Genomic DNA, 57,671 nt, shown 5'->3' with positions numbered 1-57,671 from the left:
GCATCTTCATCTTGATCAAAAGCAAATAACTTCCCATCAGGCCCAAGTCTTCTTAATATTTCGGCCGAATGTCCTCCACCTCCAAAAGTAACGTCTACATACACCCCATCAGGCTTGATATTCAAACCATCTACTGTTTCTTTTAGCAATACAGGATTATGATATTCCATTGTCATTATTATTTAGGTTACCCATTACTTCTTCTGCTAAATCAGCAAAATCAAGATCCTCTCCACTAATTGATTTTTCATATAAATCCTTATCCCAAATCTCTACAATTGTAACTGCTGATGAAAAAACCACATCTTTAGCTATACTTGCAAAACCAACCAAGTCTTTCGGAATCAACATTCTGCCCAAAGCATCAATTTCTACCACTTTTACACCAGCGGTAAATCGACGAATAAAATCATTGTTTTTTTTAACAAACCGATTCAATCCATTTACTTTTTGCATCATGACATTCCATTCCGCCATTGGATACAATTCTAAACAAGGTTGGAACACGGAGCGCTTCAAAACGAAACCGTCTTGAAGTGAAGAAGCCAATTGCTTTTTTAAAGGTGAAGGCAACATTACCCGACCTTTAGCATCGACTTTACACTCATATGTACCAATAATTGCATCCACTTATTTTGCATTAGATTGTATAAAGCAAAAATATATAAAATTTTACCACAATTTACCACTTTATACCACTTTGTTGATAAGTTTAGCCACTTCTAACCCAAAAGCCTTAATTTATGCACTATCAATACATTAGCATTGAATATTTTTTTTGTAAGAAAGTTAATAGCTATAAATATTTATCAAAAACTTCTTTCAAAAATCAGACAAACTACAACAGACAAATTCCAAATATTCACACCTTAAAACCTCTAGTCTTAAGTTCAATAAATAAGTAAAAAAGAATAATATCGGTAAAAAGCAACCTTAACAATTTATTTTAATTTAATAAATCCTATATTTGTCGAAATTGAAATTGAGTCACATATTACATGGAAAAATACTATAAAAAAGAAGGCAAGTATAGCTATTATGAAGCCGGAGAAGGCACTCCAATCGTAATCCTTCACGGGCTTATGGGAGGATTAAGTAACTTTGATGCTGTGGCAAGTTATTTTTCTGAAAGAGGATATAAAATTATTATTCCCGATTTACCCATATATACCCAAAATATTTTAAAGACTAACGTTAAAAGCTTTGCGATTTACGTGAAAAATTTTATTACCTATAAAGGCCTAGAACGTGTTATTCTTTTAGGTAATTCCTTGGGAGGTCATATCGCTTTATACCACACCAAAATGTATCCCGAAAAAGTGGCCGGTCTAGTAATCACAGGGAGTTCAGGTCTTTATGAAAGCGCTATGGGCGACAGCTATCCCAAAAGAGGAGACTATGAATACATCAAAAAGAAAGCAGAAGATGTCTTTTACGATCCAAAAATTGCTACTCCAGAATTAATAGATGAGGTTTTTGCTACAGTAAATGACCGAATCAAATTAATCAAAACCTTGACCATTGCCAAAAGCGCCATCCGTCATAATATGGCCAAAGATTTGCCAAAAATGCATGTTCAAACCTGTATTATTTGGGGCAAAAACGACAAAGTAACACCTCCTGAAGTCGCTGAAGAATTCCACAAACTCATGCCAAACTCGAGCCTATATTGGATTGACAAATGTGGTCATGCCGCTATGATGGAGCATCCAGAAGAATTCAATAGAGTTTTAGAAGATTGGTTAAGCCATACGCAGTTATCGACACATTAATCAAAACGATTAGAAAACAAAAAAATGAAAATCAATACCGCTGAGTTTGTCATAAGTAATTCTGATGTAAGCAAATGTCCTAAAGATTTCTTACCAGAATATGCTTTTATTGGACGATCTAACGTAGGTAAATCCTCGTTGATCAACATGCTAACTAATCACAAAAAATTAGCCAAAACTTCGGCAAGACCCGGAAAAACACAGCTTATCAATCATTTTTTAATCAATAATAATTGGTTCTTGGTTGATTTACCTGGTTATGGCTATGCCAAAGTTTCCAAGAAGACAAAATCCATATTTCAAGAATTTATCACTGATTATTTTGAATCAAGAGAGCAGTTAGTTTGCGCTTTTGTTTTGATAGACATTCGTCATGAAGCACAAACTATAGATATTGAGTTCATGTCGTATATGGGAGAAAGTGAAATTCCTTTTTGTATCATTTTCACAAAAGCAGACAAAATAAGTCGAGTGAAAATTGATTCTCACATTGCTGCCTATAAGAAAAAAATGTTGGCAAACAATTGGTCCGAAATGCCTCATTACTTTGTAACTTCCTCTACTGAATCAACAGGAAAAGAAGAACTATTGCATTACATTGATGAGGTAAATCAAGAAGTTTTCAAAAACAACAATACGTTTTAAACGACAAAATATAAATCCCAAATCATATAATTTCAAATTAAGATTTGGGATTTTATCATTTTAGAAGTTTACTTTTTCAATTCTAATTTTTCGGCGAAATAATCGCAAAAATCCATCATGGTATCTGCCATTTTTTCGTCATTGGTAGCTCTCTTGAATGTTTCTGACATTGCTACTAAAGTTTGGTGAAAGAAAATCTTCATTTCGTCCACTGGCATATCTTTCGTCCACAAATCTATTCGCATACTTTCTTTATGATTGCTATCCCAAATAGAAAGCATAATTGCTTTTGCCTCCTCCGCATTTACGCCTCCATCTTCAGCAGACCAAAGCAGTTTTTCGGGTACTCGATTTTCATCTAATTCTACTTGAAACTTAATTTCTGAGGTATGTGTATTTGACATTATTTCTTGGGTTTATATTTGGATTGTTCAAAAATTTCTTTGGCCTTCTTGGTCAACAATTCGTTAATCGAAATGTCATTATTTTTCATATAAGAACGTACAATTTGCCATCCAATCCAAGCACCCACTTGGCCTGGTGACTCATTATCTATTTCTAAATAAAATTTTGAAAAAGGTGCCGGGCTCAAAAAACGAGGCACTAATTTAGCATCTACACTATACAACATCTCTTTATCTATAAAATAACGCCAAATGTATCCCTCATTTTCAGAACACCAAGCCATTTGTTCTGGAGTATACCCCATTCTGACAGCATCTGTATATTCTGGAAGCAATAGTTCTTTTATATACAACTCTTTACCCAAATAAATCATTTGAGATATAAAGGTTTTGTCGGCATCTGGAACCATTTTAGTTTGAATAAAACTAGAGGCAATATCCGGAACGATTTGTGAGGATTCAAAATTTTGCTTAATATATTCAGGAAACTGATAAAACTTATGATCTTTACCCAAATACAATTCCAAAGAAACGATAACCAAACTATCCGCATAAATGGATTTCGTATTATAATCCATTTCTGAAATCAAGGTAACCACTTTGGGCGTCTTTGTTTTCGGGAAGTAAAACTTTATATGCTTAAATAAGGTCTCTATTTCTTGATTTACGGACTCAAAATCACCATATTTTTTTTGAACTTCAGCATACAATTCCCTCCATTGCGGGTGTTGCATTTTTTCAATCCAAACAGCATCATCTGTTCCTGCGGGGAAAAAATAAGGGTATTTTTTCTTTAATTGATTCAAATCTTCAGGTTTTGTCTCAAAAAATGCTTTGTCAAATCGATCTACTTTAATTTCAACTGGAATTTCTTCTACAGCTTTTTCTACTTTATTTTTTTTATCACATGAGAGCAAAAAGAAACAAATAATTAGTGGGGCTAGATAGATTTTCATGTATATAAAATTAATTCGTGCTTATTTTAAATAAACTTAAGTCATCCAGTTTATGAACTGGAATCATGGCGCTTTCATATTTATTATATAATTTAGCTTCAAAATGTCTTATGAAAAATCCTTTTGAAAACATTTTGCAAATATACATCCCTGCTTTTTAAAACGTAAACTATTATGATTAAAAAAACGCTATTATCTCCAGAAAAAATAAACACTCAAATAGTAAAATGGCTAACTGATTATGCCATTAATGCCAAGTCGAAAGGATTCGTAATTGGTATTTCTGGAGGCGTTGACTCCGCGGTAACTTCTACATTATGTGCACAAACGGGAATGGAAGTACTTTGTGTAGAAATGCCCATCCACCAAGCGCCTTCTCACGTTAGTCGCGCTCAGGAGCACATCAAACAATTAAAAGATCGTTTTCCTAATGTAAAAAGTGCCGCTTCAGATTTAACCCCTGTTTTTGAAGCATTCAAAAAAGTAGTCCCCGAGCACGAAGATACTGCTAAAATGAACTTGTCATTAGCCAACACAAGAGCTCGTTTGCGAATGAGCACCTTATATTACTATGCTGGAATTCATGGATTACTAGTGGCAGGAACTGGAAATAAAGTTGAAGATTTTGGTGTTGGTTTTTATACTAAATATGGAGATGGTGGAGTAGATTTAAGCCCAATAGCCGATTTACTCAAATCAGATGTGTATGCATTAGGTGAATTTCTCAAAATTCCAAATTCTATTTTAGTTGCAGCTCCGACAGATGGCTTATTTGGAGATGATCGATCAGACGAAGATCAACTAGGTGCGAGCTATGACGAACTCGAATGGGCTATGCTTCAAGACGAATTAGGAAAAACTACTTCGGAATTTCAAGGTAGAGAAAAAGAAGTTTTCGCAACTTACAAACGTCTAAATACCGCTAATCAACACAAAATGAACCCAATACCTGTATGCGTTTTAGATAAAAAATAAAAAAAATTAACATTTTTAAACTTTATTGTATTTTTTTTACTACATTTATGCTATCATTTTGATAGACAACTCTTAAAAAATAAATACCATGATTAAAGTTTGTTTAGCAGATAACTATCCTGTAACGCATTTCGGAGTAAAATCGTACTTTAAAGATCACGATGAAATCTCTATTGTAGCCAATGTCGGTAATTTTTCGATGGTCCGAGACATCCTTCAAAACAAGGAAATCGATGTCTTGGTAATCGACTTAGAACTAGAAGGATTGGCGAGTATTTTTGAAATCAAGGCGATGTTGAAAAACTACCCTAAAACGAAGATTATTATTTTTAGTAGTCTTTCGGAACAAATTTATGCTCCAAATGCAATTAAAGCAGGAGTTTCTGGCTATGTTCACAAATCCGAGAAACTTGAAACTTTAGGTCAATCGATTGTAAAAGTACACCAAGGAAAAATTATTGTGAACGAAAATGTTCGTAAAAACATGGCTTTGATAGCCAAACAAAGTAAAAGCGAACGTTTGTATCGTAAATTATCTAACCGAGAAATTGAAGTATTGCGCTATTTAAGCGATGGTAAGAAAAACCATGAAATAGCTGAAATTCTTTCTCTAAACGAAAAAACAATTAGTACTTACAAATTGCGTTTATTGACCAAATTAAATGTAACCAACTTGGTTGATTTAGTCAATAAAGCCAAAACATTAGAAATTGTATAATTTCTAAATCTCTAAACAGAGATTTTATTGTAGAAGAGGAAGCTATTGCTTCCTCTTTTTTATATATAGGTAGAACGAATTCTACCAATAGCTCCTGTCAAATTAACCTTGAGCTTATTATAATCATTAATCATTACCTTCAATTCTTCTATATCCGCTTCGGGATTAGATGAGAATTCATTCATCAAATCCATAATTAATTTATTGATTAGATATTCGCGAATAGAAATAATAGTTTCCGAAGTGTGCTGACTTACAGTTTCTGTTTTTTGTTTCACAAAAATATTTTGCCCTTCCCAATTATGAAGCACAATTTGTTCTTCTTCCATCAAAACATCGGTAACTTCTTGGGCAAATTCAGGCTTTAAACTCTTTAAATAATTTTCAATCCCATCAGTTTCGTTCTGCAAATAGTAATTGATTAAATCATTAAAAATAGCTCTAAACAATGGATTGGCTAATTCTACCTCATCTTCTTGTAAACTCAAATAGATTCTCTGAAAAACTTTGTACTCCTTTTTTTCAACCACGTGTACAATCTCGCCATCGGTATTTGCTTTTAAAAGTACATCTTCAAAAACTTCATTTTTATTTCCGTAGAGCAATAAAATCTCGATTATTTTTCTTTCCAAACGGTATAAAACATCGATTTTCTCTGTCTGAACAGGGTTTTCGTTCTTAACAATTTCAAATGCTTTTTGCTCTTGCTTTTGTTTTTTCCCTACTTCCGCAACATCTTTTTGCACTAATTGCGCTAGGGTACTCACCAAAACTTGCTCAGAAATATCCATAATTCTAGAACATTCTTGCAAATAAATTTCTCGTTGAATACGGTCTGGAATCTTAGAAATACTCGTCACCATATCCCGAATCAAATCGGCTTTTTTGATGGGATCATTCTTAGCTTCGTTCATTAAAAGCGAGGCTTTGAACTGAATAAAATCCTTTGCGTTATGCTCTAAGTAAGCTACTAAATCATCATAAGATGTCTTTTTAGCAAAACTATCTGGGTCGTCGCCATCAGGAAAAGTACACACTTTTACATTCATCCCTTCCTCCAAAATCAAATCGATTCCTCGAATGGAAGCACGAAGACCCGCAGCATCACCATCAAAAAGTACGGTAATATTTTTGGTCAATCTATTGATTAATCGGATTTGGTCGGGTGTTAAAGCCGTACCTGAAGAGGCCACCACATTTTCGATTCCTGCTTGATGAAATTGAATTACATCGGTATATCCTTCAACTAGATAACAATTATTTTGTTTAGCAATGGCTTGTTTGGCTTGGAAAATTCCGTACAAGACTTTGCTCTTATGATAAATTTCGCTCTCGGGAGAGTTTAAATATTTGGCTGCTTTTTTATCATTGGTTAAGATTCGCCCACCAAAACCCAAGGTTCTACCCGACATGCTTTGGATAGGAAACATAACCCTGCCTTTGAATCGATCAAACGGTCTGTCGTCTCTTGGAATGGTCAAGCCGGTACTTTCTAAATACTGCAATTGGTAACCTTTTCCAAGTGCTTCTTTAGTCAGCGCGTCCCAAGTTTCTGGGGAATAGCCTAACCCGAATTTTTTTATAGTTTCGTTGGTGAAACCTCTTTCTTTGAAATACGAATAGCCAATCGCCTTCCCTTCTTCTGTATTTAATAGTGTGGAATGAAAATAATTTTTCGCAAATTCAGACACCAAAAACATACTTTCTCGAACATCAGTATTGGCTTTTTCAGCATCGGTTTGTTCTGTTTCTTCGATTTCGATATTGTATTTTTTGGCCAAATATCGAATGGCTTCGGGATAGGTAAAATGTTCGTGCTCCATTAAAAAAGCTACTGCATTTCCTCCTTTTCCAGAACTAAAATCTTTCCAAATTTGTTTTACTGGCGACACCATAAAAGAAGGTGAACGCTCGTCTGAGAAAGGACTCAAGCCCTTGAAATTGCTCCCAGCGCGTTTTAATTGTACAAAGTCGCCAATAACCTCCTCTACACGAGCAGTTTCGAAAACGGTATCTATGGTTGCTTTTGAAATCAATTTATAAGGGAATAAAGTTGGAAAAGTCCAAAGATACAAAGTTAATTTTGGATTATTAAACTTAGTATTATTACACCATAATTCGTCTATAAAGGTTTTGGCTATGAATGCACTGATTTAAGACAAATTAGCGTGTAATTTTAACCGCAAGGTTCGCAAAGGAAAAATCGCAAGGTTCGCAAAGTTTTGGCTTTGTGGTTCAATTGAAAAAAGTCTTAGTGATCTACTAAATCAGTGTCCGAATTATGGCACGCAGATCTCGCGGATTTAACTTGATAGGTGGTGTGGGTGGCTTCAAAAAATATAGTAGCTATTCAGCTTGTAAAGGTTTTAGCCACGAATTCACAGATTCAACACAAATTAGTGTGAATTTTTAACCGCAAGGTTCACAAAGGAAAAATCGCAAGGTCCGCAAAGTTTTGGCTTTGTGGTTCAATTGAAAAAAGTCTTAGTGAATCTACTAAATCAGTGCACGCATTATGGCACGCAGATCTCGCGGATTCAAATAGACAAGTGGTGCGGGTGGGTTCAAAAAAATATAGTAACTATTCAGCTAGTCTTGCTTTGAATTGGCTCCAGCTTTAGCTGGAGTTATGGGAATTGATTTCATTGGCTTTAGCCAAATAAAAGCAGCTAATTTTGGCTAAAGCCTTTAAAACTTTCAAATTTCATCCCTCCAACTAAAGTTGGAGGCAATTAATGTCCAAAAAAAACTTAATAGCAACAAAATGTAATTTATAATTCACCTGATACTATTAAATTTCTTCCAAGGAAAAAACCTTGCTAATCGTATAGCCCCGACAGAAGGGAAAAACCTCGTGAGCTGGGGTTCAGCTCACGAGGTTTAGGAATGATGGCGGGAACGATGTGGCCTGAAAAAGCCCGATGATTCGCTCCTAGTTTTAATTAAAATCGAAACGGATTCCCATAGAAATATTGTTTTGGTCTACTGCATTGCTTGTAAAAAGTGGATTCAAATCGTATTTCACATACAAACTCGTTTCTTTGTACCCGATGTAGGAACTCAAACCATAAATGAAGTTACTGGTGTTGAAATCTGCTTTGTTTTTGGCGTAAATTTTATCACCATTTTCACGATATTCTATCTTTTGTTTGGATTTTAAATTGATTCCTGCGTAACCTCCTAACCCAAAACGAAAGGATTTGTGGGTTCTGAATTGACGCTTGTCGTCGTTCATTGTACTGCCAGAAAAATCGAATTCTAAATGCATAGGAACCACTAAATAGACGTTTCTGAAACGGGATTCTTTCAAGTCTTTGGAATACACTTCTAGGTTAGTCTGGTCTCCATTTACCACAAAAGTGCGGTTATTGGTTGGACGCAAATTATTATACATTACGGACATACCGTATTTGAAATGCAATAAATTATTGTCTTTCAAAATTCTAGTATTGTAGGTAGTTCCCCACTCATAAAAATGAGAACCCATAAATTTGAAATCTTTGTCTTGTAATTTGCCGTCAACCATAAGGTTGTTCAAACCGGCAGCAAAAACAAATTGGCTAGTGGTTCTTTTTTCTCCAAATTTTATTTCTTTCTTTTTATTTCTGAAGTCGAAATCGTCGTCCCAGTGAATTACTAAAGTTCTAGAAGAATCGCTTTCTTTGATTTTTCCGTCCACTTTTAGCTGTACCAATTCGTTCAATTGTTCTTGTTCTTTGGCTACTCGGGCTTCGATATTGATGGCTCTGGCTTCGGCGAGGACTTTCTTTTTCTCGTCGGCTTTTTCTTTGGTGATTGTACCTGCTTGTAACTGAAGATTTACGGCTTCGATTTCTTCTTTTAGTGCTGCTTTTTCTTCTTTGGTGATTTTTTCAATGCGTGTTGCAATTTCCTTAGCTCTTTTTTCGAAGGATTCTTGCCCTATCATTTTGCTGGCTAAAAGACAGAATAAGGCGGCTAGATAAATGGTAAAATTTCTCATGATTACTAGTTTTTAAAAATTTGATTGATGATTGATTGTTTTTATTCTTGATTGTTTCTGTTGGCCAAAGCCACTTTTACGGTTTGATAATTTTTATTCACTTTGGCGATTACTTTTTCTCTAAAAGAGAGTTCCAATTCTCCATCAACTTGCGATAATAAAGTAGAAGGATTGACTTGAATTTTTTGTTTTTTTTGGATTAGTGTGGGTGCTACTTGAACATTTTCATCTATCGCGGCAATAGCTTGATGTTCTGTGCTTTTTTCGATAGTAGTACTAATTTGATTGTTGGTGGTTGTGATTTGATTGTTGATTGAAAGCTCCTGATGCGTATTTTTTGTGATTGTAATTTGGTTATTGGTAACCTTAGAGACATTCGTTGCCACAACGGATTTAGGCTGAATACTTACTTCGTTTTTTGGTTGAATAGAAGACTGTGTTGTAACCGAATCTTTAACTACAGCAGAAGTCACCACAATTTCTTGAGATGGTGTTATAACATTACTTTCTTTTGATGTGCTAAAAAAGAGTGTTCCTACCAATAATAGTCCCGTAACACTTGCTGCCACATACCACCAAGTCATTTTTTTCTTTGGCTTTTCTTGGACAGACAACATGGCGTCTAGTCGGTCCCAAGCTTGAGCTGAGGGAGCAATTTCTCGATTGGAAAGCTTCTCTTTGGCTTGTTGTTCAAAATTATTTCGTTCCATTTTGCTTATTTTTTAAGCAGTTGATCTGCTGTTGTAACATTTTTCTAGCGTGCGATAATTGTGATTTTGAAGTGCCTTCAGAAATACCAAGCAATTGAGCAATTTCCTGATGTTTGTATCCTTCTATCGCATATAAATTAAACACCATTTTATAGCCTTCTGGAAGTGTATCAATTAAGGTTTGAATTTCTTCTACAGAGAATTGATGTCCTATAGCATCAAAACTTTCTTCTACAAAAAACTCGTCTTCGGTGTATTTCATTTTTTTATTAACTCTCAAAAAAGAAATACATTCATTGACCATAATTCTGCGGATCCAACCTTCGAAACTTCCTTTGTGTTCAAAATTTCTTAGATTCACAAAAACCTTCATAAATGCGGTAATCATTACATCTTCTGCTTGATGAATATCTTTGATATACTGCCTGCAAACCCCTAACATTTTTGAAGAAAACTTGGAATACAACTGTTGTTGCGCCTGCCTATTGTTTTTAATGGCAAGTTGAATCAATTTTTGTTCTTCATGATGTAATGGAATTACTTTCATATAATAAAACGTGTTGGTCAGCAGTTGTTGTTTTTGTAAAACCGACTTCTATTAGCATAGACGAGGCAAGCAACAAAAAGGTTGCATGCAGTTGTTTTATTTTTGATAAAAAAATAGAAATACCAATAATTACGGTACTTTACAGACGAAAAAAAAATTATTTTTTTCTTTCGATTACATAATTGACCATTAAGGTCAAGGCCGATTTATAATCTGAAGTGGGGGAATTTTCAAGAATGGCTAATGCTTCTTGTTGAAAGTCAATCATTTTTTGTTCGGCATAAGAAAGTCCACCATTGTTAACTACAAAAGCAATAACTTCTTTTACTCGCTTTTTGTCTTTGTTATGGTTTTTGATGGAATTAATTAACCAACTTTTTTCTTTTGAAGTACAGGTATTGAGTACATGAATTAAAGGCAAAGTCATTTTTTGCTCTTTGATATCAATTCCTGTAGGTTTTCCGATGGCATCTTCGGTATAATCGAACAAATCATCTTTAATTTGAAAAGCCATACCTATAAGCTCTCCAAACTTGCGCATTTGTTCAACAACGACTTCATTATCGCTTACCGATCTAGCGCCCAAAGCACAGCACGCTGCAATTAGTGTAGCTGTTTTTTTTCGGATAATTTCGTAATATACTTCTTCTGTAATATCGAGTCTTCTGGCTTTTTCTATTTGCAATAATTCTCCTTCGCTCATTTCGCGAACGGCTACCGAAATAATTCGTAACAAATCAAAATCGCCGTGGTCAATGGATAACAACAAACCTTTGGACAACAAATAATCACCAACTAAAACTGCAATTTTATTTTTCCATAAAGCGTTGATGGAGAAAAAACCTCTTCGACGATTGCTATCATCTACTACATCATCGTGTACTAATGTAGCGGTATGAATCAGCTCAATAACACAAGCACCTCGATAAGTACGCTCTTCTACTGTTCCTCCAGAAATCATCTTTGCAGTAAGAAAAACAAACATTGGACGCATTTGTTTCCCTTTTCTATTTACTATATAATAAGTAATTCGATTAAGTAAGGCTACTTTTGAAGACATTGATTCATAGAACTTTTTCTCGAAAAGTTCCATTTCATCAAAGATGGGCTGCTTTATTTGTGAGGTGATGTTCATTGAGGGTTCAAATATAGCACATTATATAAAAAAAGACACAAAATAGTACTAGATTAAATTAATGAGGAATCTTTTTTGGAGTTATGCATCTTTATTGGCCAATTGTCCACAAGCAGCATCGATATCTTTACCTCTACTTCGTCTCACTTTCACCACAACTCCAATAGCTTGTAACGCTATAATATATGCAGCTATTGCTTCCTCCGAAGCTTGTTGAAACTCACCATCATCAATAGGATTATATTCTATAAGATTCACTTTACAAGGCACATATTTACAAAATTTCACCAAGGCATCAATTGAGGCTTTATCATCGTTAATTCCTTTCCAAACTACATATTCATAGGAAATCTTGCTTTTGGTTTTTCGGTACCAATATTCTAAAGCTTCTCTCAATTCTTTTAGTGGAAAATTGGCACTAAAAGGCATGATTTTGGCACGAACCGAATCAATAGCAGAGTGGAGCGAAACCGCTAATTTGAATTTCACCTCATCATCGGCTAATTTTTTGATCATTTTAGGAATTCCCGAAGTAGACACCATAATCCTCTTGGGAGACATGCCTAATCCTTCCGGAGAAGTAATCATTTCTATAGCTTTCAAGACATTGTTATAGTTCATCAAAGGCTCACCCATACCCATAAAAACAATATTAGACAAAGGATGATTATAGTAAAGTCTACTCTCCTTATCTATAGCAATTACTTGGTCGTAAATTTCGGCTGGTTCTAAATTTCGCATTCTTTTTAATCGTGCTGTTGCGCAAAAATTACAATCCAAACTACAGCCAACTTGACTCGAAACACAGGCGGTAGTTCTTGTTTCGGTAGGAATTAAAACCGATTCGACCACTAATCCATCATGCAAACGAACAGCATTTTTTACCGTACCATCTTCACTGCGTTGCATGGTATCGACTTTGATATGATTAATTACAAAATTCGTTTCTAAAACCATTCTTGTCGCTTTAGACAAATTGGTCATATCCTCAAAACTATGAGCTCCTTTAGTCCATAACCATTCATATACTTGATTGCCACGAAAAGCTTTGTCGCCATTGCTTACAAAAAAGGCTCTCAATTCATCTTTAGACAATGCTCTAATATCTTTTTTCTCAATTTCCATGTTGCAAATTTATTCAATTTTTAATGTTTTGAATTCATTTTCTATTAATAATAACATTCTTGCTAACCACTTCAACTAGAGGTATACGATTGTTAAGCCCGAAAGGAGATCAAATAGAATTTCCTTTTTTTAATGCCATTGAATCCTATTGAAATTAAATGGATTGTATGCTTTCTGAAAACAATAAAATATAAACTATATCTGACTAATTTTTAAAAGACACCCACGTTTAACTAAACCATTTTTGAAAAAAAATCAACGAAATCGATATAAAAATGTTAAAATAAACTTAAAAAAAATAAGGCTGACTTTTATCATATTTCACTAGATAGTTTGTAGCGAAATTTGCTATATAAATAATAGTAAAGACGAATAACTATAAAATATAATACAAACTCAACATAATAATAAGAATTTCATAATAACAAACAAAAGCACCACCATGAAACCAACTAAAAATCATTTCGTTTTTTTAACATTAACTTTAGTATTGATTAACCTCACTGCATTTGCTCAGAAAAACTATGTTTTAGATACTAAAACCAATTTTTCAGTACTAGGAACTTCTACATTACATGACTGGGAAATGACTTCTTCCTCCAAAACTGGGAGCGCCATTCTTACTATCACAGACTCAAAAGTAGTTGACATCAATGCCATTAACATTGACTTAGCTGTCGAAACCATTAAAAGTGGAAAAAGCAGCATGGATAAAATAGCTTATGAAACGCTAAATATTACGAAAGTTAAAAACATAAAATATGTGTTAAAAGATGCAACAAAAGTTAATGAAACTACTTGGAACTTAACTGGAACCTATAGCATTGCAGGAGTTAGCAAAGACTTAAGAACACAAATAAAAGTAACTGTTCTAAATGGAATCGTAAACATTCAAGGTTCGAACAAAATCACTTTTGATGAATTTGGCATGAAACCTCCAACTGCCTTATTGGGTACTATCAAAACAGGAAAAGAGCTTACCATAAAATTCAATCTTAATTACAAATAAAAACTAACAAAAATGAGAGTAATTTATTTTTTAGCAGCCGCTTTATTAAGCCTAACTGCTGCGCAAGCGCAAGACCGATTTGGTCAAATACAAAACTTAATCCCAAGAGACAAAACAGGTATCAATCAATTTGATGTAAAAAAAGACTCTGTTGCATTCAAAGGTTTAAGCATAGATATTGGAGCTGCTTTTGCTTTACAATTTCAAGCAATTAATTCCTTCAACGGTCACCAAGGAACCTCATTTACCAGTCCATCTGGAGCTGCAATCACTGATTACAGACTAAACAATTTGGGGAATAACTTGAACCTTCCAACAGCAAACATGACTATTGGTGCACAATTGTATGATGGTGTTCGTGTTAACTTAGATTTGTATTTAGCAGCAAGACACCACAACGAAACATGGGTAAAAGGAGGCTATTTGCAAATTGATAAATTAGATTTTATTCAAAAAGACTTCTTGAAAGACTTCATGAAATATGCTACAATCAAAATTGGACAAATGGAGAACAACTATGGTGATGCCCACTTTAGAAGATCTGATAATGGTAATGCAATGATGAATCCATTTATAGAAAGTAATATCATGGATTCCTTTACCACAGAGCCTGGAATAGAAGTGTACTATAACAGAAATGGTTTAGTAAGTATGATTGGAGTGACTAATTCTAAATTGAATCAGAACGTATCAGAATTTGTTCCAGGAACAACAACAACAGCTTTACCAGACCAAAACACCACAATTAGCCCAACAATTTTAGCTAAACTAGGATATGACAAACAATTAAGCGACGATCTTAGAGTGCGTTTAACAGGATCCCTATATCACTGTGCAAACACCAGCGGAAACTTATATTCTTCTGAGAGAGCAGGTAGCCGCTACTATGGTGTGATGACTCATGCAGCCTACAAAAACGGAACAACAAATGTTACCAATAATCAAACTGCCGACCTTCAAGCCAATCACACTACTGGTCGTTTTAACCCAAATTTTGGAAATTGGTTAACTGCAGTAATGTTCAATCCTTTTATCAAATACCAAGGATTAGAATTTTTTGGAACCATTGAAATAGCTTCTGGTGGGAACAAAAAAGGAATGGATGAAACCCGCACTGTGAATCAATTTGCCGGAGATGTTGTATATCGTTTTGGCAAAACAGAACAATTCTATCTTGGCGGAAGATACAATACTGTTTCTGGTAAATTAGACAATGCGAACACAGATAAAATCACTATCAACCGTTTTGAAGCTTCTGCTGGTTGGTTTATGACTAAAAACATTTTATCAAAATTGGCCTATGTAAACCAAAACTATAAAGGGTTTAGCCAATTTGAAGCCAATGGAAATCCAAATGATTTATACCAAGGTAAATTCAAAGGATTACTATTTGAAGCCGTTATTACTTTCTAATACAACATGAATAACAAATTAATAATAGGATTTTTGGGTATTGCACTTCTCTATATATTGGGAAGTGCTTCACCCAATTGTCATTCCTCTGAATCCAACCTTATCATCAACAAAATCGAGATCAATATTACTGGTTTATCTACAGTAGGTAAATACAAATGCAGTACGACTTTTATAAAAAAAGACACAATCGTTCTCAATGTTGATAATAAGAATTGCATTAAAGCAGAAATTCCGATGGTCAAATTTGACTGTGGCAACAGAATCATGACTAAAGATTTACAAGCTACAGTAAAAACTACTGAATTCCCTTCAAGCTTTGTCAATATCTCTGACATCAAAGCTTATGGCAACCATTACAAATGCAATCTCAACTTTTTGATTACCAATAAAACTTTGAGATACAAAGATTTTATTTTAACCAAAGACAATAGCAAACTACAAGGAGCTATTGCCCTTAACTTTTCCGACATAGGACTAGTACCCCCTGTAAAAATGGGAGGTTTGATAAAAGTAAAAAATCAGATTGAGGTTAAATTTGATTTGTTTTACAAATAAGGAATCGAAATAGCTAGTGAATTAATACCTTTGCACTAGAACAAAAAAACACTTCGAATGCATTTTTTATCTCAAGATTTAGAAGACTACATTGAGCAACATTCCGAAAAAGAACCCGCAAATTTAGCGGCCTTGAATAAAGAAACCTACCAAAAAATTTTATTGCCAAGAATGCTAAGTGGCCATTTTCAGGGAAGAGTTTTGAGTATGCTTTCTAAACTGATTCGTCCAAAGAATATTCTTGAAATTGGAACTTACACCGGCTACTCGGCTTTATGTTTGTGCGAAGGTATGCAAGAACATGGACAACTACACACCATTGACATCAAAGAAGAATTGGTTGATTTTCAGCGAAAACATTTTGACAAATCGGCTTGGGGCCATCAAATTGTGCAGCATTTAGGAGAAGGAACTGATATTATTCCAACAATTGATTTGACATTTGACTTGGTTTTTATTGATGCCGATAAGGAAAACTACTTGAACTATTTTGAACTTATTGTTCCCAAAATGAACAAAGGCGGTATTATTTTATCAGACAATGTTTTGTGGAGCGGTAAAGTTGTGGAGCCATTACAAAAAAATGATTTGAGCACCAAAGTTTTATTGGAATACAACAAACTCCTAGCTAATGACCCAAGAGTGGAAACCGTTTTACTTCCGATTCGAGATGGATTGACGGTGAGCAGAGTGCTTTAAAGCCTTATACTTTTCTTATCAAATACGATTCCTAGCCCAGATGGGAATGAAAATCCTTTTGGATTGAACGGTATTTTTTCTTGACTAAAAAAAGCGACTGGAAGAAGCTCTTTTTTGGTCTTAGAAAAAAACAGTTTCAAACCAAAAGATTGTAATGTACAGCTGGATAATGCTCCTAATTAGTAATCGGAAAGTACTTTTTTTGAAGGATTTGATACCCTTTATAGGTTAAAAAACCAAAGGTAAATCCGCAAAAATATCCTGCAAGAATGTCTATTGGATAATGCAAGCCTAGATAAATTCGGCTATAGGCAAAAATCAAAGGCCATAAGAAGAGTAGCCCGAAATACTGAAACTTTTTTCGCAACACCAAAAACAAGAAAGTCGCCACCGCCATAGAATTGGCCGCGTGACCTGAGAAAAAACTAAAAGAGCTTCTGGACTGCACCACTCGAATTATGGTATTAATATCAGTATTATTACAGGGTCGCAAACGCTGCACGGTATTTTTGACCAAATTGGTGGTTTGATCTGTAAAAGCAATCAAAAGAGCAACAAAGAGCAACAAAAAAAGGGTTTGCTTGGTTCCAACTTTTTTATAAATGATGTATAAAAGCAACAAAAATAAGGGAGTCCAATTGACTTGTTTGGTGATGAACAACCACAAACCATCGTAGGTCTCAGATCCTAACCCATTTAAAAAAACAAACCACTTAATGTCTAATGCTTCTAGCTTGTCTAACATTACATTTGTCTTTTTATAGGTCCTTCGATTTCGTTGCTTTCTTCGGTTGTTGGTGTTGCAGAAGGTTTTCCTTCTACCACGTTTGCTGCATTGCTAATTTCGGAAGTGAAATTAGTAGCAAAACTACTAATTGAATTGGTAGAATCTCCTAAAATATTTTGTTTGGCTTTATCTATTTCGGAATTGATTCCTCCGGTTAAATCGGATAAGGTTTTTTGGTCCAATCCGTTGGCCTCAGCTCCTTTTTGAATTTCATTTTTAATATCGTTCGTGGCATGTTTTAGCTGTGCCATGGCTTTTCCCATTGTACGCGCTATTTCTGGCACTTTATCCGAACCGAAAAGCATCAAAACGATAAACATGATAAAAATTAGCTCTCCTCCGCCTATTCCAAACATAAGGTTGATTTTTTTTTTGTTGCGACAAATATATTAATTTTAATACAGTTGCTTTTCAAATATTTCATAAAAAAAGAAACCTATGGCAATTGATAAAAAGCCTAAACAGTAAGCAAAACCTAATAAAAAGTTAAAATACATTAAATTAAAAGCATTACTATTACTTTTGTAAACAAAATAACTTTTTTGTAATTAAGTTACTCATTAAATAAATAGTTACTATGAAAGCACTAGCTCGGTTCGTTTTGGTTTTTGTACTTGGATTACAATTAAGTTGGGGACAACAAGATTCCCTTCAAACAAAAAAAACATATACTAATTGGGAGCAAGCAATTAAAAATCCTGAAAAAGTATATCGATTAAACTTGAGCAATCAAACGTTGAATTTAGATTCTCCTGTTTGGGGCAAATTCAAAAACTTGGAATACCTGAATCTAAGCAATGACCATCTTAAAACATTACCTAAGGGGATTGCAAATTTAAAAAAATTAAAGGTATTGGAGTTAAGCGGGAATGACTTTAATAAAGTTCCGGATGAAATTAGCGCCATCGAAAGCCTAGAGGAAGTCTACCTAAATGAATTTAAAAACATCAATTTGCCCAAATCTATTGAAGCGCTTGCAAAACTCCCAAACCTAACGATGCTGCATTTGGAGAACAATAATCTAGATCGTTTGCCTGGTGAGATTACTTTACTGAAAAATTTAGCGCAATTGTATTTAAATCAAAATCGTTTCAAAGAATTCCCAAAAGAAGTAAGAGGACTAAAACATCTAGAACAACTCGACATCAAAAACAATGCTGTCCCAATACCTATGAATCCTCAAGAAAATATGAATTTTGGATTTAGAGTTAATTTTTAAAGAAACCTTTTGGGATGAAAAATAATTATTTCTGGTTTTGTTAGCCATAAATCAACTAACTCTTGTGCAAAGCACTCAAATTACAGACAACAATTCAATTGGTTGGTTTGTCTACAACGGCACTTTCCAACTTTGATTTACAAAACAAATCTAAAGCAATATAGCAATCACAAATGGATAGCATTTTAAACAACCTAAAAATTCAAGTAAACAGCAAAATCTACGTAAAAGATCCAGAAACCTCTACTTTAGGAAAAAAAATCATAGAACATAGCATTTTATTGATCAACGAAGTTGGCTTTGAAGAATTTACCTTCAAAAAACTGGGCGAGTTAATAGGTTCAAACGAAAGTTCTATTTACCGCTATTTTGAAAACAAGCACAAATTATTAGTGTATTTATCTTCGTGGTATTGGAGCTGGATGGAATATCGTTTAGTTTTTTCTACCAATAACATTTCCAACCCCCTTGATAAGCTAGTTAAAGCTATACAAATCGTTACCGAAAAAGTAGAAGACGACACCACCACCACCCACATTAACGAAAGTATCTTGAACAAAATCATCATTCAGGAGTTTACCAAAACCCTGCATACCAAGGATGTTGATGAAGAAAACAAAGAAGGTTTCTTTTTGATTTACAAGCGAGTGATTAATAGAATTGTTCAAATGGTTGCAGAGGTCAATCCTAATTATCCTTTTGCTAAAAGCCTAATTTCATCGATAATGGAAGGAGCATCACATCAACACTTTTTGATGAATCACCTAAAGACCATCACCGATTGCAACTCGGAGACGAGCCCATCTGATTTCTATACGCATTTAATAACGACTCTTTTAAAACAAAAATAATGACACCATTACAACGCTATTACAAATTATTGCTACTAGACAAAAAAGATGTCTACCAAATTATATTTTACGCCATTTTTGCTGGTTTAGTGAGTTTGTCACTTCCTTTGGGCATTCAGGCCATTATCAATTTTATTCAATCGGGAAGAGTGACCGTTTCTTGGATAGTACTTGTGGTTTTTGTGGTTATTGGTGTGGCCTTGGTTGGAATATTATCACTAATGCAACTTCGAATTACCGAAAACCTACAGCAGAAAATATTTGTTCGTTCGTCATTTGAATTTGCCGCTCGAATTCCTAGAATAAAATTCGAAGAACTGTACGATACTTACCCGCCAGAATTAGCCAATCGTTTCTTTGACACGATGACCATTCAAAAAGGGACTTCAAAATTGTTAATCGATTTTTCGGCCGCTTTATTACAAATTTTGTTTGGGATCATTTTGCTCTCGTTTTACCACCCCTATTTTATCATGTTGGGCTTTTTGCTTTTGGTATTACTTTTTTTAATTTTTAAATTTTCATACTTCATTGGACTTGAAAACAGTTTAAAGGTTTCTAAATATAAGTACAAAGTTGCTGGCTGGTTGCAAGAAATGGCTCGTAACAATTATAGTTTTAGAAAAGAACGCAACTACGATTTTGCCTTGCAAAAAAATGACAAATTCGCCAGTGAATACCTCAATTACAGAGAATCCCTTTTTAATGTTTTAAAAAGACAATTTAGTCATTTGATTGTTTTTAAAATCATTATTACCGCTAGTTTACTTTCAATTGGAGGGTATTTGGTAATCTCTCAGGAAATGAACATTGGTCAGTTTGTTGCCGCAGAAATCATTATTTTATTAGTAATCAATTCTGTAGAAAAGATTATTTTAGGTCTAGAAACCCTTTATGATGTATTGACTGCCGTAGAAAAAATTGGCTTAGTTACCGATTTAACGATGGAAGAGGATACCAACTACGAAGCGGACAAATGTTATCATGCGATTACACTTAATGCAGAAGGCTTAGGGATTCAATTTCCTGGGACAGCAAAGAAGATATTAAATGATATTAATTTGAAAATAGATCAAGGGGAACGTGCTTTTATCGAAGGAAAAAACGGATCAGGAAAAACCACTTTGACACGAATTTTATCTGGATTATTGCATCCAACGGAAGGAGATTTATACATTAATGACAATACTTTCAAAAAAATAAATCTCAAGCAATACCGCTCTCAAATTGGGAATATTATTCATAGTGAAACCCCCTTTGAAGGCACTATTTTAGACAACATTATCTTCAACAACCCCGATTGTTCCGATGAAGATTTGAAATGGGCTTTGGATGGAGTACAACTTACGGCATACATCAAGTCATTGCCAAAAGGACTAGAAACACAAATTTTCCCTGAGGGACAACAGTTATCATCCTCAAACGCACAAAAAATATTGTTGGCAAGAAGTATTATCAACAAACCAAAAGTATTGTTTTATGAAGATCCAACCGACGCTATGGACGAAAAAGTAGCTAATGAAATCATTGATTTCATTACATCGGATATAAATAAATGGACGATAATAGTTTCATCCAAAAATCCATATTGGAAGACAAAATGCAACAGATTCCTCACTATGGAAAAAGGTCAAATCATTTCAGATATAAAAAAATAACATTATGTTGAATATTTCAGAAGGCAACAAAACCAGCTTAGAATCCTTACAACGCTATAAAACCGTTAAGAATTTAAGTAATAGACCGCATTATAAAATATTAAACCGAATCATTTGGACAGTTTCGATTTTGGCGGTTATCGCACTATTTTTACCTTGGACACAAAACATTTCGGGCTCTGGAGCCGTAACTACGCTAAAACCAAACCAAAGGCCGCAATCTATTCAAAGTGTGATTTCTGGACGAATAGAAAAATGGTACGTACAAGAAGGGGATTATGTCGAGAAAGGAGACACTATCATGTTCATCTCAGAGATTAAAGAAGATTATATGGACCCGAATTTGGTTGCCAATACCAAAAATCAAGTCAATGCCAAAAAACAGGCTTTGCAATCCTATGGCTCAAAAGTAACCACCCTTTCTTCTCAAATACAAAATATAGAAAACGAAAGAAAACTCAAATTAGAACAAGCCCAAAATAAAATCAAACAAGGTTTGTTGAAAATAAAAAGCGACTCTACAGATTTAGAAGCAGTAAAAACCCAACTCAAAATCGCCAACACACAATTTAATCGTGCGTTACAATTAAATAAAGAAGGCTTAAAACCCCTAACTGATGTGGAGGAAAAAAGGCTAAAACAACAAGAAGTTGAGGCTAAAATCATTACCCAAGAAAACAAACTTTTGACCAGTAAAAATGAGTTTATCAATGCGAAAGTTGAATTAGGCAGAATAAATGCAGAATATGGAGAAAAGGTTTCTAAGGCACAAAGCGACCAATTTACCGCATTGAGCAATCAGTTTGACACTGAGGCACAAGTAAACAAATTAGAAAACCAATACGCCAATTACAGCATCCGAAATGGTATGTATTACATCAAAGCGGTGCAAAGTGGTTACATCAACCGTGCGATTCAAGCAGGTATTGGTGAAACCATCAAAGAAGGTACTCCAATAGCTACCATTATGCCAGCAAAATATGATATTGCGGTAGAAACTTTTGTGAATCCCGTGGACTTACCATTAATTAAAAAAGGAGAAAAAATAAGAGTTTGGTTTGATGGATGGCCAACTATTGTATTCTCTGGATGGCCAGATATGTCTTATGGAACTTTTGGAGGTCAAATCGTAGCTATCGAAAATTTCATTAGCGAAAACGGAAAATTCAGAGTATTGATTGCCCCCGACCCAAACGAAGCTCCTTGGCCTAAACAACTTAGAGTAGGCTCTGGCGCAGAAACTATTGCGTTGTTAAACACCGTTCCTGTTTGGTTTGAAATCTGGAGAACCCTCAACGGATTCCCGCCTGATTATTACAAAACAACAAAAAAAGACAAACCTATTAATGCAAAAAAATAATGAAACAGTTCCTGATTGTTTTCTTACTATATGGTACTTTTTTACAAGCTCAAAATTCCGCTATAATACCTTCTAGCGGCAATGAATTCAGCTATAATGAGTTTTTGGGTTATGTAAAAAAATACCATCCTTTAGTAAAAAATGCCGATTTAGAAATCACGCGTGCACAAGCCAATTTGATGATGGCAAGAGGTGGATTTGATCCAAAAATAGAAGTCGATTTTGATAAAAAGCAGTTCAAGGATAAAGAGTATTATTCTATTTTGAATAGTAGTTTTAAAATCCCCACTTGGTATGGTATTGAAGTTAAAGCGGGTTTTGATAACAGTGAAGGGATTTACTTAAACCCACAAAATACGCTTCCGAATCAAGGATTAACCTCTTTCGGGATTAGTGTGCCGTTGGGACAAGGTCTTTTGATTAATCAACGAATGGCGGATGTTCGCAAGGCCAAAATGCAAGTACAATTGAGCCAAGCCGAAAGAAAACTTGAAGCCATTGCGGTTTTGTATGATGCTTCGGTAGCGTATTTCAATTGGAAAAGAAACTATGATGAAGTTCAATTATACAAAGTCTATCAAAAAAATGCTGACATTCGTTTCAAAGGCATCGAAACCTTAATTAAACAAGGAGACAAACCCGCGATTGACAGTATAGAGGCCGGTATCATTGTAAAAAACAGAACGCTAAGTCTAGAGGATTCTGAATTGAAATTAGCTAAAGCCAAATTGGAGCTTTCCAACTATTTGTGGTTAGACAACAGTATTCCGCTGGAACTTTCGGATGCGTTGATTCCAGAAAATAAATTGGCCACTACGATTCAGGAAACCTTACGCACGAATGATTTACAAAATCAAGATTTTTCGATAACAAACCATCCAAAAATCAATGCGTTGGAACGCAAAATAGATATGCTCAATGTAGACCGAAAACTGAAAGCGAATGCCTTATTGCCTAAAATCGATTTGAGTTATTCGTATCTATCGGAACCCAGTTATATCGATAATTATCAATTTAATGACTATAAGATTGGAGTGAATTTTGCCTTTCCTTTGTTTTTGAGAAAAGAACGAGGAGGATTGAAATTGGCACAATTTAAAGTACAAGAAACACAATATGCTTTGAGCTTAGAAAGAGTACAATTGACCAACAAAATTACGGCTCAAAAAACAGAAATCACTTCGCTTACCAAACAACGCAATTTGATTGAGGGCTTGGTTAAAAATAATGAAACAATGCTGCAATCTGAGGAAAGATTATTCTCGTTTGGAGAAAGTTCGTTGTTCTTGATTAACACGCGTGAGAACAATTTGGTTTCGGCTCAACTGGCGGCGATTGCTTTGGAGAATCGATTTTTGATTTCTAATTCGGAGTTGTTTAAGATTATGGCGAATCCTGATTGATTTTTTGGGGTTTAAAACATATAAGCCATAGAAGTTTTGGAGTAAAAGTGTGGGTGTTTTTTGAACCATATAAGAAATTGAAGAACATATAAGGTTGAGTAAAAATCCGTTAAATCTGTGTAATCCGTGGCTAAGTTTAACCGCAAAGTTCGCAAGGGTTTACGCAAGGAGCGCAAAGACTAAAGTGACTTATTTTTTAAACATATAAACCATAAAAGTTTTGGAGTAAAAGTGTGGGTGTTTTTTGAACCATATAAGAAATTGAAGAACATATAAGATTGAGTAAAAATCCGTTAAATCTGTGTAATCCGTGGCTAAATTTAACCGCAAAGTTCGCAAGGGTTTACCCAAGGAGCGCAAAGACTAAAGCAACTTACTTTTAAACATATAAACCATAGAAGTTTTGGTTAAAATTGTGGGTGTTTTTTGAACCATATAAGAAATTGAAGAACATATAAGATTGAGTAAAAATCCGTTAAATCTGTGTAATCCGTGGCTAAATTTAACCGCAAAGTTCGCAAGGGTTTACCCAAGGAGCGCAAAGACTAAAGCAACTTACTTTTAAACATATAAACCATAGAAGTTTTGGTTAAAATTGTGGGTGTTTTTTGAACCATATAAGAAATTGAAGAACATATAAGGTTGAGTAAAAATCCGTTAAATCTGTGTAATCCGTGGCTAAACTTAACCGCAAAGGGCGCAAGGGTTTACGCAAGGAGCGCAAAGACTAAAGCAACTTACTTTTAAACATATAAACCATAGAAGTTTTGGTTAAAATTGTGGGTGTTTTTGAACCATATAAGAAATTGAAGAACATATAAGGTTGAGTAAAAATCCGTTAAATCTGTGTAATCCGTGGCTAAGTTTAACCGCAAAGGTTGCAAGGGTTTACGAAGGGACGCAAAGACTAAAGCAGCAGTTACATCAATTAACCGATTAAACAATTAACGCTTAACCTTAAAAAAGCACTATTGTTGGTTCTTTAGCCCCGATTGCAGTGGAAATCCTTTTTTTCTACCTTATTTTAGGTAGAAAAAAAGATTGTAGCGGAAAGCGGGAAACTTGCTGCCTGAAAATGCCGATTGTTTCGCTCCTTACTTTTTTGGTGGAAATTGTTGTGCTTCCGTAAAAAAGAAGCGATACAATTATTTTAAAAGTCGTACTTTTGCCCACTGAAAATTTAGCTGCTATGATTATTGTAAAATCAAGAGAAGAAATTGAATTGATGCGCGAAAGTGCCTTGATTGTTTCCAAAACGTTAGGAATGATTGCCTCCGAGATTAAAGAAGGAGTGACTACTTTATATTTAGACAAATTGGCCGAAGCATTCATTCGCGACCACGGTGCAGTACCGAGTTTCTTGGGATTGTATGGTTTTCCGAATTCGTTGTGTATGAGCCCAAACTCTCAGGTCGTGCACGGCATCCCGAACAACAAACCGCTAGAAAGTGGGGATGTTATTTCGGTGGATTGCGGGGCTTTCAAAAACGGATTTCACGGTGACCACGCCTACTCGTTTGAGATTGGCGAAGTAGCACCTGAAACGAAAAAATTATTACAAGTTACCAAAGAATCATTATATGTTGGAATTCGTGAATTTCGATTAGGAAATCGCGTGGAAGATGTAGGAAATGCGATTCAGAAATATACCGAAGCCCACGGTTATGGCGTGGTTCGTGAATTGGTAGGTCATGGTGTAGGACAGAAAATGCACGAAGACCCCGAAATGCCAAACTACGGCAAAAGAGGTCGCGGTAAACTTTTTGTAGAAGGTATGGTGGTGGCCATCGAACCGATGATCAATATGGGAACCAAAAACATCAAACAACACAAAGACGGCTGGACCATCACTACTGCCGATGGAAAACCAAGTGCTCACTTTGAACACGATGTGGCCATTATTGACGGAAAACCTGAAATTTTATCGACTTTCAAATACATTTACAAAGCACTTGGCATTGAAAGCGACGAAGAAGAAGAGTTTAGAAAAGTGCCTTTGGTTGTGTAAATAGAGTTTTCACAAAGATTAAAATTTCACACTAATAATAAAAACAACTACTTTTATAAAAAATAGTATACAATGAGACTAAAACTTCAAAATATTGGAATAATTGAAGAAGCCGATATTAATATTGATGGAATTACTTTAATTGCAGGTCAAAACGATTCTGGAAAAAGTACTGTTGGTAAGGTTTTGTATGCATTAATTAGAGGAGTAAACATAGATGAAGATAGATTTAATTCCTCTAAAAGTGAATTTATCAGAAATAGAATTCGAGATATTCGAAACTTATTGTTGAGAACAAAAGCATTTGAAGATAAAGATGAAGAAATACAAAAAAAATTCATTTCAACTTATTTAGAAAACGATGACTCTGTATTTAGCAAATATAGTTTTAGAATAAACATTGAAGATACAGAATCCATAAAAATTATTTTATCTGAACTGAACGATATAAATGATTTATATACAGATTATTCGAATGTGTCAATAAAAATTCAATTGGGAACCTTTATCAATGATATAACCAATCGCCTTTCAATTTCGATTGATTCAAATGAAGTATTACATTTTGAATTAGAATCCTTCTTTGAGAATGAATTTGGAAATCAATTCAAAAACAAATTTAACAAAGGAAATTCTTTTATTACTATTGAAGGAATCAAAGAAAAAAAAATAACCTTTGATGAACATTTTTCTTTTGAAGGTTTTGATGCTTTGTCAAATTTTTATTACAATGAAGTATTCTTTATCGAATCTCCAATAAATTTAGAAGATAGAATTTTCATACGCTTTAACAGTATACTTCGTGATAAAAATCAATACCTAAATAATAAAATTTTTGAGCCGAAAAAAGAACAAGATATTTTTTCAAACACAAGCATTGATTCGGAAAAATTAAACCTTATAATTTCTGAAATTATAAACGGCTCATTTGGATTTAACTCAAAAAACCAACTAATCTTTAAAAAACAGGAAGTTGAATTTGATTTAAACAATGTAGCTACTGGAATAAAAAGTTTTGGAATCATACAATTGCTATTACAAAAAGGAATTTTAAATTCGAATTCCTTATTAATTATTGATGAGCCTGAAGTACATTTACACCCGACTTGGCAAGTAAAATACGCTGAAATTTTAGTAAGACTTTCTAAAGAATTTGCAATTCCAATAGTACTAACTTCTCATAGCCCTTATTTCATTGAGGCAATAGAAGCTTATTCTAAAAAACACAAATATGAAGATTCGACTAATTTTTATTTTGCCAAGAAAAATGAAGATGGATTGTCGTCAAAAATTATTGATGTCAATAATTATTTAAGTGAAATATATTCTTCTGTATCTGAAGCTTCTTATAAACTAAGGAAAATAGAAGAGAATGAATAATAGTATACAAACGATTCTTGATCAAAATCTTAATCGTAAAACCATATCAAAATTAAGCTTAAATACAACGGGTAGAAACATTCTTGTAAATTGTAACAAAAGATGTTTCGATTTTGACAAAATACATCCAAACAATTCAACCGTAGACGCTTTAGAACACAATAAAGAAAACTATTATCTTATTGAATTTAAAGACGAAAGAGTTTACAATCCCACTCATAATTGGCAAAAAATTATGGCTCAAATTGTTTCAAAAGGATTTCAGTCAATAAATTCCATTTTAGACCTCTACATAAAAAATAATATTCAAAAAATTGAATTTCACAAAGATAAGATCAATCTATTAATTGTGTTTAGCTCTAGTAAGTCAACCGATTTAAATGATTTCAAAACATTAAAAACTTTTCTAAGAGAAAAATATGGACATATATTTGAAATAGATATTTTAAATGAAAGAATGTTTATTGAAGATTATGTTAACACTAATAAAATTGGTGTTTAAAATTTAAAAGAAATAATATTAAACGATTCATAAACACCGCTAAAGATTTCTAATTTTTTGTGAATCTCTGCGGTTTCTTTGTGAATCTTAGTGTAACAACTATGAAAAAACTTTTCAAAACCGTACTCAATACCATTCCGCGTCCATTATTAATTCGTTTGAGTTATGTGGCGCGACCCATCATTGCTTTTACCTTAAAAGGGGACAAATATACGGACCCTATTGATGGCAAAAGCTTTAAATCGATGTTGCCCTACGGATACGAAACGCAACGCAACAACGTGCTTTCTCCAAGTACGCTTTCGCTAGAAAGACACCGCTTGTTGTGGTTGTACCTCAACGAACAAACGGACTTTTTTACAGCACCCAAAAAAGTTTTGCATTTTGCTCCTGAACAAGCTTTTTACAAATTGTTCCGTCAACAAAAAAACTTGGATTACACCACTACCGATTTGTTTTCGCCTTTGGCAGATGTAAAAGCAGATATTTGTAATTTGCCTTTTGAAGACAATCAATACGATGTGATTTTGTGCAACCACGTTTTGGAACATATCCCAGACGACACCAAAGCGATGCAGGAATTGTACCGCGTGTTGAAACCTGGCGGAATGGCCATTTTACAGATTCCACAGGACTTAAATCGTGAAGTGACCTTTGCCGATGACTCGATTACCGACCAAAAAGAACGTGCCAAAATATTTGGACAATACGACCACGTGCGCATTTATGGGCGTGACTATTTTGACAAATTAAGAAGCATTGGTTTTACGGTAATTGAAGAGGATTATACCCGCAAAATTGCTCCTGAATTGGTAGAAAAATACTGTTTGGCCAAAGGCGAAATTATCCCAGTTTGTTTTAAATAAAAACGATTTTTTCCAATTAGTAATTTGACACAGATTACACAGATGTTCACAGATTTAAATAAGTGCTAGATAGCATTAAAAAAACTTTGTGTGATTTGCGTAAAACTTTGTGCCCCTTGCGGTTAAATTTTTGGACACAGATTAAACAAATCTTTACCTATTAACAGATGCTATCTGTGATTTGATAAGGCGAAGCAAATTTGTATTTAAAATAATCAAAAACAATCTTATAAATAATTGTATTTGGAACCCGAAAATCATTTCCAGTTTTGCTTTGATCTTAGTTTTGAAGCGAGACTCAATTACTATATCCCTACTTCCTATGTAGCTAGGCATAAGGATACTATCACATATTTAGAGAAAAAAGCAAGTCCTGATGTTCTTCAAAGTATGGGGATAACGCTTGAGAACTTAAATACTGCTACACAAAAAATAGTGTCGCTTTGTGAAGTACTCCAACCTGAAGCCCTGTTTAAGAAATACCGAACTAAAAGCAAATCGGCTAAAAAAATTGAAGATTTACTGAAGGATGAAAAACTAAAATGGGGTATTGAACAGTTTATAAAAACAAGCTTAGCGCAATTTTATACGTTAGTAAAAGAGAACGATTTCCCTCTTTCGCTGAACTTGGGGAAAGAAAAAGATTTTCGTTTAAGCCGTATCACCACTCAAAATCCAGGTTTGGGAACCGAATTGCATTTTGACAAACACGACAATGGGATTTCGTACACCTTACAACTGAAAGATACTGATACTACGTTTTACCCCTCGAATACTAAAATCGCACTCTTATTAGACGATCCCGCTTGGGTTGTTGCACATCATAAATTGTATCAACTAAAAAACATTAATTCGAAAAAAATTACACCTTTTTTGACCAAAAAAGTGGTGGAAATCCCCTCGAAATTAGTGCCCGATTATTTTGAAAAGTTCATCAAAGACATAGCCAAAAAAGTAGACATTACGGCTACAGGATTTGAAGTCATTACTCGCGAAACCATACAAAATTGTACACTACAGCTAGTTCATGATTTTTTCAAAAACAGCTATTTTATTGGGCTTTTATTTGATTATGATGGCTATGTGTTTGATGCTACTATACCCAAAAATAGCCATTCAGAAATTGACTTAAAGGATTTGAACAACATCCAATTGGTACAATACAAACGAACCGAAGCTGAAAATAATTACAACCAAGCCTTATTGGATTTAGGTTTGAATAAAAACGATAATAATTTATTTGAGCTTAAGCAAAATGTAACGAATCTAGATCCGTATGCTAGTATTCAGTGGGCTATCGAAAATAAAGAAAAACTAGCATCTTTAGGTTTTTCATTAGAAAATTTAAAAATAGACGGGAAGAAAATCGATAGCAATACCGTAACGATTGCATTCTCCAACACCATTCAAAATGACTGGTTTGACATCAAAATGACGGTGGTTTGTGATGATTTTGAATTTAATTTCAGCGAGTTAATTCCGAATATCAAAAACAAAAATCGTCTGTTTGCCTTGCCCAACGGAAATTACTTTTTGATTCCATCAGAATGGATGACGCGCTACAGTGCGATGGCAAAATTGGCTAAAATCAAAAATGGAATTCTTGCGGTGCTCAAAAGTAATTTTGCGGTTTTTGAAGACATTCCGCAGTTGAAACAGGCCTTGCACGTGAAGGAATCTGTTCAATACCAACCTTCGCCTTTGGTTAAAGCCACCTTGCGACCGTATCAAATAGAAGGTGTGCAATGGCTTTTGGAACACTACAACAACGGTCTAGGCGCTTGCTTGGCCGATGATATGGGACTGGGGAAAACGTTGCAAACCTTATCCACGCTGGTTGCGGTACAAGAACAACTAGAGGTTGAAAAAGCCGAAAACATTCAGCTCGATTTGTTTGGCAACGAAATTCCTGTAGCCAAAGAATACTTAAAAGCGTTGATTGTGCTTCCCTCCTCTTTGGTGTTCAATTGGTACAATGAAGCTAGAAAATTTACGCCGCATTTTCGAAGAATTCAGTATGTAGGTCAAGACCGAAAATTACTATCTAAAAAATTAGAAAAATACGACTTGATCTTTACCAGCTATGCCGTAGTGTCGAGAGACCTTTCGATTTTAGAAAAATACCAATTTCGCTATTTGATTTTGGACGAAAGTCATTATATCAAAAACAAAAATTCGAAAATCTTTAAAGCCATTAATCAACTGCAAACCACTCATAAAATCTCGTTAAGCGGCACGCCTATTGAAAATTCATTAGACGATTTGTGGTCGCAAATGCAATTTATCAATCCAAATATTTTGGGGAGTTATGCTTTTTTTGCTGAGCATTACAAATTTCCGATTGAGAAAAAACAAGACGAAAACAGTCTCGCAGAACTCAAAACCTTAGTGAGTCCTTTTATTTTAAGACGTACCAAAGAGCAAGTTTTAAAAGACTTACCCGAACTCTCGGAGCAAGTCTTCTATTGCGAGATGGAACCCGAACAAGAGAAATTATACGAAGAAGAAAAGTCGAAAGCGAGAAACGCACTTTTAAAAACCGATGGTTCTGGCATTGATAAAATCAATATTATCAATACCTTGATGCGTTTGAGACAATTGAGCAATCACCCAAAAATGGTCGATGCCAACTCTGAAATGGATTCGGGAAAATATATGGCAGTGACCCGTTATTTGGAAACCTTGGTGCAATCCAATCAAAAAACGATAGTATTCAGTTCGTTTGTATCGAATTTGGAGTTTTATAAAAAATGGAGCCTCGAAAACAACATTGATTATTGTGAACTCACAGGCGCTACGCCTCAAAAAGAACGTGCGTATCAAGTTCAGAAATTTCAAGAGCAAGAGCGCTCAAAATTGTTTTTTATTTCCTTAAAAGCGGGTGGCGTGGGGCTCAATATTACCAAAGCGTCTTATGTTTTGTTTTTGGACCCTTGGTGGAATCCCTTTGCCGAAAAGCAAGGTATTGGTCGTGCCCATCGCATTGGACAGTTGAACAAAGTAAATGTAGTCCGATTCATTACTAAAAATACGGTGGAGGAAAAAATCATTCGTTTGCAGGAAAACAAAAAACTGCTTTCAGATGCGTTGCTTGATGAACAGCACATCAGCCCAGAACTTGAAGAAAATTTAGATTTTATTTTAACCTAAAAAAAACCTGCTACTTCATAGAAATAGCAGGTTTTAGGTTTTGTGTTCTCTTTTGTGATTTATGATTTGCTTTCAGGCATCAACATCCCAATTACTTTGTCTTTGGTTAAATACTTTTTAGCCACTTCTTGAATGTCTTTTGCAGTGATAGCATTCACTTCGGCTTCGTATTTCAAGGCGTTTTCAGGATTGCTTCCATACAGGAAAGATCTAGTGAAATTAGTCAACCAAAAACGGTTTTCTTTACTGTCTTTTCTATAATCGGCCAATTCTCCTTCTTTGTATTTGGCTACATCTTTTTCCTCTGGACCATTGGTAATAATCTTTTGTAACTCGTTCAATGCCGATGCTGTAAGCTTCTCTGCATTATCAGGACCACAAGGAAAATTAATAGTAAAATTATAAGATCCGTAAGGCACTTTGTTCATACTACCACGAGCTGAAACCCCATATACCCCGCTTTCAGATTCACGCAATTGCTCAATCAATTTAATAGTCAATACTTCCCCTAAAGCTTCTATCGCTAAAGCTTCTTTTGGAGAATATTTTGCCTCTCCATAGAACATAATATTCACATTACTTTTAGGATCGGTTCCTTTGTTCACCACTTTCTTCAAATCGCCTTTTAGCATACGGTAACCTAAGTCTACTGTTTTTTCTTTGGCTGCTGTTGTAGGCAAAGAAGCTAAGTACTTGGTAGCAAAAGCTTCGATAGTTTTATCGTCTACATTTCCAACGAAGAAAAATTCAAAATCGGCGGCATTAGCAAAACGCTCTTTGTATTTGTCATACGCTAACTTATAATCCGTTTCGGCCCACGATTTATCTGTTGGCATGATTCCGTTAAATCTTGGGTTTTCTTTATTCAAATAGGTGTAAAACTCTTGTTGGAAATAATATTGTGGTTGTGAAGCCATGTTTTTGAAGAAACTAGCTTGTTTTTGTTTAAAGCCTTCAAATGCTTCTGGATCAAAATTCAAATCAGTAAAATAAGCATGCACCATTTGGAACAAATATTCTAAATCTTTTGGGGTAGTATTTCCTCTAAGTCCTTCTGTTGTTTGACCAATGTATGGATTGACACGTGCAATTTTTCCTGTCATGAATTTGTTGATGTCATTCAATTTCAATCCTGAAAATCCTGCTTCGGCAAGTGCTCCGTTGGCAAATTGTACTTTTTTCATTACTTCATTCGAGTACAAATTGCTTCCTCCTAAACTTACAGCTTCAAAAAGCACTTCGTCGTTTTTGAAATCGGTCGTTTTGTATACTACTTTTACACCATTAGACAAGACTAACGTTTTAGTACCTAAAGTAGCATTGGCTTCTCTTTTTACTATAGTTCCTGCTTTTGCCTCTTTTCTAAGTAAACTCGTCGCCACCGCCTTATCTTCATAAGGTTTCAAATCTGCTTCATTTACTTTTAGCGTTTCTAACACTTCTTGTTCCGTAACTTTTTTCAAGTTATCTTTTTGTGGTCCAGTAAAAACAACCACGCGATTATCTTCTTTGATATAATTTTTGATAAACCCATTTACATCTGCCAAAGCAATCGTTGGCAATATTTTTTTCATGGTTTCAAAAGTCCATTCTATTCCAGGTAGAGGTTCTTGCTCAAGGAAATTCAATTGCATTTCTTCTACAAAATTCTCGGAATCTGTTTTAGTTCTGTCGTTGTAATTCTTTTCAATTTGTGCTAAGAAATCGGCTTTGGCTCTATCCAATTCACCTGAAGTAAAACCAAATTTTCTGGCTCTTTCATTTTCGGTCACCAACACTTTCAAAGCGCTTAATTGCTTGTCTTCAGCCATCATGGCAACAGACTGATAGGCCTTTTTAGTTCTAGCATACGTCCCTCCATAATAGGAATATCCAAAAGTAAAGGGCGGTGTAGCAGAATTAGTCAATTCCTCAAGACGATTGTTCAATAAAGTGGTAAACAAGCCTTCTACAAGATAACTTCTAAAATCTCCAATTGTTGTAATCTTCTTTGGTGCATCATAATCTTTGTAGACCAACTGCACCTGAGTATTCGAAGCTTCTTTATCACTTTCTACCGCAACAAAAGTTTCCTTGTGATTGGGTACTTCAAAAACGTTTCTCACTTTTTCGTTGGCTGGGTTTTTATAAGCTGAGAAATGTTCTTTAATTTTCTTTTCCATTTCGGCTACATCAATATCACCAACCACAATAACGCTCATCAAATTGGGACGGTACCAATCTTTATAGAAACGAGTTAAGGTTTCGTATTTGAATTTTTCTAAAATCTCTTTTTGACCAATTGGCAATCGATTGGCGTATTTAGAATTGTACATCATTTTAGGAAGATAACGCCCCATCATTCTTTTTTGAGCCCCTAATCCTAAACGATATTCTTCCAGAACTACACCTCGTTCTTTATCAATTTCCTCAGGTGTCAATACGGTATTGAATGCCCAATCCTCTAAAATTTGGAATCCTTTCTCTAATTTTTCTGGATTATCAGAAGGAATCGGAAGAAAATAAACGGTTTCGTCAAAGCTAGTGTAAGCATTAAGATGCTGACCAAATTTAACTCCAATACTTTGTAAATAATCTACTAATTGATTCTTCGGAAAACGTTTTGTGCCGTTAAAACACATATGCTCCATAAAGTGAGCCAAACCTTGTTGGTCATCGTCTTCCAAAATAGAACCTGCGTTTACGACCAATCTAAGGTCTACTTTCTTTTCTGGTTTGGCATTCTTTTTAATGTAGTAGGTTAACCCATTATCGAGTTTACCGGTTTTGACATTAGGATCAAATGGAATAGCCTGTCCATAATCCATAGTTTGGGCTAATATTGCTACAGGAAACAACATTATCCCTAGTGCAAATTGGTTGAATTTTTTCATAAAAATATGTTTTGTTGATAGCATAAAACTATAGATTTAACTACAAATCGAAATCTTTATTATAAAAAAATTAACAGAAATTACTTCTAAAAAAATAATATCCTCAATTTAACTACAAAAAAACACGATAAATAAAGCGGTTTAGTATATTTACACTACAAAATAATCAAAAATGCGGTACCGTTTATTTAAAATCTTCTTGGGAGTACTTGGCTTTTTATCTATAGAAATCATTGAAGCTCAAAACCTTCAAGAAATAATCCCACCTTACAACATTAAGACTATTTCCTTTATGGACAATGGCCAAAATGTAATTCCGGTCTTTAAATTGGGGGAAGCATTCGAGCTTAATTTTGATGATTTATTTGGGAATGAAGCCAATTATTACTACGAAATTATTCATTGTGACTACAACTGGGTGCCTTCAGATATTCCCAAACAAGAATACCTTAAAGGCCTTGACAACCAAAGAATTATTAATTACTCTAATTCCTTTAACTGTTTGCAATTGTACTCACATTACCAATTAAGCATACCCAATCAGTTTACACAATTGGCTTTGAGTGGCAATTATATGATCAAAATATTAAATGAAGATAGAGAAGTTGTTTTTTCAAGGAAATTTATTATTTACGAAGACCTAGCGTCAGTACGCTTGCAAATCAAGAGAGGTAGAAACTTGAGCACCATTGAAAGCAAACAAAACCTAGATTTTTCCATAACGTCTAAGAGCCTTACTTTTCAAAATCCATTACAAAATGTCAAGGTGCTTCTTTTACAAAATCGTCAATTCAACACGGGAATCAAAAACATTGCTCCGCAATACACCATTGGCAACGAATTAATTTACAAATACGATACTGAAACACAATTTTGGGCCGGCAATGAATTTCGTTTTTTTGACAATAAAGAAATCAGAAATGCCTCGAACAATGTTTCCAGAATAAGTTCGAGTGGCGGTATTTATAACGGTTTTTTATTTACAGACGAAGCCAGAGCGAACTTTCCCTATAGTTTTACACTTGATGCCAACGGAAACTTTGTAGTTCGAAACTTGAATGCCACCAATCAAAAAATCGAAGCCGATTACGCGTGGATTTATTTTAGTCTCTCTGCCCCAAGCTTTCGAGTAGACAAAGACATTTACATCACGGGTATGTTCAACAATTATGCGCTTACTCCCGAAAACAAAATGGAATACAATCAGAAAAAAAACCTTTACGAAAAAGCCCTGCTCATCAAACAAGGTTTTACCAATTATCAATATGTTGTTGCTGACGCTAAAGGAAATTTAGATCCCGAAAACAGTATCGATGGTAATTTCTATCAAACTGAAAATGAATATGAAGTAATCGTATATTACAGAGAAAACACACAAAGATATGATCGCGTAATTGGTTTTGTCACATTGAATTCAATTAACATTACCAATTAAATAAAAAATTAAAAATCAATACATTTTTTTGTAATTTTGTCATTATTCAGCAGCTACTTTTCACAATTATGGTTTCACAAATAACAAGAGGCATAAAAATATCAGTTTTGACTAGTTTTGAAGGGACTTACTTCAAAAACTATAAAATACATTTTGCTTTTAGTTACCAAATAACAATTGAGAATCACAGCAAAGATTCTGTCCAACTTACCTCTCGACATTGGGAAATCTTCGATTCACTCAATTACAATGAGTTGGTAGATGGCGAAGGAGTCATCGGAAAAAAACCTGTATTAAAACCGGGTGAACAACACACCTACAGCTCTGGTTGTTTATTATCCTCGCCTTATGGTGCCATGAAAGGATACTTCAACATGATTAATTTCACCACTACAAAAAATTTCAAAGTGATTGTGCCTAATTTTAGACTATGCGCACCTTTTGCTTTGAATTAATTTGACTTTTATTCTGTTATTTGGAATTAAAATTTCATTTTTACTTTGTACTTTTGCATCAAATTATTACCTATAGCCCAATCATCGTAATTTTCTGTTCAATTATCTAATATAAAAAATATGCTAAAAGGATTTTTTAATGTACCCAAAGCGGTTAACGAACCTGTAAAAGGTTACACCCCTAACTCCCCAGAAAAAGCAGCAGTTCTTGCAGCATACAAAGCCATGTGGAATTCAAAAATTGACGTTCCTTTATACATTGGTAGCGAAGAAATCAAAACGGGTAATACTAGAAACATGACCGCTCCACACGATCACCAACATGTGGTAGGAACGTATCATTTAGCCGAAAAAACACATATTGAAAAAGCTATCGCCAATGCTTTAGAAGCCAGAACAGCATGGGCAAACATGGCATGGGAACAACGTGCGGCTATATTCTTAAAAGCTGCCGAGTTGATTGCTGGACCTTACAGAGCGAAAATCAACGCTGCAACTATGATTGCACAATCTAAAAATATTCATCAAGCTGAAATCGATGCATCTTGCGAGTTAATTGACTTTTTACGTTTCAACGTAGAATTTATGACTCAAATCTATGCTGATCAACCTAAATCGACTTCTGATATGTGGAACCGATTAGAATACCGCCCGCTAGAAGGATTCGTATACGCAATCACTCCATTCAACTTTACCGCTATTGCTGCCAATCTTCCAGCAAGTGCTGCTATGATGGGTAACGTAGTAATTTGGAAGCCAAGTGACAGCCAAGTATTCTCTGCAAAAATCATCATCGATGTGTTCAAAGAAGCAGGAGTTCCTGATGGCGTAATCAACGTGGTTTTTGGAGATGCTTTAATGATTACTGATACGGTTTTGGCAAGTCGTGATTTTGCTGGAATTCATTTTACAGGTTCAACACATGTATTTAAAGATATCTGGTCTAAAATCGGAACCAATATTCATCATTATAAAACGTACCCAAGAATTGTAGGAGAAACTGGTGGTAAAGATTTCGTGGTAGCGCATCCAAGTGCTAATGTAAAACAAGTAGCGACTGGAATTGTTCGTGGCGCTTTCGAGTTCCAAGGACAAAAATGTTCTGCCGCTTCAAGAGCTTATGTCCCTCAAAGTATGTGGCCAGCCTTAAAAGAACAATTGATTACAGACACCAAATCCATGAAAATGGGTTCTCCAGAAGATTTTAGTAACTTTATTACAGCCGTAATCCACGAAGGTTCATTTGACAAATTAGCTAGCTATATTGATCAAGCTAAGGCAGCTACTGATGCTGAAATTATTGTTGGTGGAAATTACGACAAATCAGTGGGGTATTTTATTGAACCTACCATTATCGTAACCAGCAATCCTAAGTACACTACTATGGAAACCGAATTATTCGGTCCTGTAATCACCATCTATGTTTACGAAGATGCAAATTGGGCAGAAACCTTAAAATTGGTAGACACTACTTCTGAGTACGCTTTAACAGGAGCCATCTTCAGTCAAGACCGTTACGCCATCGAAGAAGCTACTGTTGCTTTACAAAATGCAGCTGGTAATTTCTACATCAACGACAAACCAACGGGCGCTGTAGTAGGTATGCAACCGTTTGGAGGCGCAAGAGCTTCAGGAACCAACGACAAAGCAGGTTCTGCCTTGAACTTATTGCGTTGGGTTTCTCCAAGAACTATCAAAGAAACTTTTGTAACACCAGAAGATTACAGATATCCATTTTTAGGAGAATAATTTTCTAAACACAATTATTTAAAAACCCCACATAAATCAACATTGATTTTTGTGGGGTTTATTGTTTACTCTATTTTAGGAACAGCATCAAAAGGCATTTTAGCCAGCAAAGTCCCGCTGTACGCTATATCTTGCTTGCCGAACCCCGTCAAGCAAGGATGCCGCTCCCATCGGGGTTAATAGGGAAAATGGATCCTTTTTTGTGAGCAATATAAATTACACCACAAACTTCAACGGCAAGTGCACCACTTTTTTGGTTTCAAAAAATTCATCTTCAAAAATGTCGGCCAAATTATATTCTGTAGCTTTCGGAAAATCCTTCAACTCTTCGGTCAAATCGCCTCCTTTTAAATACAAAATTCCATTTTTCAATTCGTGTTTGTGTTGTTTTTTGATTTTGGTTTTTACCCAAGAAACAAAGTCTGGCATGTTGGTCACCGCTCGACTTACAATAAAATCAAAATCGCCTTTTACATTTTCGGCACGAATCTGTTCTGCTTTTACGTTTTTTAATTCTAAAGCTTCAGCAACCGCTTTGACCACTTTTATTTTTTTGGCAATAACATCAATCAAATAAAAACGTGTTTCTGGAAACAAAATAGCTAGTGGAATTCCAGGAAAACCGCCACCTGTCCCCACGTCCAACACATAAGTCCCAGGTTCGAATTTATTTATTTTGGCAATTCCTAACGAATGCAAAACATGTTTGGTATACAAAGCATCTATATCTTTTCTAGAAATAACATTTATCTTTTCATTCCAATCGTGGTACAAAAAATCCAATTTTGCAAACTGTTCTTTTTGCACCTCTGTCAAATCAGGAAAATACTTTAGAATTTCATCCATGGTATAAAATTTTTAACAAAAGTACTTATTTTAGTGCGGAAATTTTTAACTCAATAATGCATATTCGAAAATTTATAATAGTTACATTTGCAATTATCTAAAAATCCCTATGAATACTACTGCACCTACTTTTGCAAAGCAAGACAATTTAAAATTCTTTAGAACACTTAACTCTCGAGTTAACAGCTACTTTAAAGAAAACAACATACAAAAAACCGGAAACTGGAAATTGCATTTAAAAACCATCATCTTATTTACTGTTTTTTTGGCTCCTTATTTTATTATTCTAACGCTTGACCTTCCGTTTTGGGCTTATTTATTGCTGACTATCGTTATCGGTATTGGAATGGCAGGAGTTGGAATGAACGTAATGCACGACGGAAATCATGGTTCATATTCCACTAAAAGTTGGGTTAACAAATTTATGGGAGGATCAATTTACATCCTAGCCGGTAATGTGTACAACTGGCAAGTACAACACAATGTTTTACACCACACGTACACCAATATTCCTGGTCATGACGAAGACTTAGATGCAGGAAGAATTATTCGTTTTACGAAAGAAGCCAAATGGCAAAAATTTCACCGTTTTCAACACTATTATTCCATCTTTTTGTATGGTTTATTGACCTTCAATTGGGCCATTACTACCGATTTCAAACAAATGAAAAGTTATTTGAAACGCAAATTATCATATGGTGAACCTAAAAGCCCAAAAATCCTTTGGACAACTTTAATCATCACTAAAATAATTTATGTTTCTATTTGGATCGTTTTGCCTATGGTAATTGGCATCACTTGGTGGCAAGTATTAATTGGCTTTTTTGTTATGCATTATACTGCTGGACTTATTTTAAGTGTTGTTTTCCAACTAGCTCACGTGGTGGAAGAAACAACCAATCCATTACCAAATGAAAACGGAGAAATCGAAAACACTTGGGCGATACACCAATTGTTTACTACAACCAATTTTGCTCCAAAAAATGCCATTGTTAATTGGTATACTGGAGGATTAAATCACCAAATCGAACATCACATTTTCCCAAACATCAGTCATATTCACTACGGAAAAATTGCAAAGATTGTGAAGGAAACCGCTCAAGAATGCAACCTTCCATACTATGAATACAAAACGATGCGAAGTGCTGTAATTGCCCATTTCAAACATTTGAAAGAATTGGGAATGAAACCAGAATTAGCCTAATTAACTAGCGCTAAATCCATCACGAACTAATTACTATTTACTATAAAAATGAATCCACTTTCAGACAGAATTAACAACCTTGCCACTTCGCAAACTTTAGCGATGGCAGCATTAGCAAGAGAATTAAAAGCACAAGGAAAAGATATTATCAGTTTAAGCTTGGGTGAACCTGACTTCAATACGCCTGACTTTATTAAAGAAGCCGCAAAAAAAGCGATAGACGACAACTACAGCACCTATTCTCCAGTAGACGGATACCAAGATTTAAAAGAAGCCATTTGTAGAAAATTCAAAAGAGACAATAACTTAGAATACAAACCTTCTCAAATTGTAGTTTCTACAGGTGCAAAACAATCGTTGTACAACATTGCTCAAGTAATGTTAAACGATGGTGACGAAGTTATTTTACCAGCACCTTACTGGGTTTCTTATTTCGAGATTGTAAAATTATCAGGTGGTGTTCCTGTTGAAGTTCCTACTTCTGTAGAAACAGATTTCAAAATCACACCAGAACAATTAGAAGCAGCCATCACACCAAAAACAAAAATGATGTGGTTCTCTTCTCCTTGTAACCCATCAGGTTCAGTGTACAACAGAGAAGAATTGACTGCTTTGGCTAAAGTATTAGAAAAGCATCCAAATATTTATGTAGTAGCGGATGAAATCTACGAGCACATTAATTTCTCTGGAACTTTTTGCAGTATTGGTTCTATTCCAGGAATGTTAGAAAAAACCATCACCGTAAACGGAGTAGCAAAAGCTTTTGCCATGACAGGTTGGAGAATTGGTTATATTGGTGCACCAGAATTTATTGCAAAAGCCTGTACTAAAATCCAAGGTCAAGTTACTTCTGGCGCCAACAGTATTGCACAGAGAGCAACCATAACTGCTGTAGATGCAGATCCATCGGTCTTAAAAGATATGGTTCAGGCTTTCCACAGCCGTAGAGATTTAGTGGTTGGACTTTTAAAAGAAATCCCTGGAATTAAAATCAACGTTCCAGAAGGGGCTTTTTATGTGTTCCCAGACGTTTCTTCTTTCTTCGGAAAAACATTAAAAGGAACCGAAATTAAAGATGCTAACGACGTTTCTATGTATCTTTTGGCAGAAGCTTGTGTTGCTACTGTAACAGGTGACGCTTTTGGAAATCCAAATTGCATTCGTTTCTCTTACGCTACCAGCGAAGCTTTATTAACCGAAGCTTTAAAAAGAATCAAAGACGCTTTGGCTGGATAAACCAAAGTGCTATTGCTATATTAAGCCTCAAGAAATAATTCTTGAGGCTTTTTTTTTTGCTTCATAAAAATTGAATCACCCTTGCATTAGTTTTTAAAAAAAATCCTCTTGAATTAGAAATCTTAAATATTTTATTAGACCTTTGCAGACTTTTTTTCGCGAACACTCGAAAAGCTAAAGTTGTAATAATGAAGAAGAAAATAGAAATACTAGCGCCCGCCAAAGATTTAATTCACGGTATGGCAGCTATCAATGCAGGTGCAGATGCGGTTTATATTGGTGCTCCTCAGTTTGGAGCCCGTTCAAATGCTCATAATTCGCTTGAAGATGTGGCGGCTTTAGTACAATATGCTCATTTGTATTATGCCCAAGTTTTTGTGGTTATCAATACGATTTTGTACGACAACGAATTGGAAACCTGTCGCCAAATGATTTGGAAATTGTATGAAATTGGCGTTGACGCCTTGATTGTACAAGATATGGCCATTATGGAAATGGACTTACCTCCTATCGTTTTACACGCAAGTACACAAGCCAACAATCGCGACCCTCATAAAATTAAATTCTTAAAAGATGCGGGAATGAAACGCGTGGTTTTGGCTCGTGAATTGAATTTACACCAAATCAAAGAAATCGCCGAAACATCAGATGTTGAACTAGAATTTTTCGTGACTGGAGCACTTTGTGTGTCTTTCAGCGGAAACTGTTATATGAGTGTGGCCAATGGGGAACGTTCTGCCAATCGTGGTTCGTGTGCTCAAAACTGCCGTTTACCTTACAACCTCATCGATGGCAATGGCGAGACTTTAATCAAAAACAGTCACTTACTTTCGATTAAGGATTTTGACGTTTCGGACCAAATACCAAATTTAGTGGAAGCTGGAATTTGCTCTTTCAAAATCGAAGGTCGTTTGAAAGACATCGTTTATGTAAAAAATAACGTTTCGTATTTACGTCAAAAATTAGACGCTTTCTTAGAAGGAGATGGTTATGACAAATACACCAAAGCTTCTTCTGGAACTTGTACTTATACTTTTGATTCCGCTTTGAACAAAACCTTCAATCGTGGCTATACCGATTATTTTGTCAACGAAAGACATCAGTCCATTGGTTCATGGGAAAGTCCAAAATCAAAAGGACAATACATTGGTAAATTGGTTAGAACCATTGGGAATGCATACGAAATCGAAAACGGCGAATTCCTAAACAACGGCGATGGACTTTGTTTCATCAACGAAAATAACGAAGCAGACGGTATTTATGTAAACAAAGTTGAAAACGGTTTGGCTTATCCAAATGTGTTGAAAGAAATCAAACCAGGAACCTTCATTTATCGTAATAACGATGCAGCTTTCATCAAAGTTGTAGAACGAGAAGACAGTGCCGTTCGAAAAATCAGTACAACTTTATTGCTGACCGAAAACGAAAACGGATTTGAATTAATCGCTACAGACGAAGATGGAAATGTAAGTACGGTTCAATTGGCGCATCCAAAAGAAAGAACCAAAAACAACGAATCCATCGAGGCCACTTTCAAAACGAATTTAGCCAAAACAGGATTCACACCTTACAAAGCAGACGAAATCAATATTTTATTTTCAGAAAATTGGTTCTTACCTATTTCCAAAATCAACGAGATGAGAAGAACAGTTTACGAACAACTGTCTGAAATTCGATTGAAAAATTACCATCGCGAAGAACATCAATTAGTAAAAACAGACCACCCTTTCCCTGAAACCAAGTTAGATTTTATGTACAATGTTTCGAACAAACTAGCCCGTAAATTCTACGAACGTCACGGCGTTACCGAAATCGAAAAAGCCTTTGAATTGCAATGGGACCCTGGGAAATCTAGAGTGATGACCACTAAATATTGCATCAAATATGAGCTGGAACGTTGTCCAAAATACCATCGCGAAAATATGGACAAAAAGGTAAAAGAACCTTTGGTATTAAAACAAGGCGAATTAGAATACAAACTCAAATTCAATTGCAAACCCTGCGAAATGGAGATTTGGGAAAAAGACGCCGAATTCGAAATTGAAGAAGATCATTTTCATTAGAATTTAACCGCAAATTGCATAAAAGATTACACGAGGTTCGGAAAGAGTTTACTATAAAACCTTTGCGAGCCTTTTTTATTGGTAATTATATCTTTTTTTTATCCAGAAAACAATAGAACTATTGAAGCAAATTATATTCTCGAAAGCCTAAAATCTGTAGGACTTTTGCCAACTTGCTTTTTAAACAATCTCGAAAAATAAGAATAATCATCGTAGCCTAGAGCAACTGCAATCTCATTTACAGTTAAGCGTTTATCTGTTAACATACGCTTAGCTTCTAAAATCACTCTTTGAACAATAACACTTGTGGTGGTCATTTGAAGAATTTCTTGACAAATTCGATTCAAATGTTTTAGGCTAATATGCAATTCAGACGCATAAAAAGAAGGAGCCTTTTGAGTTCTAAAGTGTCTTTCAATGAGTGCTTCCAAATCTTTAATCTTTCTATTATAAAGATGTGTTTCCACAATGTGAATAGCATTGTATTTCCTTGCTATCTGAATATGAATGATATCCAGTAGATTTAAAATTACATCTTGTCGCCACTCTTTATCATCTTTTACTTCTTCGACAATTGCCTCAAAATAAGGGATGAGTTTTTTAGATTCATTCGCGTCAAAAAGTATTTCAGGTCGACTATTTAAGGAAGTGTAAAAAGCATAATCCTTGATTTGTTTTTGTCTAAAATACAGATTAAACATTTCTTCAGAATAAAAGATGACAAAACCGTCTATATCTTCGCTCAAACTCCAATGATGGATTTGTCCTGGCTTCAAAAAAAAGACACTCCCCTTTTGAATAGTAAATGTAGAGAAATCAATTTCGTGTGTCCCTGAACCTTGAGTAAAAAAAACCAACACATACGAATTATGTCTATGTGGTTCTTCTACAAAACGGTGTTTTTTTAGGTGGTCTTTAAACGTATTTACATATAAATCCTTATCGATTTGAGACGATAAAAATTTTCGTATTGGGTAAATAGGATATTTTACCATATGCTAAAAATGTCTTTTTTGTGCTATAAGTTGCGAATATAAAGAAAAGTAACAACGGAAGTAAAAATTACCTTTGAAAAAAAAAATCCATGCCACATTCTATTTATCACATCCTAAATAACGATTGCCCTCAATGCCGAAAAGGCAAAATATTTGATGAAAGAAACATTTTTTTCAACTTGCATTTTCCTAAAATGAACACCCACTGTTCGAATTGTAATTATAAATTTGAGAAAGAACCTGGATATTTCTTTGGAGCAATGTATGTGAATTATGGAATAAGTGTTGCGCAAGGCATCCTTACTTATCTCATAGCCCATTTGTTTTTCACTGAACGATTTGACTTAAGAATGATTCCTATAATCGCAGTTGTTCTTATATCTCTATCGCCTTTCAACATTCGTTTGTCAAGAATATTATGGATTTATCTATTTAAAAATTATGCCACCTAAGCCGTAATCCTTCAAAAAACTACTAACTTGCACTTGTAATTTTTTTTAATCGAAAATGAGAAAAATAATAATTGCTCTGTTGTTAGTCATTTCTGTTAGTAGTAATGCCCAAGAAAAAAAAGAAACGCCTAAGAAACAAATTGTAGAAGCTTCTTGCGGGCAATGCCAATTTGGTATGGAAGGAAAAGAATGTGATTTAGCCGTTCGCATCAACGGAAAATCTTATTTCGTAGACGGTACGCATATCGACCAACACGGAGATGCGCACGCCAAAGATGGCTTTTGTGCAGCCGTTAGAAAAGCTGAAGTAATTGGCGAAATAGTAGACAATCGCTTTAAGGTAACCTATTTCAAATTGTTACCCGAAAAAAAATAAATGGCTTTAATTCTTCAAAATATTGCCAAACACGTGGCCTTAACTCCCGAGGAAGAGGCCTTATTTTTGTCCAAAACAACGACACAAAAACATAAAGCCAAATCGGTTTTGTTGCACGCAGGTAAAGTGGCTGATAGTACTTATTTTGTAAACTCAGGGATTTTGAGAAGCTTCAATATCAACGACAACATTATCGAACACGTATTGCATTTTGCGTGTGAAGGTTGGTGGATGGGCGATATGTACAGTTACATTTCTGGAAAACCCGGCAATCTTTTTATAGAAGTACTCGAAGATGCTGAAATAGTTACCATTACCAAAGAAAACCATCAAGAACTCTATAAAGCCATCCCAAAATTGGAACGCTTTTTCAGAATACTTGCCGAGAATTCTTTAGTGACCCACCAAGAACGCTTGATGGATAATTTGAGCTTGACCGCCGAGGAGCGCTATGAAAAATTCTGCAAAAAATATCCCACTTTAATTCATAAACTCCCCCAAAAACACATCGCATCTTATATTGGCGTAACACCTGAATTCTTTAGTAAAATGAAGAGCAGGTTATTGAAGAAGTGATGACTATCTATTTCAAAACCATGATTAGTATCGAAGTTACTTCGTACAAATCCCAACTAAACATTATAACAATTTAAATTTTATCTTTGTGATTTAAATTTCATGAAACATGAACTACAAAATATCATTTCAGGAAAGAGCCAAGTTAGGCATGGAGATGCTATCCAAACAATCGTCAGTCACCTTAGAAGAAGCAAGAGCTCAAGTAGCGAGACTAAAGAAAGCAAGCAAATCAAAAGTGAAGAAGCTAGGAGCATAAAACAATTTTGCAACCAAAATAATTTTTGGACTGCAGCTATTGACATCAATACTTTTGTATCTAGTGGTGCTGAACAAAAAGTCTATCTTCATAATGAGTTTAAGGTTTATAAACTCAACGATACTAATCTATTATTTATCATGGGAAGATTATTTCAATAATTTATTACTGAATAATTATTTTTTCCCAGACACCGCTTATCAATTAGTTGGTTTTTATGAATCCGAATCCGTTTTATATGCCGTAGTTGAGCAAGCTTTCATAAAATCAGATCAAGATACAAACTTAGAAAATGTAAAAAATTTTCTTGCTGAAAATGGCTTTAAAAACACCAGAAACAATGATTATTTCAATCCTGACTTAGGAATCATTCTGGAAGATTTACACGATGAAAATGTACTGACATATGAAGGTAACTTATATTTCATTGATACCGTTTTTTATATTACACCATCATTTTATCAATAGTACTTCAAAACCTAAACTCACCAAAAACACCTCGCATTTTATACTGGCGTAACACCTGAATTCTTTAGTAAAATGAAGAGTAGGTTATTGAAGAAGTGATTCATGCTCTTCATATTTTTCAAGAGCACCTATTAAAATCTGTTTCATTCTATTACGCAGACCTGGCGGCTTTAGGACTTCTAGACCTTGTCCAAAACCCAACAAAAGGCGTTCGAATTCATAATTTACAATGATTAACAAATGTATAATTATACTACCATCGGCATGGGTTGAAATAAGGCGCTGCGTAGTATGAAGCGGGCAGACAAATGAGCCGTACCCAAGCCATCAAAACCATCACTCCAAACCAAATGCAAACTATTCTGAAAGACCAAGGCGTAACGCTTATTGGCGCAGGACTAGACAAAGCACCAATGGCTTATAAAGACATACACCAAGTGATGGCTGCGCAACAGGAATTGGTTGAAGTTGTAGCAAAGTTTACCCCAAAAATGGTACGAATGGCGGATGACGGAAGTAGAGAAGATTAAACGACCCAAACCTAACAGGTTTTTGAAACCTGTTAGGTTTTCTCACATACAAAAATCAGAAATAATCCTTTTAGACAAACAACTTAGTCGTCTAGTTCAGGCTAGAAAAACAATTGGATCTAAAATGACCATCCAAACCCTCCGCACTCAAAACGGCATCCTTTTCAAAGTCATTTCAGGGAGTAAGTAATATTACACCTGTCAGGTTTTTGAAACCTGACAGGTGTAATCAAAAATAGGGCAAACCATCAACGAGAACTTTGTAATACAATTAGAAAATTTGAATTGAATGAACCGAGGTCTCGCTCCATTTTCGGATTGAGTAGTAAGAGAAAATGATTGAACTATAGCAATTTTGCTGCGCGCTGTAGCAAGGCATTACAGCTCATTTTGCCATTGTGCAATTATGGCATTTGCCGCAGGAGTATTTAGTTTTTTAAGCTCTTCTATGATTTGTAGTTTTTGAGCTTTGCTTATAACGGGTTCCGGTTTTATAAATTCTTCTGCTGTGGCATGAGCAAAAAACAAAGCATCGGTCCAATCGTTTCGTATGCCGTCAATTACCAAATGAATTCTGTCTTGAGTCCCTTTATTCGCTACTGAATGTGTAAAGTTGGCGTCAATATACCAACATTCTCCTGCATTCATGTGGAGGCGTTCGTTGTCTAAAATAAATTCGACTAACGGATTTGTAACGATAGGAATGTGCATCCTAAAACAGCCATCTTCATAACCCAAACAATGATCTTGATGCGGTTTTATTACTGCGCCAGCACTTAGTTTTAATAATCTGACCGTAGTTTTTTTAAATAAAAGCGAATCTATAACGTGAGTAAAATAAGGACATTGGGCTAAAATTTCAGTAGGGAGTAATTCGTTTGTACTTTGGTCAAAGGCATAAATAGCATCTGATTTTCCATTTACAGACTGCAAGGCAATCGATGTCCAGGAACCGTCATAACCCTTCTTGTTGTAATGCTTTACCCAACTATTGTCTAGTATTTTTTGTAAATCGTTTTGTAACTTACTGACATCAAAGGAAAGTTCAAATTTTATATGTCGTATTAATGCGTCCATACTTTAATCTCTTAACCATTTTACCATCGTGGGAAATGGTTGTTTATTTTCTCTCTCCGCTTGTTCTTTTGTCAAACAAAGCCCAGTCCATTCTAGAAGAGGCAATCCAATATAATTTTGATTACTATAATTTTCAATGAGCCAAGACGCTTCATTTTTATAACCGTTGGGATGAAAAACAAATTCTGCAGGTAAATTTAAATGAATAAGTGCCGCATAAGACCACAACATAGCAATAATTTCTTCTCCATCAGTAGGCCAGTTGCTAGCCATTTTGGGAGTACCTATATTGTTTCGGTCTTCACTGGTGGTTACTGCTAGATGACCTGCTTCGTGCAAAATATCGCCGGGATACAACAATTTATTAAAATCGATTTGAACACAATTGGCACCCAAAGCCAAACCAGGTAAAAATGTGGTATCGTCTAATTCTTTTTCAACCACGGCTATTCCTATTGTATCTAAAAAATGGAGTACTTTAATTACTTCGGGGGTGTTTTTAAAATTTGCCATTGGTACTATTACTATTCAAATATTAAATATAGTAAAAAAATCAAATACAAAATCGTAAATTTTTAGGTATATTCTGACACTAGAAAAACTTTACATTTGTGTTACTTAAAGATAACAGCTGCGAAAAAACGATGATCATTCAAAACCTCATCCTTTTCGAAGTCATTTCGGGTAGTAAGTCGTTTGGGCTACCGACCCCACCCCAGAAACTCATACTAATCGGGTTCTGGAGTATTCCTCACAATAAAAAGCTTCAGTTTAGTAGTCTTCACAAGTCTAAAATTAACAGCTGCACTTCCTTGATAAAGCTACAACAACTGATATTTCGGGCTCATTTTTTTTCTTAATCTAGGTTAAGTGACTTTTGCTCACAACGAGCATACCTTTGTATCCTAGTAATCACTAAATTTATACGAAGATGAAAAAATCAGTTTTACATACCGCAGATTCAAGAGGACACGCTAACCACGGATGGTTGAATGCTTATCATAGTTTTAGCTTTGCGAGTTGGTACAACCCCGATAGAGTACAGTTTGGTATGCTTCGCGTTTTGAACGATGATACCATTGCTGCCGGAATGGGTTTTGGTACGCATCCACACGACAATATGGAAATCATCACCATTCCGCTAGAAGGCGATTTGGCACACAAAGACAGTATGGGCAATGCCGCAACAATCAAAACGGGCGATGTACAAGTAATGAGTGCAGGAACGGGTATTCAGCACAGTGAATTCAATCCGAATGCGGACCAACAAACCAAGTTATTCCAAATTTGGTTGTTCCCAAAATACCGCAATGTAGCACCTCGTTACCAACAAATCACTTTGGACGTTACCGAGCAAAAAAACAATTTTGCTCAAATTCTATCGCCAAATCCTGACGATGCTGGGGTGTGGATTCATCAAGACGCTTGGTTTTATTTGTCTGATTTTGATACCGATTTCTCTAAAATCTATGCACTAAAAAAAGCAGGCAATGGCGTTTATATTTTTGTAATCTCTGGAACAATCACTGTTGATGGTCAAGAATTACAAACTCGAGATGGACTTGGTGTTTGGGAGTTTTCAACTTTGGAGTTTAAAGCCACAACCGATGCTAAATTCTTACTCATGGAAATCCCTATGGAACAATAAAAAATAAACAACAAATAGTACAAAAATAAGTTATGAACGAAGTACAAGTAAAAATGAACGATAAAAAAGGGAGTTTTTTTATTGAAATTGAGGGCAAACAAGAGGCAGAAATGACTTTTGTTTTTGCTGGGGAAGATAAAATCATAATTGACCACACGGGCGTAAATCCAGGCAATGAAGGAAAAGGTTTGGGCAAACAAATGGTCGCTCAAGCGGTAACTTATGCGCGAGAAAACAACATAAAAATCATTCCGCTTTGTCCGTTTGCCAAAAAAGTATTCGACAAAACTCCAGAATTTAGAGACGTACTTTAATATGGAGAATTTACTAGAAAAAGACGTTCAAGGAAGTATTGGTGCGCAAAAATACTTGTGCACCATTTCTTGGCGTAACGGCGAATTACTAATGGATGAGCCTAAGAATATTGGAGGACAAGATCTGGGTCCCGACCCGTACTCTACTCTATTGGCTTCGCTGGCGGGCTGCACACTTTCTACCTTGCGAATGTACATCGACCGCAAAGGTTGGAACATTCCCGAAATTCAGATCGCGTTGAATCTATCACAAAATAACGAATCCGAATTAGAGACTACCATTTCGAGAACCATCACTTTTTCTGAAATCATTACCGAAGCGCAAAAAGAACGCTTACTTTTGATAGCCGAGAAATGTCCCGTTTCGAAACTATTAAAAAACAAAATCAATATTAACACCCAATTATAAATGCTATGGAAGCTAATGATTTAACCAAAGAATACAGCAATGGAGAAGTAACCATTGTTTGGAAAAACAGCTTATGCAAACACGCTGCCGAATGTGTAAAAAACAATTCTAATGTATTTAAACCCAAAGAAAAACCGTGGATAGTTCCCGAAAATTCAACTACTGAAGCCATTATCAGTACAGTAAAAAAATGTCCTTCGGGAGCATTGACGTACTATATTAATGAATAAAAACAAATCGTTGAGTGTAGTTCAGTTTAATTAAAAAACAAACCACACTTCGATACCTCAGTGCAGACTACAAACATAGATTTATTACTAATGATTAAAGAATGAATAGAAAATAATCCTATTCTTCACATAGATTGACTCTGTGAAAAGTGAAACATCTATTAAATTCTTTTTAAACAACATAAATTCGATGATTTTTTGTGGTAAAATAATAACATAAAGCGTTAAAAAAAACTAATAATGAAAAAAATACTAGCCTTTGGCGCATCTTCCAGCGCGAACTCTATCAACAAACAATTGGCAACCTATGCCGCACATCAATTCGCCAACGCAACAGTTGAAGTTTTGGATTTGAATGACTACGAAATGCCCATCTTTTCAGAAGACAAAGAAGCCAAAACCGGCATTCCGCAATTGGCACACAACTTCTTAGCTAAACTGGGCAACGCAGATCTTATTGTCATTTCATTTGCAGAACACAATGGCGCCTATTCCACTGCTTTCAAAAATATTTTGGATTGGGCTTCCCGCATCAACGGTAAAACTTTTCAGGAAAAACCCACGCTTTTGCTCGCTACTTCACCCGGACCACGAGGAGGTGCTTCGGTTTTGGAAATGGCCAAAAACAGATTCCCTTTCCAAGGAGCCGATGTCAAAGGTGCTTTTTCATTACCGAGTTTTGCAACCAATTTTGATGCAGAAAAAGGAATCACCAACGAAGAGCGGAAAACACAATTGCTAGAAATTATTGCTTCAATAGATTGAGAAAGTGAGAAGTAATTAGTAAAAAGTCAAGTAACTATTCAGGTTGTCGTGCTTTCAATTGGCTCCAGCTTTAGCTGGAGTTATGAAGATGAATTGTTTTGGCTTTAGCCAAATAAAAGCAGCAGATTTCGGCTAAAGCCTTTAAAAATTTAAAAATTCACCCCTCCAACTAAAGATGGAGACAATTAATGTCTAAAAAAAAACGGAATAGTTACAAAGTATATTTGTTCCTTCGAGAGCAATGTTATTGAGACTTAGAGAAAAAAGGAACTCGATTTTGTCATTCCGACAAAGAAGTAATCACATAATGTAAAGAGTGATTAGTAATTTCATTTCGTAATCACTCTTTTTATATAGAAGATTATGAGTTAAAATCACAAATGCACAGCTAATAACCGATAACTGATAACTCATAATTCATAACTGAAAACCGATAACTGTCAACCGATAACTGACAACTCAAAAAAACCTCTCTATCGCTTCGATGGCTTTGTAAAAATCAATAGGTTTTACTTCTTCAAAAAAGTTGATTTCGTGGGTGTGTGGCAAGAAATCTGAAATAATACGCACGATAAAATCCTGTGGTTGCTTGAGATACATAAAGGTATAATCTTCCATATTCACCACGGTGCGTTCGGCCAAATTAGTGGTTTTCACAAATTTATCCGATGTTAATGAAGACAAACAAAGCAAGTTGGTTTTGGGTTCTGTCAATATAGGTTTGCCGTTTTCGAACAATTGTCCTTCGTAACCATAAAGAGAAGCATTGGTAATTTCTATCGGCATTCCTAATTGCAATTCGGATGGAAGATTTTCAGGTTTTCCTACGATGGCAGCAAAGCCGATTAACACACACAAATCGTGAGGAGGCAAATGCATCATTGCTTTGGCTGTGGTTTCTCTTCCCACTCCAGAGATAACGATTTGGTAGTCATTTTGTAAAGACGGAAAGCGTTGCAAGGCATTTTGCACTTTCTCGGCTTCGATTTCCATTGGGGTGAGTAGGATAACTTTCATTTTTTATATTTTATTTTCAGGATGTTGGCTGATAAAGCACCTTCTTGCCTTCTAGCCCCGGTAGGAGCGGCATCCTTTGTTGCCGGGGTTCGGCAGCAAAGATACAGCGGATGACGGGACTTTGCTTATAAAAAAGCCGCTTCTTTCTGCTCCTAAAAAGGATTACTGTAATTTTCGAATGACACGAGCGGGATTGCCTACCGCTAGCGAATGCGGAGGAATCGTTTTGGTCACCACCGAGCCTGCGCCAATCGTACAACCGTCGCCAATGGTCACTCCGGGGCAAATCACGGTATTGCCGCCAATCCAGCAATCATCGCCAATCGTGACAGGTTTAGATACCTCGAAAGTGCGTCGCTCCACAATATTTAAGGGATGCGAGGCGGTGTAAATATGTACGCCTGGGCCAAAAAACACGTTGTTGCCAATGGTGATTTTCATCGTATCGAGCACCACACAATTGAGGTTGAAATACACATTTTCGCCCGTGTGAATGTTGTACCCATAGTCGCAATGAAAGGGCGGTTCTATGTACAAACGCTTGTGCGCATTGGGCAACAATTGCTTGAAAAGCCCGCGTGTTTTGCCGTTTACGATATACTCGGCATTGATTTGTTGCAGCATTTTCTTGGCCCACAATCGCTCTTGCACCAACTGTTTGTCGTTGCTGAGATAGGATTCGCCTGCGAGCATTTTTTCTTTTTCAGAAGGCATACTTTTGAAATTATTGAATTTTGAAATTAAAATGATTTGGGCGTGCCCCTACGTAAAAACTTCGGGTCGCGCTGTACGTTCCCGCTTTTTTCTTCTTACTCTCGCCTGCCTTTTATTGGCAGGCTAGAGTAAGAAGAAAAAGAGCTCCACTGCCATCGCTCACGCAAAAAAACGTCCTCGTAAAGATACACAATCCATCAACTCACTAAAGCTTCAGTAAAGAAATTCAACTTCAAAAGAGCATTTTGCCAAAAAACACTATTTTTGTTGCCCAATTGGTTTACGAAACGACCAATTTTTTTAAACATTTAAATTAAAAAAAATGAAAGCATACGTTTTTCCAGGTCAAGGCGCACAGTTCACAGGAATGGGCAAAGACTTATATGAGAACTCTCCACTTGCCAAAGAATTATTCGAAAAAGCCAACGAAATTTTAGGTTTCCGCATTACCGATATTATGTTTGAAGGCACTGCAGAGCAACTAAAAGAAACCAAAGTAACACAACCTGCGGTATTTTTGCACTCGGTTATTTTGGCCAAAACTTTAGAAAATTTCGAACCAGAAATGGTTGCCGGACACTCTTTGGGTGAATTCTCTGCCTTAGTAGCCAATGGCGCTTTATCTTTTGAAGACGGGTTGAAATTAGTTTCTCAAAGAGCATTAGCGATGCAAAAAGCGTGCGAAATCACCCCTTCGACGATGGCTGCTGTTTTGAACCTAGACGACAAAATAGTAGAAGACATTTGCGCTTCGATTGATGGTGTTGTCGTGGCGGCAAACTATAACTGTCCTGGTCAATTGGTGATTTCTGGGGAATACAAAGCCGTAGAATTGGCTTGCGAAAAAATGAAAGAAGCAGGTGCCAAAAGAGCCTTGATTTTACCAGTTGGTGGTGCTTTTCACTCTCCAATGATGGAGCCAGCTAGAGAAGAATTAGCAGCCGCTATTGAAGCCACTACTTTTGCTACTCCGATTTGCCCTGTGTACCAAAATGTAACGGCAAGCGCGGTTTCTGACCCTAACGAAATCAAGAAAAACTTAATCATTCAGTTGACTGCTCCTGTAAAATGGACACAATCCGTGCAACAAATGATTGCAGACGGAGCAACATTATTTATCGAAGTAGGTCCTGGAAAAGTATTAACCGGATTAATTGGAAAAATCAATAAAGAAGCCGCTACTGCAAATGCTTAAAAATTTAAGATAACAGATTGCAGCATTTAGACAGCAATTCTTATCAACAGCATCCTCATAAACGTAAAGTTTGTGAGGATTTTTTATTTATCTTTAATTTCGAAAAAATAGCAACACATAATAACCTATTAATGATGAGAAAAATAATTTTAGGATTGGCATTTTTAGCTGTAGTAACTGTTTCTTGCAAAGAAGAAACCAAAGCAAAACTGGATGAAGCCAAAGAAGCTGTAACGCTGGAAGTAAAAGAGAAAATTGACACCGCTACAGTAAAGGTTGAAAAAGCGGTTGATTCACTCAAAGCCAAAACCGATAAAGCAATAGAAAAAAGTACTGAAAAACTAGAAAAAGCCGCTGATAAAATGAAAGAAGCTGCTAAAAAGTAACAAAAAAGCCGAATCCTGAAGGATTCGGCTTTACTTTTATTTACAACTCAGTAGCGTCTTCACAATGATTATTGCTAATTCCAGTAATCAAAATAGCGGTTGCTTTCTTTTCGAAAAAAATGTACCAAGTAGTCCTTTTATTCGATTTGTAAAAAATATAATAGGTGCCTAAATGAGAAAGTGCTAAAGGTGTTTTTTTATGCGGAAAACTAGCTATTTCTGAAACTATAAAGTCAACAATTTTATTTACATAAACTTGCGCATTCTCACTATAGCTAAAATACTCTTCTTCAAAAAGCACATATACTAATTGATCTAAATAATTCGAAACCTTATCTGCAAAAATTATTTTTTCCAAGGATAGGCTTTTATTCTTTTGTGCATCTCGGCTTTGAACTCTTCCGGAGTCAATCCATTAGCGAACTCGGTATCGAAATCAAATGTTGACCTATCTATTCCTTTCGGCTTCACCTGTGAAGATTCATAAACTACGGCCGGTTCTTCCACTTTGGGCAATTTTGAGGATGTTTTTTTAGCATTCATTCCTTTGTATTTTTACCTAACGAATTTACAAATAGTTCTTTAAAGAAAAAACACCAAATTATCAACCGATAGTTTGGTGTTTCTTACTGATTACTTTTTACTGATGACTGAATACTATTTATGAACGTATTTTTTGTTCCCATTTCCAGGCACTTGCCATCGCTTCATCAAGTGTTGACTCTGCTTTCCAGCCTAAAACGGTGTTGGCTTTATGGGTATTAGCATACGCTTCTGTGATATCACCTTCTCTTCGAGGCATGATTTTATATGGTAATTTTTGACCACTTACTCGCACAAAACTCTGAATCACTTCAAGTACTGAACTTCCTGTACCTGTTCCTAAGTTAAAAGTCTCTACTTTGTCTGTATTTTTCTTGTCTAACAAGCGTTCTAGAGCAATAACGTGTGCTTTGGCCAAATCCACTACGTGAATATAATCGCGAACCGCTGTACCATCTGATGTTGGATAATCATCTCCAAAAACCGATAATTCTTGGCGCAATCCAATCGCCGTTTGTGTAATAAAAGGTACTAAATTTTGTGGCACACCAATTGGCAATTCTCCAATTGCGGCACTTGGATGTGCTCCAATAGGATTGAAATAGCGCAATAAAATCGCATTGATAGACGACGCTTTTGCGGTATCTCTGATGATTTCTTCTCCCACTTTCTTAGTATTCCCGTAAGGAGACATGGGTTGTTGTACAGGAGCGTCTTCGGTAATAGGCATTTTTTCGGCCTGACCGTAAACAGTGCAAGAGGAACTAAATATAAAGGAAGCCGCATCTTTTAGCTGTAATTCTTGCAAAAGATACACTAAGGCTGCAATATTATTTTCGTAATACAATAACGGATTCTCAACACTTTCTCCTACCGCTTTGGAAGCCGCAAAATGAATGACTCCAGCAATATCTGAATATTCTTTGAAGAGCGCCTGCACGGCTGCTTTGTCGCGCATATCAATATTTTTGTAATGCGGCGCAATTCCAGATATGCTTTCGATTCCTTTGAGAACGTCCATAGACGAATTGTACAAGTTGTCGACGATTAGGACTTCGAAGCCTTTGTTTTGCAATTCTACTACAGTGTGAGAACCGATGAAGCCTAAGCCTCCTGTAACCAATATTTTCATATTTGATGCTTTTTCAGAAAATAGAATCAAATCCATTTCCTATATTCTATGTTCTTTTCTCTTATTTTAAAAACTCTAAAACACTGTCCGTAATAAATTTAATTTGCTCGTCATCAAGCTCAGTGTGCATAGGTAAAGACAACACTTCTTGCACCAATTGATTCGTTACTGGAAAATCTTCTTCTTTATATCTTGGATCTAAATAAGCCTTTTGTGCGTGCAACGGAATTGGGTAATAAATGGCGCAAGGAATACCTTTATCCAATAAATGTTGCATCAAACCATTGCGATCAGCATTGATAATGCGCAACGTAAATTGATGAAAAACGTGACAATCGCATATATCACAAATACTTGGCGCTATGATATTAGCGTGATCTTGAAAAGCTAAGGTATATTTGCGAGCGGCATCTTGACGCGCTTTATTGTACTGATCCAACAACGGTAATTTGGCATTCAAAACTGCTGCTTGAATACTATCCAAACGCGAATTTACACCCACTACATCATGATGGTATCTTTCGTACATTCCGTGGTTTACAATACCGCGAAGGGTGTGTGCCAAAGCGTCATCGTTCGTAAAAATGGCTCCACCATCGCCATAACAACCTAAGTTCTTAGAGGGAAAAAAGGAAGTCGCTCCTACATGACCGATAGTTCCAGCTTTCTTTTTGGTACCATCTGAAAATTTGCAATTGGCACCAATAGCTTGCGCATTATCTTCGATTACATACAAATTATGTTCATTGGCCAAAGCCATAATCGCTTCCATATTGGCCGCACGACCAAACAAGTGAACGGGTACAATCGCTTTGGTCTTTGGAGTAATAGCTTTTTTGATAGCTTCTAGAGAAATATTCATATTGTGCATTTCTACATCCACCAAAACTGG

General features: G+C 35.5%; 59 protein-coding genes and 2 pseudogenes (2 of these 61 running past the window's edge). 37 read left to right on the top strand and 24 right to left on the bottom strand.

All coding sequences use genetic code 11. From position 1 onward, the window contains the following. On the bottom strand, window positions 1-176 hold the beginning of the coding sequence (rsmH, locus tag FLB_RS13310; protein ID WP_410503417.1) for a 16S rRNA (cytosine(1402)-N(4))-methyltransferase RsmH. 727 nt of this gene lie to the left of the window's left edge; only the first 176 of its 903 coding nucleotides appear in the window; it begins with the start codon at window positions 174-176; the stop codon falls past the left edge of the window. Then, window positions 157-630: a division/cell wall cluster transcriptional repressor MraZ gene (locus tag FLB_RS13305; RefSeq protein ID WP_064716441.1), complete on the bottom strand. Its 474-nt coding sequence runs from the start codon at window positions 628-630 to the stop codon at window positions 157-159. Before FLB_RS13305 ends, rsmH begins: the two co-directional genes overlap by 20 nt. A gap of 368 nt (window positions 631-998) precedes the next feature. Between FLB_RS13305 and FLB_RS13300 the strand changes: the two genes are divergently transcribed. Beyond that, complete coding sequence (locus FLB_RS13300; protein ID WP_064716440.1) at window positions 999-1,772, top strand: alpha/beta fold hydrolase; 774 nt, start codon at window positions 999-1,001, stop codon at window positions 1,770-1,772. 24 nt (window positions 1,773-1,796) lie between these two features. Next, window positions 1,797-2,417 (top strand): ribosome biogenesis GTP-binding protein YihA/YsxC, encoded by a 621-nt coding sequence (gene yihA, locus FLB_RS13295; RefSeq protein WP_064716439.1) that lies wholly within the window; start codon window positions 1,797-1,799, stop codon window positions 2,415-2,417. A 68-nt stretch (window positions 2,418-2,485) separates the two neighbouring features. Here the strand turns inward: yihA and gldC are convergent, their stop codons facing one another. Both gldC and gldB read right to left on the bottom strand, forming a co-directional pair. Next, the gene (gene gldC / locus FLB_RS13290; RefSeq protein WP_064716438.1) at window positions 2,486-2,821 is read right to left on the bottom strand and encodes a gliding motility protein GldC; all 336 of its coding nucleotides are present in this window, start codon (window positions 2,819-2,821) and stop codon (window positions 2,486-2,488) included. Beyond that, window positions 2,821-3,777, bottom strand: a complete 957-nt coding sequence (gene gldB / locus FLB_RS13285) for a gliding motility lipoprotein GldB (protein ID WP_064716437.1) — start codon at window positions 3,775-3,777, stop codon at window positions 2,821-2,823. The genes gldC and gldB overlap by 1 nt, the downstream gene beginning before the upstream one ends. A 174-nt stretch (window positions 3,778-3,951) precedes the next feature. Between gldB and nadE the strand changes: the two genes are divergently transcribed. After that, a complete protein-coding gene (gene nadE, locus FLB_RS13280; protein ID WP_064716436.1) occupies window positions 3,952-4,752 on the top strand; it encodes an NAD(+) synthase in 801 nt (266 codons plus the stop codon). Window positions 4,753-4,840: 88 nt separating this feature from the next. Continuing rightward, complete coding sequence (locus FLB_RS13275; RefSeq protein ID WP_064716435.1) at window positions 4,841-5,470, top strand: response regulator transcription factor; 630 nt, start codon at window positions 4,841-4,843, stop codon at window positions 5,468-5,470. 59 nt (window positions 5,471-5,529) lie between these two features. On the opposite strand, the gene dnaG is transcribed toward FLB_RS13275, so the two are convergent. The 6 genes from dnaG to rlmN all read right to left on the bottom strand — a co-directional run bounded on the left by dnaG (window position 5,530) and on the right by rlmN (window position 12,969). Next, a complete protein-coding gene (dnaG, locus tag FLB_RS13270) occupies window positions 5,530-7,506 on the bottom strand; it encodes a DNA primase (RefSeq protein ID WP_064716434.1) in 1,977 nt (658 codons plus the stop codon). 902 nt (window positions 7,507-8,408) lie between these two features. Continuing rightward, window positions 8,409-9,452: a hypothetical protein gene (locus FLB_RS13265; RefSeq protein ID WP_064716433.1), complete on the bottom strand. Its 1,044-nt coding sequence runs from the start codon at window positions 9,450-9,452 to the stop codon at window positions 8,409-8,411. A 41-nt stretch (window positions 9,453-9,493) separates the two neighbouring features. Further along, a complete protein-coding gene (locus tag FLB_RS13260) occupies window positions 9,494-10,162 on the bottom strand; it encodes a hypothetical protein (protein ID WP_064716432.1) in 669 nt (222 codons plus the stop codon). Next, on the bottom strand, window positions 10,149-10,709 hold the full coding sequence (locus FLB_RS13255) for an RNA polymerase sigma factor (RefSeq protein ID WP_064716431.1): 561 nt from the start codon (window positions 10,707-10,709) through the stop codon (window positions 10,149-10,151). The genes FLB_RS13260 and FLB_RS13255 overlap by 14 nt, the downstream gene beginning before the upstream one ends. Window positions 10,710-10,866: 157 nt before the next feature. Then, window positions 10,867-11,844 (bottom strand): polyprenyl synthetase family protein, encoded by a 978-nt coding sequence (locus FLB_RS13250; protein ID WP_064716430.1) that lies wholly within the window; start codon window positions 11,842-11,844, stop codon window positions 10,867-10,869. An 81-nt stretch (window positions 11,845-11,925) separates the two neighbouring features. Next, window positions 11,926-12,969: a 23S rRNA (adenine(2503)-C(2))-methyltransferase RlmN gene (gene rlmN, locus FLB_RS13245; protein WP_064716429.1), complete on the bottom strand. Its 1,044-nt coding sequence runs from the start codon at window positions 12,967-12,969 to the stop codon at window positions 11,926-11,928. Between the two features lie 442 nt (window positions 12,970-13,411). Here rlmN and FLB_RS13240 point away from each other — a divergent pair, with 442 nt between their 5' ends. Genes FLB_RS13240 through FLB_RS13225 form a run of 4 tightly spaced genes read left to right on the top strand, consistent with a single transcriptional unit; the run spans window position 13,412 to window position 16,648 of the window. Beyond that, entirely contained in the window at window positions 13,412-13,978 is a 567-nt protein-coding gene (locus FLB_RS13240) for a YceI family protein (protein WP_064716428.1), read from the top strand. A 12-nt stretch (window positions 13,979-13,990) separates the two neighbouring features. Beyond that, window positions 13,991-15,391 carry a hypothetical protein gene (locus FLB_RS13235; RefSeq protein ID WP_064716427.1) on the top strand — a complete coding sequence of 467 codons (1,401 nt, stop codon included), beginning with the start codon at window positions 13,991-13,993 and terminating at the stop codon, window positions 15,389-15,391. A 6-nt stretch (window positions 15,392-15,397) separates the two neighbouring features. Continuing rightward, window positions 15,398-15,949 carry a hypothetical protein gene (locus FLB_RS13230; RefSeq protein WP_064716426.1) on the top strand — a complete coding sequence of 184 codons (552 nt, stop codon included), beginning with the start codon at window positions 15,398-15,400 and terminating at the stop codon, window positions 15,947-15,949. Window positions 15,950-16,006: 57 nt separating this feature from the next. After that, window positions 16,007-16,648 carry an O-methyltransferase gene (locus FLB_RS13225; protein ID WP_064716425.1) on the top strand — a complete coding sequence of 214 codons (642 nt, stop codon included), beginning with the start codon at window positions 16,007-16,009 and terminating at the stop codon, window positions 16,646-16,648. Window positions 16,649-16,823: 175 nt separating this feature from the next. On the opposite strand, the gene FLB_RS13220 is transcribed toward FLB_RS13225, so the two are convergent. After that, window positions 16,824-17,393, bottom strand: coding sequence for a phosphatase PAP2 family protein (locus FLB_RS13220; protein WP_064716424.1), 570 nt, complete (start codon window positions 17,391-17,393; stop codon window positions 16,824-16,826). Next, entirely contained in the window at window positions 17,393-17,791 is a 399-nt protein-coding gene (locus FLB_RS14175; RefSeq protein WP_082923297.1) for a twin-arginine translocase TatA/TatE family subunit, read from the bottom strand. Before FLB_RS14175 ends, FLB_RS13220 begins: the two co-directional genes overlap by 1 nt. A 221-nt stretch (window positions 17,792-18,012) precedes the next feature. On the opposite strand from FLB_RS14175, the gene FLB_RS13210 reads away from it, so the two are divergent. The 10 genes from FLB_RS13210 (at window position 18,013) to FLB_RS13165 (ending at window position 31,832) form a co-directional block, all read left to right on the top strand. Then, the gene (locus tag FLB_RS13210; protein ID WP_064716423.1) at window positions 18,013-18,654 is read left to right on the top strand and encodes a leucine-rich repeat domain-containing protein; all 642 of its coding nucleotides are present in this window, start codon (window positions 18,013-18,015) and stop codon (window positions 18,652-18,654) included. 173 nt (window positions 18,655-18,827) lie between these two features. Further along, a complete protein-coding gene (locus FLB_RS13205) occupies window positions 18,828-19,505 on the top strand; it encodes a TetR/AcrR family transcriptional regulator (RefSeq protein ID WP_064716422.1) in 678 nt (225 codons plus the stop codon). Beyond that, window positions 19,505-21,163 (top strand): peptidase domain-containing ABC transporter, encoded by a 1,659-nt coding sequence (locus tag FLB_RS13200; RefSeq protein ID WP_064716421.1) that lies wholly within the window; start codon window positions 19,505-19,507, stop codon window positions 21,161-21,163. The genes FLB_RS13205 and FLB_RS13200 overlap by 1 nt, the downstream gene beginning before the upstream one ends. A 4-nt stretch (window positions 21,164-21,167) precedes the next feature. Continuing rightward, window positions 21,168-22,523, top strand: coding sequence for an HlyD family secretion protein (locus FLB_RS13195; RefSeq protein ID WP_064716420.1), 1,356 nt, complete (start codon window positions 21,168-21,170; stop codon window positions 22,521-22,523). Beyond that, a complete protein-coding gene (locus FLB_RS13190; protein WP_064716419.1) occupies window positions 22,523-23,926 on the top strand; it encodes a TolC family protein in 1,404 nt (467 codons plus the stop codon). The genes FLB_RS13195 and FLB_RS13190 overlap by 1 nt, the downstream gene beginning before the upstream one ends. Before the next feature lie 1,189 nt (window positions 23,927-25,115). Beyond that, a complete protein-coding gene (gene map, locus FLB_RS13185) occupies window positions 25,116-25,934 on the top strand; it encodes a type I methionyl aminopeptidase (protein ID WP_064716418.1) in 819 nt (272 codons plus the stop codon). A gap of 72 nt (window positions 25,935-26,006) precedes the next feature. Continuing rightward, window positions 26,007-27,314 (top strand): AAA family ATPase, encoded by a 1,308-nt coding sequence (locus tag FLB_RS13180; protein ID WP_064716417.1) that lies wholly within the window; start codon window positions 26,007-26,009, stop codon window positions 27,312-27,314. Continuing rightward, complete coding sequence (locus FLB_RS13175) at window positions 27,307-27,816, top strand: hypothetical protein (RefSeq protein WP_064716416.1); 510 nt, start codon at window positions 27,307-27,309, stop codon at window positions 27,814-27,816. The genes FLB_RS13180 and FLB_RS13175 overlap by 8 nt, the downstream gene beginning before the upstream one ends. Window positions 27,817-27,917: 101 nt before the next feature. Then, window positions 27,918-28,682: a class I SAM-dependent methyltransferase gene (locus FLB_RS13170; RefSeq protein WP_064716415.1), complete on the top strand. Its 765-nt coding sequence runs from the start codon at window positions 27,918-27,920 to the stop codon at window positions 28,680-28,682. Between the two features lie 243 nt (window positions 28,683-28,925). After that, a complete protein-coding gene (locus FLB_RS13165) occupies window positions 28,926-31,832 on the top strand; it encodes a DEAD/DEAH box helicase (protein WP_064716494.1) in 2,907 nt (968 codons plus the stop codon). A gap of 59 nt (window positions 31,833-31,891) precedes the next feature. On the opposite strand, the gene FLB_RS13160 is transcribed toward FLB_RS13165, so the two are convergent. Beyond that, a complete protein-coding gene (locus FLB_RS13160) occupies window positions 31,892-34,705 on the bottom strand; it encodes a M16 family metallopeptidase (protein WP_064716493.1) in 2,814 nt (937 codons plus the stop codon). Between the two features lie 172 nt (window positions 34,706-34,877). On the opposite strand from FLB_RS13160, the gene FLB_RS13155 reads away from it, so the two are divergent. From FLB_RS13155 to pruA, 3 genes are all read left to right on the top strand, one after another. Further along, entirely contained in the window at window positions 34,878-36,140 is a 1,263-nt protein-coding gene (locus FLB_RS13155) for a DUF5103 domain-containing protein (protein ID WP_064716414.1), read from the top strand. Window positions 36,141-36,208: 68 nt separating this feature from the next. Next, on the top strand, window positions 36,209-36,595 hold the full coding sequence (apaG, locus tag FLB_RS13150) for a Co2+/Mg2+ efflux protein ApaG (RefSeq protein ID WP_064716413.1): 387 nt from the start codon (window positions 36,209-36,211) through the stop codon (window positions 36,593-36,595). Between the two features lie 120 nt (window positions 36,596-36,715). Next, window positions 36,716-38,344, top strand: coding sequence for an L-glutamate gamma-semialdehyde dehydrogenase (pruA, locus tag FLB_RS13145; protein ID WP_064716412.1), 1,629 nt, complete (start codon window positions 36,716-36,718; stop codon window positions 38,342-38,344). Between the two features lie 216 nt (window positions 38,345-38,560). Here the strand turns inward: pruA and rsmG are convergent, their stop codons facing one another. After that, entirely contained in the window at window positions 38,561-39,190 is a 630-nt protein-coding gene (rsmG, locus tag FLB_RS13140) for a 16S rRNA (guanine(527)-N(7))-methyltransferase RsmG (protein ID WP_064716411.1), read from the bottom strand. 109 nt (window positions 39,191-39,299) lie between these two features. On the opposite strand from rsmG, the gene FLB_RS13135 reads away from it, so the two are divergent. From FLB_RS13135 to FLB_RS13125, 3 genes are all read left to right on the top strand, one after another. Next, entirely contained in the window at window positions 39,300-40,394 is a 1,095-nt protein-coding gene (locus tag FLB_RS13135; protein WP_064716410.1) for a fatty acid desaturase family protein, read from the top strand. A 48-nt stretch (window positions 40,395-40,442) separates the two neighbouring features. After that, window positions 40,443-41,630, top strand: coding sequence for a pyridoxal phosphate-dependent aminotransferase (locus FLB_RS13130; protein WP_064716409.1), 1,188 nt, complete (start codon window positions 40,443-40,445; stop codon window positions 41,628-41,630). A 188-nt stretch (window positions 41,631-41,818) separates the two neighbouring features. Next, window positions 41,819-43,693 carry a peptidase U32 family protein gene (locus FLB_RS13125; RefSeq protein WP_064716408.1) on the top strand — a complete coding sequence of 625 codons (1,875 nt, stop codon included), beginning with the start codon at window positions 41,819-41,821 and terminating at the stop codon, window positions 43,691-43,693. 131 nt (window positions 43,694-43,824) lie between these two features. Here FLB_RS13125 and FLB_RS13120 read toward each other — a convergent pair whose 3' ends face one another. Continuing rightward, the gene (locus FLB_RS13120; RefSeq protein WP_064716407.1) at window positions 43,825-44,688 is read right to left on the bottom strand and encodes an AraC family transcriptional regulator; all 864 of its coding nucleotides are present in this window, start codon (window positions 44,686-44,688) and stop codon (window positions 43,825-43,827) included. Window positions 44,689-44,882: 194 nt separating this feature from the next. Between FLB_RS13120 and FLB_RS14170 the strand changes: the two genes are divergently transcribed. The 5 genes from FLB_RS14170 to FLB_RS14515 all read left to right on the top strand — a co-directional run bounded on the left by FLB_RS14170 (window position 44,883) and on the right by FLB_RS14515 (window position 46,819). Continuing rightward, entirely contained in the window at window positions 44,883-45,140 is a 258-nt protein-coding gene (locus FLB_RS14170) for a DUF983 domain-containing protein (protein ID WP_231891085.1), read from the top strand. Window positions 45,141-45,195: 55 nt separating this feature from the next. Further along, window positions 45,196-45,516, top strand: a complete 321-nt coding sequence (locus FLB_RS13115; protein ID WP_064716406.1) for a DUF6370 family protein — start codon at window positions 45,196-45,198, stop codon at window positions 45,514-45,516. After that, a complete protein-coding gene (locus tag FLB_RS13110; protein ID WP_064716405.1) occupies window positions 45,517-46,092 on the top strand; it encodes a Crp/Fnr family transcriptional regulator in 576 nt (191 codons plus the stop codon). It begins immediately after the preceding gene. A 102-nt stretch (window positions 46,093-46,194) separates the two neighbouring features. Further along, the gene (locus FLB_RS14520; protein WP_231891084.1) at window positions 46,195-46,512 is read left to right on the top strand and encodes a hypothetical protein; all 318 of its coding nucleotides are present in this window, start codon (window positions 46,195-46,197) and stop codon (window positions 46,510-46,512) included. Beyond that, window positions 46,445-46,819, top strand: coding sequence for a hypothetical protein (locus FLB_RS14515; protein WP_231891083.1), 375 nt, complete (start codon window positions 46,445-46,447; stop codon window positions 46,817-46,819). The genes FLB_RS14520 and FLB_RS14515 overlap by 68 nt, the downstream gene beginning before the upstream one ends. A gap of 84 nt (window positions 46,820-46,903) precedes the next feature. Here the strand turns inward: FLB_RS14515 and FLB_RS14165 are convergent. Continuing rightward, window positions 46,904-47,098: pseudogene (locus FLB_RS14165) on the bottom strand (WYL domain-containing protein); the annotation flags it as partial. A gap of 17 nt (window positions 47,099-47,115) precedes the next feature. Between FLB_RS14165 and FLB_RS13100 the strand changes: the two are divergent. Further along, window positions 47,116-47,349 (top strand): annotated as a pseudogene (locus tag FLB_RS13100) (RtcB family protein); the annotation flags it as partial. Window positions 47,350-47,727: 378 nt separating this feature from the next. On the opposite strand, the gene FLB_RS13090 reads toward FLB_RS13100, so the two are convergent. Both FLB_RS13090 and FLB_RS13085 read right to left on the bottom strand, forming a co-directional pair. Further along, window positions 47,728-48,426, bottom strand: coding sequence for an aspartyl/asparaginyl beta-hydroxylase domain-containing protein (locus FLB_RS13090; RefSeq protein WP_064716402.1), 699 nt, complete (start codon window positions 48,424-48,426; stop codon window positions 47,728-47,730). A gap of 3 nt (window positions 48,427-48,429) precedes the next feature. Beyond that, window positions 48,430-48,939 (bottom strand): hypothetical protein, encoded by a 510-nt coding sequence (locus FLB_RS13085; RefSeq protein WP_064716401.1) that lies wholly within the window; start codon window positions 48,937-48,939, stop codon window positions 48,430-48,432. Window positions 48,940-49,357: 418 nt separating this feature from the next. On the opposite strand from FLB_RS13085, the gene FLB_RS13080 reads away from it, so the two are divergent. From FLB_RS13080 to FLB_RS13060, 5 genes are all read left to right on the top strand, one after another. Next, window positions 49,358-50,074, top strand: a complete 717-nt coding sequence (locus FLB_RS13080) for a pirin family protein (protein WP_064716400.1) — start codon at window positions 49,358-49,360, stop codon at window positions 50,072-50,074. A 32-nt stretch (window positions 50,075-50,106) separates the two neighbouring features. Then, window positions 50,107-50,388: a GNAT family N-acetyltransferase gene (locus tag FLB_RS13075; RefSeq protein WP_064716399.1), complete on the top strand. Its 282-nt coding sequence runs from the start codon at window positions 50,107-50,109 to the stop codon at window positions 50,386-50,388. 1 nt (window position 50,389) lies between these two features. Next, window positions 50,390-50,797 (top strand): OsmC family protein, encoded by a 408-nt coding sequence (locus tag FLB_RS13070; protein ID WP_064716398.1) that lies wholly within the window; start codon window positions 50,390-50,392, stop codon window positions 50,795-50,797. A 5-nt stretch (window positions 50,798-50,802) separates the two neighbouring features. Continuing rightward, window positions 50,803-51,027, top strand: coding sequence for a (4Fe-4S)-binding protein (locus FLB_RS13065; protein ID WP_064716397.1), 225 nt, complete (start codon window positions 50,803-50,805; stop codon window positions 51,025-51,027). 240 nt (window positions 51,028-51,267) lie between these two features. After that, entirely contained in the window at window positions 51,268-51,792 is a 525-nt protein-coding gene (locus FLB_RS13060) for an NADPH-dependent FMN reductase (RefSeq protein WP_064716396.1), read from the top strand. 459 nt (window positions 51,793-52,251) lie between these two features. Here FLB_RS13060 and FLB_RS13055 read toward each other — a convergent pair whose 3' ends face one another. After that, window positions 52,252-52,809 carry a hypothetical protein gene (locus tag FLB_RS13055; protein ID WP_231891081.1) on the bottom strand — a complete coding sequence of 186 codons (558 nt, stop codon included), beginning with the start codon at window positions 52,807-52,809 and terminating at the stop codon, window positions 52,252-52,254. 162 nt (window positions 52,810-52,971) lie between these two features. Next, entirely contained in the window at window positions 52,972-53,523 is a 552-nt protein-coding gene (locus FLB_RS13050) for a sugar O-acetyltransferase (RefSeq protein WP_064716395.1), read from the bottom strand. Window positions 53,524-53,845: 322 nt separating this feature from the next. Between FLB_RS13050 and fabD the strand changes: the two genes are divergently transcribed. Beyond that, window positions 53,846-54,718: an ACP S-malonyltransferase gene (gene fabD / locus FLB_RS13045; RefSeq protein WP_064716394.1), complete on the top strand. Its 873-nt coding sequence runs from the start codon at window positions 53,846-53,848 to the stop codon at window positions 54,716-54,718. A 131-nt stretch (window positions 54,719-54,849) separates the two neighbouring features. Continuing rightward, the gene (locus FLB_RS13040; protein WP_064716393.1) at window positions 54,850-55,104 is read left to right on the top strand and encodes a hypothetical protein; all 255 of its coding nucleotides are present in this window, start codon (window positions 54,850-54,852) and stop codon (window positions 55,102-55,104) included. 40 nt (window positions 55,105-55,144) lie between these two features. On the opposite strand, the gene FLB_RS13035 is transcribed toward FLB_RS13040, so the two are convergent. From FLB_RS13035 to FLB_RS13020, 4 genes are all read right to left on the bottom strand, one after another. Beyond that, window positions 55,145-55,462: a hypothetical protein gene (locus FLB_RS13035; protein ID WP_064716392.1), complete on the bottom strand. Its 318-nt coding sequence runs from the start codon at window positions 55,460-55,462 to the stop codon at window positions 55,145-55,147. Next, the gene (locus FLB_RS13030) at window positions 55,450-55,647 is read right to left on the bottom strand and encodes a hypothetical protein (protein ID WP_064716391.1); all 198 of its coding nucleotides are present in this window, start codon (window positions 55,645-55,647) and stop codon (window positions 55,450-55,452) included. The genes FLB_RS13035 and FLB_RS13030 overlap by 13 nt, the downstream gene beginning before the upstream one ends. Window positions 55,648-55,765: 118 nt before the next feature. Beyond that, entirely contained in the window at window positions 55,766-56,779 is a 1,014-nt protein-coding gene (gene galE / locus FLB_RS13025; RefSeq protein ID WP_064716491.1) for a UDP-glucose 4-epimerase GalE, read from the bottom strand. A 61-nt stretch (window positions 56,780-56,840) separates the two neighbouring features. Continuing rightward, window positions 56,841-57,671 carry the 3' portion of a DegT/DnrJ/EryC1/StrS family aminotransferase gene (locus FLB_RS13020; protein ID WP_064716390.1) on the bottom strand. It continues 300 nt past the right edge of the window, so the window shows 831 of its 1,131 coding nt (coding positions 301-1,131); the start codon falls outside the window, past its right edge; the stop codon is at window positions 56,841-56,843.

Source organism: Flavobacterium succinicans (assembly GCF_001662485.1).
GTDB lineage: Bacteria > Bacteroidota > Bacteroidia > Flavobacteriales > Flavobacteriaceae > Flavobacterium > Flavobacterium succinicans_A.
Note: the sequence above shows the minus strand (reverse complement) of the source record. Positions and strands in the feature narration are given on the sequence as shown.

Excerpts from the sequence above, each read along its gene's own strand:
- FLB_RS13300 (WP_064716440.1), top strand. The coding sequence starts at position 999 with ATGGAAAAATACTATAAAAAAGAAGGCAAGTATAGCTATTATGAAGCC.
- yihA (WP_064716439.1), top strand. The coding sequence starts at position 1,797 with ATGAAAATCAATACCGCTGAGTTTGTCATAAGTAATTCTGATGTAAGC.
- gldC (WP_064716438.1), bottom strand. The coding sequence starts at position 2,821 with ATGTCAAATACACATACCTCAGAAATTAAGTTTCAAGTAGAATTAGAT.
- gldB (WP_064716437.1), bottom strand. The coding sequence starts at position 3,777 with ATGAAAATCTATCTAGCCCCACTAATTATTTGTTTCTTTTTGCTCTCA.
- nadE (WP_064716436.1), top strand. The coding sequence starts at position 3,952 with ATGATTAAAAAAACGCTATTATCTCCAGAAAAAATAAACACTCAAATA.
- FLB_RS13275 (WP_064716435.1), top strand. The coding sequence starts at position 4,841 with ATGATTAAAGTTTGTTTAGCAGATAACTATCCTGTAACGCATTTCGGA.
- FLB_RS13265 (WP_064716433.1), bottom strand. The coding sequence starts at position 9,452 with ATGAGAAATTTTACCATTTATCTAGCCGCCTTATTCTGTCTTTTAGCC.
- FLB_RS13260 (WP_064716432.1), bottom strand. The coding sequence starts at position 10,162 with ATGGAACGAAATAATTTTGAACAACAAGCCAAAGAGAAGCTTTCCAAT.
- FLB_RS13255 (WP_064716431.1), bottom strand. The coding sequence starts at position 10,709 with ATGAAAGTAATTCCATTACATCATGAAGAACAAAAATTGATTCAACTT.
- FLB_RS13250 (WP_064716430.1), bottom strand. The coding sequence starts at position 11,844 with ATGAACATCACCTCACAAATAAAGCAGCCCATCTTTGATGAAATGGAA.
- rlmN (WP_064716429.1), bottom strand. The coding sequence starts at position 12,969 with ATGGAAATTGAGAAAAAAGATATTAGAGCATTGTCTAAAGATGAATTG.
- FLB_RS13240 (WP_064716428.1), top strand. The coding sequence starts at position 13,412 with ATGAAACCAACTAAAAATCATTTCGTTTTTTTAACATTAACTTTAGTA.
- FLB_RS13235 (WP_064716427.1), top strand. The coding sequence starts at position 13,991 with ATGAGAGTAATTTATTTTTTAGCAGCCGCTTTATTAAGCCTAACTGCT.
- FLB_RS13230 (WP_064716426.1), top strand. The coding sequence starts at position 15,398 with ATGAATAACAAATTAATAATAGGATTTTTGGGTATTGCACTTCTCTAT.
- FLB_RS13225 (WP_064716425.1), top strand. The coding sequence starts at position 16,007 with ATGCATTTTTTATCTCAAGATTTAGAAGACTACATTGAGCAACATTCC.
- FLB_RS13220 (WP_064716424.1), bottom strand. The coding sequence starts at position 17,393 with ATGTTAGACAAGCTAGAAGCATTAGACATTAAGTGGTTTGTTTTTTTA.
- FLB_RS14175 (WP_082923297.1), bottom strand. The coding sequence starts at position 17,791 with ATGTTTGGAATAGGCGGAGGAGAGCTAATTTTTATCATGTTTATCGTT.
- FLB_RS13210 (WP_064716423.1), top strand. The coding sequence starts at position 18,013 with ATGAAAGCACTAGCTCGGTTCGTTTTGGTTTTTGTACTTGGATTACAA.
- FLB_RS13205 (WP_064716422.1), top strand. The coding sequence starts at position 18,828 with ATGGATAGCATTTTAAACAACCTAAAAATTCAAGTAAACAGCAAAATC.
- FLB_RS13200 (WP_064716421.1), top strand. The coding sequence starts at position 19,505 with ATGACACCATTACAACGCTATTACAAATTATTGCTACTAGACAAAAAA.
- FLB_RS13195 (WP_064716420.1), top strand. The coding sequence starts at position 21,168 with ATGTTGAATATTTCAGAAGGCAACAAAACCAGCTTAGAATCCTTACAA.
- FLB_RS13190 (WP_064716419.1), top strand. The coding sequence starts at position 22,523 with ATGAAACAGTTCCTGATTGTTTTCTTACTATATGGTACTTTTTTACAA.
- map (WP_064716418.1), top strand. The coding sequence starts at position 25,116 with ATGATTATTGTAAAATCAAGAGAAGAAATTGAATTGATGCGCGAAAGT.
- FLB_RS13180 (WP_064716417.1), top strand. The coding sequence starts at position 26,007 with ATGAGACTAAAACTTCAAAATATTGGAATAATTGAAGAAGCCGATATT.
- FLB_RS13175 (WP_064716416.1), top strand. The coding sequence starts at position 27,307 with ATGAATAATAGTATACAAACGATTCTTGATCAAAATCTTAATCGTAAA.
- FLB_RS13170 (WP_064716415.1), top strand. The coding sequence starts at position 27,918 with ATGAAAAAACTTTTCAAAACCGTACTCAATACCATTCCGCGTCCATTA.
- FLB_RS13160 (WP_064716493.1), bottom strand. The coding sequence starts at position 34,705 with ATGAAAAAATTCAACCAATTTGCACTAGGGATAATGTTGTTTCCTGTA.
- FLB_RS13155 (WP_064716414.1), top strand. The coding sequence starts at position 34,878 with ATGCGGTACCGTTTATTTAAAATCTTCTTGGGAGTACTTGGCTTTTTA.
- apaG (WP_064716413.1), top strand. The coding sequence starts at position 36,209 with ATGGTTTCACAAATAACAAGAGGCATAAAAATATCAGTTTTGACTAGT.
- pruA (WP_064716412.1), top strand. The coding sequence starts at position 36,716 with ATGCTAAAAGGATTTTTTAATGTACCCAAAGCGGTTAACGAACCTGTA.
- rsmG (WP_064716411.1), bottom strand. The coding sequence starts at position 39,190 with ATGGATGAAATTCTAAAGTATTTTCCTGATTTGACAGAGGTGCAAAAA.
- FLB_RS13135 (WP_064716410.1), top strand. The coding sequence starts at position 39,300 with ATGAATACTACTGCACCTACTTTTGCAAAGCAAGACAATTTAAAATTC.
- FLB_RS13130 (WP_064716409.1), top strand. The coding sequence starts at position 40,443 with ATGAATCCACTTTCAGACAGAATTAACAACCTTGCCACTTCGCAAACT.
- FLB_RS13125 (WP_064716408.1), top strand. The coding sequence starts at position 41,819 with ATGAAGAAGAAAATAGAAATACTAGCGCCCGCCAAAGATTTAATTCAC.
- FLB_RS13120 (WP_064716407.1), bottom strand. The coding sequence starts at position 44,688 with ATGGTAAAATATCCTATTTACCCAATACGAAAATTTTTATCGTCTCAA.
- FLB_RS14170 (WP_231891085.1), top strand. The coding sequence starts at position 44,883 with ATGAACACCCACTGTTCGAATTGTAATTATAAATTTGAGAAAGAACCT.
- FLB_RS13115 (WP_064716406.1), top strand. The coding sequence starts at position 45,196 with ATGAGAAAAATAATAATTGCTCTGTTGTTAGTCATTTCTGTTAGTAGT.
- FLB_RS13110 (WP_064716405.1), top strand. The coding sequence starts at position 45,517 with ATGGCTTTAATTCTTCAAAATATTGCCAAACACGTGGCCTTAACTCCC.
- FLB_RS14520 (WP_231891084.1), top strand. The coding sequence starts at position 46,195 with ATGAAACATGAACTACAAAATATCATTTCAGGAAAGAGCCAAGTTAGG.
- FLB_RS14515 (WP_231891083.1), top strand. The coding sequence starts at position 46,445 with ATGAGTTTAAGGTTTATAAACTCAACGATACTAATCTATTATTTATCA.
- FLB_RS13090 (WP_064716402.1), bottom strand. The coding sequence starts at position 48,426 with ATGGACGCATTAATACGACATATAAAATTTGAACTTTCCTTTGATGTC.
- FLB_RS13085 (WP_064716401.1), bottom strand. The coding sequence starts at position 48,939 with ATGGCAAATTTTAAAAACACCCCCGAAGTAATTAAAGTACTCCATTTT.
- FLB_RS13080 (WP_064716400.1), top strand. The coding sequence starts at position 49,358 with ATGAAAAAATCAGTTTTACATACCGCAGATTCAAGAGGACACGCTAAC.
- FLB_RS13075 (WP_064716399.1), top strand. The coding sequence starts at position 50,107 with ATGAACGAAGTACAAGTAAAAATGAACGATAAAAAAGGGAGTTTTTTT.
- FLB_RS13070 (WP_064716398.1), top strand. The coding sequence starts at position 50,390 with ATGGAGAATTTACTAGAAAAAGACGTTCAAGGAAGTATTGGTGCGCAA.
- FLB_RS13065 (WP_064716397.1), top strand. The coding sequence starts at position 50,803 with ATGGAAGCTAATGATTTAACCAAAGAATACAGCAATGGAGAAGTAACC.
- FLB_RS13060 (WP_064716396.1), top strand. The coding sequence starts at position 51,268 with ATGAAAAAAATACTAGCCTTTGGCGCATCTTCCAGCGCGAACTCTATC.
- FLB_RS13055 (WP_231891081.1), bottom strand. The coding sequence starts at position 52,809 with ATGAAAGTTATCCTACTCACCCCAATGGAAATCGAAGCCGAGAAAGTG.
- FLB_RS13050 (WP_064716395.1), bottom strand. The coding sequence starts at position 53,523 with ATGCCTTCTGAAAAAGAAAAAATGCTCGCAGGCGAATCCTATCTCAGC.
- fabD (WP_064716394.1), top strand. The coding sequence starts at position 53,846 with ATGAAAGCATACGTTTTTCCAGGTCAAGGCGCACAGTTCACAGGAATG.
- FLB_RS13040 (WP_064716393.1), top strand. The coding sequence starts at position 54,850 with ATGATGAGAAAAATAATTTTAGGATTGGCATTTTTAGCTGTAGTAACT.
- FLB_RS13030 (WP_064716391.1), bottom strand. The coding sequence starts at position 55,647 with ATGAATGCTAAAAAAACATCCTCAAAATTGCCCAAAGTGGAAGAACCG.
- galE (WP_064716491.1), bottom strand. The coding sequence starts at position 56,779 with ATGAAAATATTGGTTACAGGAGGCTTAGGCTTCATCGGTTCTCACACT.